This window comes from Streptomyces sp. NPDC058469 (assembly GCF_042721125.1).
In the GTDB taxonomy this organism is placed as follows: Bacteria; Actinomycetota; Actinomycetes; order Streptomycetales; family Streptomycetaceae; genus Streptomyces.
Genome location: NZ_JBHXME010000065.1, coordinates 1 through 53661 on the forward strand (window position 1 = coordinate 1; position 53661 = coordinate 53661).

At 71.6% G+C, this 53661-nt stretch carries 37 protein-coding genes, 1 tRNA gene and 1 pseudogene; 18 read left to right on the top strand and 21 right to left on the bottom strand.

Features of this window, described 5'->3' with window-relative positions; genetic code table 11:
• From ACFWP5_RS26085 to ACFWP5_RS26120, 8 genes and pseudogenes are all read left to right on the top strand, one after another.
• A pseudogene (locus ACFWP5_RS26085) lies at positions 1–264 on the top strand (hypothetical protein); the annotation flags it as partial.
• A gap of 75 nt (positions 265–339) precedes the next feature.
• Complete coding sequence (locus ACFWP5_RS26090; protein ID WP_384161211.1) at positions 340–762, top strand: phage tail protein; 423 nt, start codon at positions 340–342, stop codon at positions 760–762.
• 18 nt (positions 763–780) lie between these two features.
• Positions 781–1503, top strand: a complete 723-nt coding sequence (locus ACFWP5_RS26095) for a peptidase M23 (RefSeq protein WP_384161214.1) — start codon at positions 781–783, stop codon at positions 1501–1503.
• The gene (locus ACFWP5_RS26100) at positions 1503–3410 is read left to right on the top strand and encodes a VgrG-related protein (protein WP_384161217.1); all 1908 of its coding nucleotides are present in this window, start codon (positions 1503–1505) and stop codon (positions 3408–3410) included. The genes ACFWP5_RS26095 and ACFWP5_RS26100 overlap by 1 nt, the downstream gene beginning before the upstream one ends.
• A gap of 37 nt (positions 3411–3447) precedes the next feature.
• Positions 3448–3891: a GPW/gp25 family protein gene (locus tag ACFWP5_RS26105; RefSeq protein WP_329259747.1), complete on the top strand. Its 444-nt coding sequence runs from the start codon at positions 3448–3450 to the stop codon at positions 3889–3891.
• Between the two features lie 3 nt (positions 3892–3894).
• On the top strand, positions 3895–5853 hold the full coding sequence (locus tag ACFWP5_RS26110; protein WP_384161220.1) for a putative baseplate assembly protein: 1959 nt from the start codon (positions 3895–3897) through the stop codon (positions 5851–5853).
• A 31-nt stretch (positions 5854–5884) separates the two neighbouring features.
• Positions 5885–6451, top strand: a complete 567-nt coding sequence (locus ACFWP5_RS26115) for a phage tail protein (RefSeq protein WP_384161223.1) — start codon at positions 5885–5887, stop codon at positions 6449–6451.
• Positions 6448–7989, top strand: coding sequence for an NADase-type glycan-binding domain-containing protein (locus ACFWP5_RS26120; RefSeq protein ID WP_384161226.1), 1542 nt, complete (start codon positions 6448–6450; stop codon positions 7987–7989). The genes ACFWP5_RS26115 and ACFWP5_RS26120 overlap by 4 nt, the downstream gene beginning before the upstream one ends.
• Positions 7990–8016: 27 nt before the next feature.
• On the opposite strand, the gene ACFWP5_RS26125 is transcribed toward ACFWP5_RS26120, so the two are convergent.
• Positions 8017–8475: a cupin domain-containing protein gene (locus ACFWP5_RS26125; protein ID WP_384161228.1), complete on the bottom strand. Its 459-nt coding sequence runs from the start codon at positions 8473–8475 to the stop codon at positions 8017–8019.
• A 174-nt stretch (positions 8476–8649) separates the two neighbouring features.
• Between ACFWP5_RS26125 and ACFWP5_RS26130 the strand changes: the two genes are divergently transcribed.
• On the top strand, positions 8650–9264 hold the full coding sequence (locus ACFWP5_RS26130) for a TetR/AcrR family transcriptional regulator (RefSeq protein ID WP_384161231.1): 615 nt from the start codon (positions 8650–8652) through the stop codon (positions 9262–9264).
• Positions 9265–9286: 22 nt separating this feature from the next.
• On the opposite strand, the gene ACFWP5_RS26135 is transcribed toward ACFWP5_RS26130, so the two are convergent.
• From ACFWP5_RS26135 to ACFWP5_RS26145, 3 genes are all read right to left on the bottom strand, one after another.
• The gene (locus ACFWP5_RS26135; protein WP_384161234.1) at positions 9287–11668 is read right to left on the bottom strand and encodes a hypothetical protein; all 2382 of its coding nucleotides are present in this window, start codon (positions 11666–11668) and stop codon (positions 9287–9289) included.
• 3 nt (positions 11669–11671) lie between these two features.
• Positions 11672–11743 (bottom strand) — tRNA-Glu (locus ACFWP5_RS26140).
• Between the two features lie 51 nt (positions 11744–11794).
• Entirely contained in the window at positions 11795–12820 is a 1026-nt protein-coding gene (locus tag ACFWP5_RS26145; RefSeq protein WP_384161236.1) for a YbhN family protein, read from the bottom strand.
• A 274-nt stretch (positions 12821–13094) separates the two neighbouring features.
• On the opposite strand from ACFWP5_RS26145, the gene ACFWP5_RS26150 reads away from it, so the two are divergent.
• Complete coding sequence (locus ACFWP5_RS26150) at positions 13095–14573, top strand: glycoside hydrolase family 3 N-terminal domain-containing protein (protein ID WP_384161239.1); 1479 nt, start codon at positions 13095–13097, stop codon at positions 14571–14573.
• A gap of 3 nt (positions 14574–14576) precedes the next feature.
• Here ACFWP5_RS26150 and ACFWP5_RS26155 read toward each other — a convergent pair whose 3' ends face one another.
• On the bottom strand, positions 14577–15854 hold the full coding sequence (locus tag ACFWP5_RS26155; protein ID WP_384161300.1) for a glycosyl hydrolase: 1278 nt from the start codon (positions 15852–15854) through the stop codon (positions 14577–14579).
• A gap of 18 nt (positions 15855–15872) precedes the next feature.
• Here ACFWP5_RS26155 and ACFWP5_RS26160 point away from each other — a divergent pair, with 18 nt between their 5' ends.
• A complete protein-coding gene (locus ACFWP5_RS26160; protein ID WP_384161241.1) occupies positions 15873–16907 on the top strand; it encodes an N-acetylglucosamine kinase in 1035 nt (344 codons plus the stop codon).
• On the top strand, positions 16904–19210 hold the full coding sequence (locus ACFWP5_RS26165; RefSeq protein WP_384161244.1) for a glycoside hydrolase family 3 N-terminal domain-containing protein: 2307 nt from the start codon (positions 16904–16906) through the stop codon (positions 19208–19210). Before ACFWP5_RS26160 ends, ACFWP5_RS26165 begins: the two co-directional genes overlap by 4 nt.
• On the opposite strand, the gene ACFWP5_RS26170 is transcribed toward ACFWP5_RS26165, so the two are convergent.
• The 6 genes from ACFWP5_RS26170 to ACFWP5_RS26195 form a co-directional block, all read right to left on the bottom strand.
• The gene (locus ACFWP5_RS26170; protein ID WP_384161247.1) at positions 19200–20084 is read right to left on the bottom strand and encodes a carbohydrate ABC transporter permease; all 885 of its coding nucleotides are present in this window, start codon (positions 20082–20084) and stop codon (positions 19200–19202) included. The two genes, ACFWP5_RS26165 and ACFWP5_RS26170, sit on opposite strands and share 11 nt — an antisense overlap.
• Positions 20081–21103, bottom strand: a complete 1023-nt coding sequence (locus tag ACFWP5_RS26175; RefSeq protein WP_384161250.1) for a carbohydrate ABC transporter permease — start codon at positions 21101–21103, stop codon at positions 20081–20083. Before ACFWP5_RS26175 ends, ACFWP5_RS26170 begins: the two co-directional genes overlap by 4 nt.
• Complete coding sequence (locus tag ACFWP5_RS26180; RefSeq protein WP_384161253.1) at positions 21103–22473, bottom strand: extracellular solute-binding protein; 1371 nt, start codon at positions 22471–22473, stop codon at positions 21103–21105. The genes ACFWP5_RS26175 and ACFWP5_RS26180 overlap by 1 nt, the downstream gene beginning before the upstream one ends.
• A gap of 129 nt (positions 22474–22602) precedes the next feature.
• Positions 22603–23229, bottom strand: coding sequence for a peptidyl-prolyl cis-trans isomerase (locus ACFWP5_RS26185; RefSeq protein WP_384161256.1), 627 nt, complete (start codon positions 23227–23229; stop codon positions 22603–22605).
• Positions 23226–27482 carry an NEW3 domain-containing protein gene (locus ACFWP5_RS26190; protein WP_384161259.1) on the bottom strand — a complete coding sequence of 1419 codons (4257 nt, stop codon included), beginning with the start codon at positions 27480–27482 and terminating at the stop codon, positions 23226–23228. The genes ACFWP5_RS26185 and ACFWP5_RS26190 overlap by 4 nt, the downstream gene beginning before the upstream one ends.
• 133 nt (positions 27483–27615) lie before the next feature.
• The gene (locus ACFWP5_RS26195) at positions 27616–28500 is read right to left on the bottom strand and encodes a MurR/RpiR family transcriptional regulator (RefSeq protein WP_384161262.1); all 885 of its coding nucleotides are present in this window, start codon (positions 28498–28500) and stop codon (positions 27616–27618) included.
• Positions 28501–28618: 118 nt separating this feature from the next.
• Between ACFWP5_RS26195 and ACFWP5_RS26200 the strand changes: the two genes are divergently transcribed.
• A complete protein-coding gene (locus tag ACFWP5_RS26200; protein WP_384161265.1) occupies positions 28619–29383 on the top strand; it encodes a sugar isomerase domain-containing protein in 765 nt (254 codons plus the stop codon).
• 153 nt (positions 29384–29536) lie between these two features.
• On the opposite strand, the gene ACFWP5_RS26205 is transcribed toward ACFWP5_RS26200, so the two are convergent.
• The gene (locus tag ACFWP5_RS26205; RefSeq protein ID WP_384161303.1) at positions 29537–29803 is read right to left on the bottom strand and encodes a hypothetical protein; all 267 of its coding nucleotides are present in this window, start codon (positions 29801–29803) and stop codon (positions 29537–29539) included.
• 44 nt (positions 29804–29847) lie between these two features.
• Between ACFWP5_RS26205 and ACFWP5_RS26210 the strand changes: the two genes are divergently transcribed.
• On the top strand, positions 29848–30480 hold the full coding sequence (locus ACFWP5_RS26210) for an MFS transporter (RefSeq protein WP_384161267.1): 633 nt from the start codon (positions 29848–29850) through the stop codon (positions 30478–30480).
• A gap of 6 nt (positions 30481–30486) precedes the next feature.
• Here ACFWP5_RS26210 and ACFWP5_RS26215 read toward each other — a convergent pair whose 3' ends face one another.
• Genes ACFWP5_RS26215 through ACFWP5_RS26240 form a run of 6 tightly spaced genes read right to left on the bottom strand, consistent with a single transcriptional unit; the run spans position 30487 to position 45310 of the window.
• Positions 30487–31569 (bottom strand): class I SAM-dependent methyltransferase, encoded by a 1083-nt coding sequence (locus tag ACFWP5_RS26215; RefSeq protein ID WP_384161269.1) that lies wholly within the window; start codon positions 31567–31569, stop codon positions 30487–30489.
• Positions 31566–32765 (bottom strand): glycosyltransferase, encoded by a 1200-nt coding sequence (locus ACFWP5_RS26220; protein WP_384161272.1) that lies wholly within the window; start codon positions 32763–32765, stop codon positions 31566–31568. Before ACFWP5_RS26220 ends, ACFWP5_RS26215 begins: the two co-directional genes overlap by 4 nt.
• A complete protein-coding gene (locus ACFWP5_RS26225; protein ID WP_384161275.1) occupies positions 32762–33583 on the bottom strand; it encodes an alpha/beta fold hydrolase in 822 nt (273 codons plus the stop codon). Before ACFWP5_RS26225 ends, ACFWP5_RS26220 begins: the two co-directional genes overlap by 4 nt.
• A gap of 3 nt (positions 33584–33586) precedes the next feature.
• On the bottom strand, positions 33587–33889 hold the full coding sequence (locus tag ACFWP5_RS26230) for an acyl carrier protein (protein WP_019071397.1): 303 nt from the start codon (positions 33887–33889) through the stop codon (positions 33587–33589).
• Positions 33886–38409 carry a beta-ketoacyl synthase N-terminal-like domain-containing protein gene (locus ACFWP5_RS26235; protein ID WP_384161278.1) on the bottom strand — a complete coding sequence of 1508 codons (4524 nt, stop codon included), beginning with the start codon at positions 38407–38409 and terminating at the stop codon, positions 33886–33888. Before ACFWP5_RS26235 ends, ACFWP5_RS26230 begins: the two co-directional genes overlap by 4 nt.
• Before the next feature lies 1 nt (position 38410).
• Positions 38411–45310 carry an SDR family oxidoreductase gene (locus tag ACFWP5_RS26240; protein ID WP_384161281.1) on the bottom strand — a complete coding sequence of 2300 codons (6900 nt, stop codon included), beginning with the start codon at positions 45308–45310 and terminating at the stop codon, positions 38411–38413.
• A gap of 369 nt (positions 45311–45679) precedes the next feature.
• Between ACFWP5_RS26240 and ACFWP5_RS26245 the strand changes: the two genes are divergently transcribed.
• The gene (locus tag ACFWP5_RS26245) at positions 45680–46285 is read left to right on the top strand and encodes a GPP34 family phosphoprotein (RefSeq protein WP_384161284.1); all 606 of its coding nucleotides are present in this window, start codon (positions 45680–45682) and stop codon (positions 46283–46285) included.
• Between the two features lie 245 nt (positions 46286–46530).
• Here the strand turns inward: ACFWP5_RS26245 and ACFWP5_RS26250 are convergent, their stop codons facing one another.
• A complete protein-coding gene (locus tag ACFWP5_RS26250; protein ID WP_384161286.1) occupies positions 46531–47973 on the bottom strand; it encodes a sensor histidine kinase in 1443 nt (480 codons plus the stop codon).
• The gene (locus ACFWP5_RS26255; protein WP_384161305.1) at positions 47970–48659 is read right to left on the bottom strand and encodes a response regulator transcription factor; all 690 of its coding nucleotides are present in this window, start codon (positions 48657–48659) and stop codon (positions 47970–47972) included. Before ACFWP5_RS26255 ends, ACFWP5_RS26250 begins: the two co-directional genes overlap by 4 nt.
• A 150-nt stretch (positions 48660–48809) precedes the next feature.
• Between ACFWP5_RS26255 and ACFWP5_RS26260 the strand changes: the two genes are divergently transcribed.
• Genes ACFWP5_RS26260 through ACFWP5_RS26270 form a run of 3 tightly spaced genes read left to right on the top strand, consistent with a single transcriptional unit; the run spans position 48810 to position 51331 of the window.
• Positions 48810–50147: a ferric reductase-like transmembrane domain-containing protein gene (locus ACFWP5_RS26260; protein ID WP_384161289.1), complete on the top strand. Its 1338-nt coding sequence runs from the start codon at positions 48810–48812 to the stop codon at positions 50145–50147.
• Between the two features lie 10 nt (positions 50148–50157).
• Entirely contained in the window at positions 50158–50598 is a 441-nt protein-coding gene (locus ACFWP5_RS26265; protein ID WP_384161291.1) for an FMN-binding protein, read from the top strand.
• Between the two features lies 1 nt (position 50599).
• Positions 50600–51331 (top strand): FAD:protein FMN transferase, encoded by a 732-nt coding sequence (locus tag ACFWP5_RS26270; protein ID WP_384161294.1) that lies wholly within the window; start codon positions 50600–50602, stop codon positions 51329–51331.
• A gap of 98 nt (positions 51332–51429) precedes the next feature.
• Here the strand turns inward: ACFWP5_RS26270 and ACFWP5_RS26275 are convergent, their stop codons facing one another.
• Complete coding sequence (locus tag ACFWP5_RS26275; RefSeq protein WP_384161297.1) at positions 51430–53553, bottom strand: ArnT family glycosyltransferase; 2124 nt, start codon at positions 53551–53553, stop codon at positions 51430–51432.
• Between the last annotated feature and the right edge of the window lie 108 nt (positions 53554–53661).

Genomic DNA, 53661 nt, shown 5'->3' on the forward strand with positions numbered 1-53661 from the left:
TCGTGGGCATTGAGACGTGATACCTACAACTCACCGGACCCGCACGAACCTCCACCCCCCTACTCCCCGACCACAGCCGCCACCACACCCCCACCCCCCGCCTACGAGGCAATCCCCGCAGGCCAGTTCGACCCCCGAGACCTCACCGACTTCCAGCTCGACGAACTCGTGCACCGGATCATCGGCCGCATCACCCGCCTGATCCGCACGGAACTGCGCCTGGACCGCGAACGGATCGGCAAGCTCCGCGACCCCCGCCGCTAACCGGACCCACACCTCGCCGCCCCGCCCCGAAACGCCCCGCGCGCACCGATGCAACGACAGAAAGGCCCACCCCCGATGTCCCGCCTCGACCCGGGCTCCACCATCTGGTTCACCCTCACGATCGACGGCGAGAGCCTCGGCTACTTCAACGGGTGCGACGGGCTGTCGTCGACGGTGGAGATCGAGCACCGGCAGGAGGGCGGCAACAACGGCTTCGTCTGGCAACTCCCCACCCGTGTCACCTTCTCCACCATCCGGCTGACCCGCCCGCTCACCCCGGACACCGCGAAGGTCGCCAAGTGGATCTCCTCCGTGCAGACCGGGATCAAGCGGCCCACGGGGCAGATCGCGGCGCTGCGCGCGGACGGTTCGGAGGTCGCGCACTGGGGGCTGATCGACGTGCTGCCGGTGAGCTGGCAGGGCCCTTCCCTCGACCCGGCCGGACCGGCGGTCGCCACGGAGGTCCTGGAGATCGCCCACCACGGATTCACGGACTGAGCGGGGGCGAACGAGACCATGGTCACCACCAGCAGGGGCGCCGGCAAGAGCCTTGTCCGTGCCAGCCTCGCCATTCATGAGCCGCCGGTCGGGGGCAGTACTACGCCCGGTGGGCTCATCAAGACCTTCGCCTTCGACTTCAATCCGGCGCAGCTGTCGCTCACTCGCCGCGCCCAGTGGAAGACGACGCCCGCGCAGATCGAACGGGACGGCTCCCTCCCGGAGTTCATGGGGTCGCAGCCGCGTGAGATGGGCGTGGAGATCTTCCTCGACTCCTCCGACGAGCCGACCAGCAACTCGGTGCTGAAGAAGGTCGAGTCACTGCTCGCCTGCTGCGACGTGACCACCAAGTCCATTGCGGCGAAACAGCCTTCACCGCCGTGGGTGGTGTTCCAGTGGGGTTCCTTCTCCACTGCCCGCTTCACCGCTTACGTGTCCTCTGTCGAAGCCTCGTACTCGCTCTTCGGGACCACCGGCGTGCCCATCCGCGCCACCTGCCGACTGCAACTGCACGAGATCCCGAGCAACACCAAGGGCCAGAACCCGACTTCGGGCGCGCTCACCGCGCAGCGCGTGCACCGGGTCGTCGCGGGCGACTCCCTGCAGTCGCTCGCCTGGCGGGAGTACGGCGACTCCGCCGCCTGGCGGGCCATCGCCGAGGCCAACGGGATCGACGACCCGACGCGGCTCGCGAACGGTGTCGAACTCGTGCTGCCCGCCGCCGAGGAGGTGCGTTCCTGATGGTGAAGTCCGCGTTCTCCAACGTCGTCGAGGTGAAGATCGGCGGCGCCAAGATCCCTTCCGAGTACGCCCGTTACCTCGTCGACAGCTACGTCGACCAGGGCGTCGGCGTACCGGCCGCGTTCCGGCTCACCTTCCGGGACCCGTACCGGCTGATCCTCGGCAAGCTCGGTGTCACCTTCGGCACGAAGGTGGTCATCGCGCCGGTGGCCGACGGGCAGGGTGCCTCCGATCCGCTGCTGACCGGTGAGGTCACCGGGCTTGAGGCGGACTACGACGGCACCGGCACCTTCACCGTCGTCCGCGGCTACGACTTCGGGCACCGGCTGCTGCGCCAGCGCCGCGTCGCCGCCTACCGCAACCAGAGCGCGTCCGACATCGCCCGCAAACTGGCCGCCCAGGACGGGGTGCCGATCGGGCGCATCACGTCCACGCGGACCGTGTACGAGTTCATCTCCCAGTCCAACGTGACCGATTGGGACTTTCTCGCCCGGCTCGCCGACGAGAACGAGATGGTCATGTCGGTCGACGCGGACGGCAAGTTCCAGTTCGTGGAGCCGAAACCGTCGTCCGGTGCGCCGTCCCCCGAGACCGACGGCGACAAAAGCCCGTTCGTGCTCCAGGCCGGGCACGACATCCTGCGGCTGCGGGCCGCCGTGACCGCCGCCGACCAGGTCGGCACCGTCGAGGCACGCGGCTGGGACGTCACCACGAAGAAGAAGCTCACCGCCACCTCGCCCGGAACCTCCAACCCGGCCATCGGCATCGGCACCACCCCGGGCGCGGCGGCCGGCAAGTTCAAGACGGCCAAGCTGGTCGAGACGGGCACGCCCTACGACAAGCAGAACGAGGTGAAGTTCGCCGCCGCCGCCCTCGCCGACGACGTGACGTCCTCCTTCGCCGAGCTGGAGGTCGTCGCGCGCGGAAATCCCAAGCTGCGCCCGGGAGTTCCGGTCGCCCTGGCCGACGTGGGCACGCCCTTCGAGGGCAAGTACACGGCCACCTCCGTACGGCACGTCTTCGGCGACGGCAAGCACTACGAGACCTGGGTGACGGTCAGCGGACGGCAGTGGCGTTCGCTGTACGGGCTCGCCTCGGGCGGCTCGGAGACCGCGCCCCGGCTGCCCGGTGTGGCCAACGCCCTGGTCACCGACGTCAACGACCCGCTCAAACAGGGCCGGGTGCGCTTGCAGTTCCCGTGGCTGGACGACACGTACGTCAGCGACTGGACGCGAACTGTGCAGTGGGGAGGGCTCGGTGGCGGCGGGGTGTTCCCCATGGACGTCAACGACGAAGTGCTGGTCGCCTTCGACCGGGGGGCACTTGACCATCCGTTCGTGATCGGCGGGCTCTACAACGGCAAGGACAAGCCGACCGTCGTCGGTGATGTGCCGTTGCACGACGCCGTGCGGAAGAAGGCGAGCCGGCACACCGTCTCCGACCGGGACGGCAACCGGATGGACCTGCTCAGTCAGAAGACCGGCGGCCGCAAGCAGGGCGTCCGACTGGCCTCCGGGGACAAGCAGTTGACCATCACCCTGGACCGCACGAACACCGAGATCATTGTGGACAGCAGGGGCAGCGTCACCATCAAGGGCAGTCGCTCGGTGTCGGTCGAGGCCGGTACGGACCTCACCCTCAGCGCCCGGCGCAGCCTGACCATCAAGAGCGGCGGGCCGCTGAACATCGAGGGGCGCGGACTGGTCAACGTCAAGTCGACCACGGGAGCGATCACGTTGGACGCGATCGGTGCCCTGAACCTGAAGGCGCTCGGCAACGCGATGCTCACCGCGGGCGGGAGCGTGCAGGTCAACTCCATCGGCAACGTGGGCATTCGGGCCGTCACCGTGCCGATCATGGGCGTGGTCACCCTCAACGGCCTTGTCCCGATGGTGATTCCGGCATGAGCGGCCCAACGGGCAAGGAACGGGCGGGTGTTGTCTGATGGCCGAACAGTTTGTCGGGTCCGGATGGTCGTTCCCGCTGCGCATCGGGCCGACCGGCGGCATCGCGCTGGTCAGCGGGGAACGCGAGGTCGAGGAGGCGATCCGGCTCGTCCTGTCCACCGCGCCGGGCGAGCGCCCGATGCGGCCCGACTTCGGCTGCGCGATCCACGACCTGGTGTTCGCGCCGGTCAACGAGCAGACCGCGGGCCGGATCCAGCACGAGGTGCACGTCAGCCTCGACCGCTGGGAGCCGCGCATCGAGGTCGAGGACGTCGAGGTCACCGCGGGCACCGAGCAGAGCGTGCTGTACATCGACGTCCGCTACTCGATCCGCGGCACCAACAACCCGCGCAGCCTCGTCTTCCCCTTCTACGTCATCCCGTCCCACGACGAGCCGGACACCTCCGGTACGCCCGGCACGGCTGCTGAAAGCGACAACTGACCGATGGCCCTGCCCTCCCCGAACCTCGACGACCGCCGCTTCCAGCAGTTCGTCGACGACGCCAAGCGCTACATCCAGCAGCGCGCCCCGGAGTGGACCGACCACAACGTCTCCGACCCCGGCGTCACCCTCGTCGAGACGGTCGCGCACATGGCCGACCAGATCGTCTACCGCCTCAACCGGGTACCGGACAAGAACCACTTGGCCTTCCTCGACCTGGTCGGCATCACGCTCTTCCCGCCGTCCGCGGCCCGCACCGACGTCACGTTCTGGCTGTCGGCGCCCCAGGAGGAACCGGTGCAGGTGCCGCTCGGCACCGAGGTGGCGACCATGCGCACCGAGGGCGAGGAGGCGGTGGTCTTCGCCACCGAGCACGAACTCGCCGTAGTTCCAAGCGCGTTGCGGCATCTGGTGGTGCAGCACCGGGGCAAGCCCGTGGTCGACCGCACGCACGATCTGGCCGAGGGCAACCACGTCATGTGCTTCGCCGAGTCGCCCGACCCCGGCGACTCCATGCTGTTCGGCCTGACCGCCGCCGTCCCGCACTGCGCCCTCGCCCTCGAACTCGACAGCCGCGTCGACGGAGTCGGCGTCGACCCGCGCCAGCCGCCCCTGGTGTGGGAGGCGTGGACCGCCGACGGCTGGCAGCGCTGCGAGGTGGACCGGGACGGCACCGGCGGCCTCAACCGCCCCGGCGCGGTCGTCCTGCACGTCCCCGGCGGCCACACCCTGTCGCGCAACGGCGGCCAGGAAGCAGGCTGGCTGCGCTGCCGCGTCACCGAACCCCACTCCGACCAGCCCTTCTACACCACCTCGCCGACCGTCCGCTCCGCCGAGGCCTTCACCATCGGCGGCACCACCACCGTCGTCCACGCCGACACCGTCTACGACGAGGCGCTCGGCGAGTCCACCGGCCTGCCCGGGCAGCGGCTGCGGCTCTCCCACACGCCGGTCGTCGGCGATGCCACGCCCCTCCTCCTCCAGACCGCCGAGCACGACGGCTGGACGGACTGGCAGGTCGTCCCGCACTTCGCCGCCTCCGGCCCCGGCGACCGTCACATCACCCTGGACGCGGCCACCGGCGAACTCGCCTTCGGACCGGCCGTCCGTGAACCCGACGGGTCCCTGCGCCAGTACGGCATGGTCGCTCCCAAGGGTTCGGTGATCCGCGCCCGCCGCTACCGCACCGGCGGCGGCCGGGCCGGCAACGTGGCGCGCGGCGCGGTGCAGATCCTGCGCAGCTCCATCCCGTACGTCTCCGAGGTCGTCAACCGTGAGGCGGCGCGCGGGGGAGTGGACGGCGAGACGGTCCAGGAGGCCAAGACCCGCGCGCCGATCACCCTGCGCGCCCAGGAGCGCGCGGTCACCCTCCGGGACTACGAGGAACTGTCCCGCCGGGCCGCCCCCGAGACCGCGCGCATCACCTGCCTGGAGGGCGACGAGGAGGAGCACGGGGCCTACGCCGTACGGGTGTTGGTGGTGCCGCAGGCCGTGCCCGACCCAGGCGGACGGCTCCGCTTCGAGCAACTCGTGCCCGGAGACGCCCTGTTGGAGCGCATCACCCGGCATCTCGACGAACGGCGGCTGATCGGGACCCGGTTGGCGGTCGGGCCGCCGTTCTACCAGGGCGTCACCGTGGTCGCCACGGTGCACGCCTTCCGCGGCGTCGACACCGACCGGGTGCGGCGCCAGGCCCACGACGCCCTCTACCGCCACATCGACCCGCTCACCGGCGGATCGGACGGGAAGGGCTGGCCGTTCGGACGTCCCGTGCAGTCCGGGGAGGTCTTCGCGGTGCTCCAGCGCGTACCCGGCGTCGAGTTGGTCGACGAGGTCGTCCTGCACCCCGCCGACCCGCTCACCGGCAAGCGCGGCGACCCCACGGACCGTATCGACCTGGAGCGGCCGTCGCTGGTGTTCTCCTTCGACCACCGTGTCCGCGTGATCGGAGACGGCGCGTGAACATCACCAATTCCCGGCTAGGAGGCTTGCGTTGAGGGGATCAGTCGACGGCCTCGGCTCGTCCGCGCCGATCGGTGCGATGCTGCCCGCCGTGTTCGCGGACGACGACCTCGCCCAGCGTTTCGTCGCCGGGCTCGACGAGGTCGTAGCGCCGATCCTGAGTGTGCTGGACTGCCTCGACACGTACTTCAGGCCGTCCCTGGCGCCGCTCGACTTCGTGCAGTGGCTGGGGAGTTGGGTCGGCGCCGAGACCGACGGCAGCGAACCGGAGGCGCGGCTGCGGGCCGCCGTGGCCGCCGCCACGTACCTGCACCGCATCCGCGGCACCCGGCGCGGCCTGGCCGAGGCCGTCCGGCTCGCCTTCGGTGCCGAACCGGAGATCACCGAGAGCGGCGCCGCCGACTGGAACGCCCGCCCGCTCGGCCCGGTACCCGGCGAACGCAGCTCCCGGCTGCACGTCCACCTGCGGCTGCCCGCGCCGACCACGCTCGACACCCACCGCCTCGACGCCCTCGTGGCGGCCGCCCGCCCCGCCCACATGCCGTACACGGTCCAGGTGACCGCCACCGTGCTCCCCGAAAGGAACCCCGAGAGATGACGACCACCCAGAGCTGCGCCGAATGCGGAACCCGCGCGGAACCGGGCCAGTCGTTCTGCGACGCCTGCGGCGCCGTCCTCAGCTGGACGGACCGCGCGGGCGCACGCACCGGGGCCCCGGCCGAGCGCGGTGAGAGCGCCGGGGGAGCCCCGGGCGCCGGCGGCGACCCGGGCTGGGACGCCTTCTCCCAGTCGGACAACGGGGGCATGCCCCGCACGCGCCGGGACCTGCTGAACACGGACGACCCGGGCGACAACCAGCAGTCGGCACAAGGGGGTTCGGCCTCCGACGACCCCGCGGCCCGACTGGACGCCCTGTCGCTGCGCCTGGACGCCCTGGCCGCCGGCGGCTCGTACGGCTCGGTCGGCGCGGGCGCCCGCCAGGAACCGGCGAGCGGCGACGCGAACGGGGGCGCTGCGACTCCCCACCCGTCCGGTGGTTCTACGACTCCGCACGCGTCCGGTGGTTCTACGACTCCGCACGCGTCCGGCGCCGCCACGACCCACCCCGCGCACCGCCCGACCACGGACCCGACCCCCGCGCCCGACGCGCCGTACGGTCACCGCGACGCGACCACCGCCCGTAACTCGTCCACGACCGACACCGCCCCCACCGAGCCGGTCCCCGCCGCCTCCCCGGAATCCGAGGCCGAGCGCGCCCGGCGTCTCCTGGTCCCGGTCTCCGACCCGGAGCCCCGCCAGGCCCCGTCCGTGGCCCCGGTCCTGCCCGGCCGGCCGGTCGCCGCGCGCCCGCAGGCCGTACGGGCACCCGGTGTCGAACCCGGTGCCGCGGGCGGAGTGCCCTGCCCCTGGTGCGCCACGGCCAACCGGCCCGACCGGCACTACTGCGCCCGCTGTGCGATGCCCATGGTCGGCGACGAGCATGCCCCCGGCCGGCTGCCCTGGTGGCGGCGGCTCCTCACGTTCAGGAACGGTGAGATTCCGTGGGCGGGCGACCGGCCCCGACTGCGCCGGACCTTCGACCGCGTGCTGACCTGGGTGGGCGCGGCGATCGTGCTGACCCTGCTGATCGTGCTCGCCGTCAACATCCCGCGTGGCGTGGAGGCGGCCAAGGACCACTTCGCCAAGCGGGCCCCCGTCTACCCGGACCGCGTCAGCGCCTCCCGCTCCTTCCCGGGTCACAAGCCCGACCTGGCCTTCGACAGGCTGAACAACACCTGGTGGGGGCCGGGGGTGACGCAGTCGGGCAAGGGCCAGTGGCTGGAGGTGCAGTTCGACGAGCCGACCCGGCTGCTGGACCTGATGATCACCCCGGGCGTCTCCACCCGCCCCGACCAGCTCACCCAGTCGGCGCTCCCGCACCGGATCGAGGCGGAGATCACCACGGCCGCCGGCAAGACGATCACCCGTCAACTGACCCTCGACCAGGGGGCGGGAGCCCAGCGCCGCGCCTTCCGGGTCGGCACGGTCACGTCGGTCCGCTTCACCGTCGAGTCCGCCTACGGGACCTCCGGGAGCAAGCAAGTGGCCATCGCCGAGATCGAGTTCTTCGGCCCGTCGAACGCGAGCGGCTCCTGACGGGCGGTCCGTACGGCGCCGGGTGCCTCAGGCGTAGTCGGTCGAGGGGACCGTGCCGTAGCGGCTCATCGTCTCGATCGTCGACTCGGCGTTGAACTCCCGGCCGCCGGCGATCATGTCCCGCAGGTCCCGGAAGTACTGCACGTACAGGTCGGGCGTGAAGGTGTTGACCATCACCGCGGGTTCGTCGCCGGGGTTGGCGAAGGTGTGCGGGGCGCCCGGCGGGATCATCGCGAGGGTGCCCGCCGGCGCGATGTGCACGGTCTCGCCGATGGTGAAGTGCACGGTGCCCGAGACGACGTAGAAGCCCTCGTCGTGCTGGGCGTGGCGGTGCTGCGGCGGGCCCTGGGTGTGCGGGGCGAGGGTGATCTCGCCGATGCCCAGCCGGTGGCCGGTGGTGCTGCCGTCCTCCAGGATGCGCATCGTGACCGGCCCCAGCCGGATCGACTCGCCGTCGTCCGGACCGACCACGGAAACCTCGTTCATCGCCGACTCCCTTGTTCTTGGCGCGAGTTGTGCGCTCGTCGCTGTGGCGCGCCCTACAGGACACTAGGCGGGAAGCTCTCGTTATGCAAGCTGGCTCTCATGATGAGAGCTTGTCGTGATAACGTAAGGGAGACGGACGGCAACGACGAGTGAATACGGGGAAGTGACGCACCGATGGCGACAGCACAGACGGACACGGGCCGCAGCAACCAGAAGAAGCGCACCCGTACGGCGATCGTCGACGCGGCCCGCGGGCTGATCGGCACGGGCAGCGAGGTGACGATGCCCGAGGTCGCCCGCGTCGCCCTGGTCTCCGAGGCCACCGCCTACCGCTACTTCCCCGACCTGCCGTCGCTGATCGGCGAGGCCCTGGCCGGTGTCTGGCCCGACCCCGTCGACGCGCTCGGCCCGGTCGCCGACTCCCGCGACCCGGTCGAACGGATCGCGTTCGCCTGCGAGTTCCTGCTCCGCGGCACACTGGCCCGCCAGGGCGGAGTTCGCGCGATGATGGCCGCGACCATCGTCCGCCCCGACACGGCGAACATGCGACCCGGCGTCCGCTTCGGGCTCATCGACCACGCCCTCGCCCCCCTGGCGGCCACCCTCGGGGAGACGGACCCGGACGCGTTCACCCAGCTCAAGCGGGGCCTCGCGGTGGTCATGGCCGCGGACGCCCTGTTCACCCTCACCGACCAGTGCGGCCTCACCCCCGACGAGGCCGTCGCCAGCGCCGTACGCACCGCGACGACCCTGACGGAGGCGGCGGTGCGCGCGGCGGCGGAGGGCTAGGGGCGACCTGTGGGCCGGCCTCTCAACTGCCATTCGCTTCTACGTCAGTCGGGTCCGTCGCCAGCCAGTGGCCGTCCGTGGTCCAGCCGAGGAGTCGGCGGGCGCGGCCCTCGTCCGCAGTGCCGTCGGGGGCGAAGGTGCCGCCGTCCGCGACCAGGCGCAGCCCGGCCAGGGCGGGTGCGAGGCGGCCCGCGACATGGGCGGCGTGGCGGGCCGCCTCCGCGTCCAGGTCCGCGAGTACGCGGCGCTGTTCGGCGGGCGGGCAGAGGGACAGGTGGAACACCAACTGCCGCCAGGCGTACGCCGCGTCCTTGATCGTGGGAAACGGCCACGGGTTGCGGTGCACCCGGGCCGTCAGCCGGCACACGGTGCCGAAACTGCGGCGCGCCAGGTCGGCCCACCCCGGCTCGGGGGCGATGCCGACCCGGTGGACCAGTGTGGCCAGGTTGTGTGTGGTCAGGATCTGGGCCTGCTCGATCACCTTGCCGTTGGCCGCCACCCACGACCCGGACGAGGAGCCGGACGACCCCGCCGGGGCCGAGGACGCCGCCGCGGCCCGCTCCGCGCACAGCCGCGCGAACCCCGGGGACGTCCGGGCTCCGGTCCCGGCTTCGTGCGACCGGCCCGCGGCCTCCCTCGCCTCGACGGTCGCTTCGGCGATCGCCAGGTCGCGGATCGCCGCGTAGTCGATGCCGTAGTACCGCTCGTACGGCGAACCACCGAGCAACTCGCCCGCGATCCCGGCCGCCACAAGGAACTTGGGGCCGAAGGCGTCCATGAAGATGTCCGCGGCCAGCTCCTCCACCAGCTGAGCGCCCAGGTCGGACTGGCGGGCGAGCACGCCGAGTTCGCGCACGAGCGGGTTGGGCAGGATCGTGCCCGGGAACCCGCGCACGGCCAGCTCGCCCAACTGCCGCAGCAGCAGGGCCGCTTCGGCCGTGCCGTCGCCGCGCTGGGCGGCCACCGCGCGTACCCAGGGCAGTTCCTCGATCCGGACCTGCCGCTCCAGGTTGAGCAGGAGCAGCGAACGGCGGTTGCGGAACGCGCGGTAGTTCGCGGCCATCAGCGTCCGCAGCGCCTTGTCGTCGTAGGCCCGCGTGGCGGTGTCGGCGACCAAGCGCGGCACCAGTTCGGCCAGAACCTCGGCCGAGGGGACAACTCCCCGCTCCACGAGGGTGGCAACCGGTGCGCTCAGCGCGCCCTCGACCACCCGGCGTAGCGCGGGCGGGAGTTGGGCCCCGGCGGGCAGGCCGGTCTCCCGCTCCTCCGGCTCGGAGACAGGGGCGAGCACGGGTGCGAGGTCGGCGATGCCCGACTCCTGGGGCAGCCCGGCGAGGCGGCCCACCAGCACTTGCGCCAGGGCGTAATGGGAGGGGAGAGCGGCCTGGGCCCGCTGCACCCGGCGCAGTTCCGCGTGCGGTGCCGAGCCCGGCACACCGCGCCGCCGCACCATCGACGCGACGGCGTGCCGCAGCAGCCCGAGCCGACGCGCGTCCAACGGCCGCCCGGCGACGGTCTCCTCCAGCGCGCCGCGCAGAATGCCCAGGTTCTCTTTGGGGTTTCGGTGCTTCCCGCAGAGCGTGTGCTCCTCGGCCAGCAGCCGGTAGCGGCTCAACAGCGCGGCACCGCGCCCCAACCAGGTCTCGTCCGGCGCGAGTTCGAGCACCCGGCCGTCCTCTCCGCCCGCCGTCTCCAGCCAGTGCGTGAGCAACTCGTCCCCGAACGGCTGCCATACGGCGAGTGCCTCGCGCTGTGTCTCCACGGCCGCGTTGGGGCGCCGCAGGACCAGCCGGTCCACGGTGTCGGAGACGCTACGGCGGTACAGCGCGTCGGTGCCGTCCGGCGCGGGCCGACCGGTCGACGGGCGGGGCAGGAACCGGAGTTGGCCCGCGAACGGCTCCAACTCCGCGACCAGGTCCAGCGCATCGGCCGTCTCCCCGTGCCGCACCAGCCAGGCCATGGTGAGCAGCGCGCCCTCCTCGGGCACGGCCACCTCGTACCGCCCGCTGTTCAACTGACTCCACAGCCAGGTGAGTCCGGTCTCGGTGAGGCAGTGGGCGAACAGCGCCCGCCGGCCCGCGGGCACGCCGAACTGCTCCGCGAGCCGCGTCTCGTACGGCTGGAGCGGGCCGCCCGCGCTCGGGGTGCCCGTGGCGAAGCCGCCGTGCACCACCTCGGGGGTCACCCAGGCGGGGAGCCCGGCCACCGGGGTGCGCGAACCGATCGACAGCAGGCCGTCGGCCATCCCCGCGAGCACGGCACGCCAGCGCTGCGCGCGGCCCTCCGCGCGACGGCGGGTGTCGGCGTCCTCGTGGGTCAGCGCGGTCGCGAAGGCCTTGGCCAGCTGGCCCCGGGCATAGCCGGGGGCCGCGGTGAGGTGCTGCTGCTCAGCGTCGTCATTCATAAGCCGACGTGGCAGGTCCTGCCCCTGCGCCCTCCGGGATGAGAGCCCGGTGCTCCGCTGCTGAGCTACACGCCGATGAGCAGCGACGTTAGACGCGGAACGGACCGTCGTACAAGGGGATTTCGGTCATAGCACCTTCCGGTGGACCAGCGCCGACAGCATCAACGCCCCCGGCAGCAACGGCACCCACACCGTCAGGACGCGGTAGCCGATGACGCTCGCCGTGGCCAGATCCATGGGGGCGCCGAACGCGACCATCGTGAACACCGTCGCCGCGTCCACGGGACCGATCCCGCCGGGTGCGGGAACGGCACCGACCGCGGTGCTGGCGGCGAGGAATGCGAGAACGACCTGCGCCCAGGACAGCGGCATACCGAGCGAGGCCCCGACCGAGAAGATCACGGTCGCCTGCAGCACCGGGGCGGCGGCAGCCCCGCCCCACAGGGCGAGGATCCGGCTGGGCATGGTGTGCAGCTGCCGTACGTCGGTCAGCGCGGTGCGGACACAGCGCAGCGCCGGGCGGCGCAGGGGACGTACGACGGCCAGGAGCAGCGCGGCCGTGCCGAGCGCGACCCCCAGCCCGCCGAAGGCGAGGACCAACGACCAGCCGTGCGGGACGAGTTGGCCGAACCGCAGCATCTCGGGGAAGGCGATGAGGAAGGCGATGAGCACGAAGGTCTTCGCGATCGGCCTGACGAGCGAGTACAGGGCGAGCGAGGCGGTGGCGCGGGCCAGGGGGATGCCACGGCCCTGGAGGAAGCGCAGCGTGACGGCGTGGGCGCCGATGCTGGCCGGCAGCGCGTGGTTGGCGGCGCCGGCGGCGAACTGCGAGGCGATCAGCAGGCCGGTCGGCAGCCGTTCCGGCACGGCACCCTGGCGGACGAGGGCGGCGGTGCCCCAGCCGAGGCAGGTGAAGAAGAACGCGGCGAGCAGCCACCAGGGGTCGGCGGAGGCGAGCCGGGCCGTGCCGTCGTACATGGCATGCCAGTCGACCGCCGCCCACACCGCGATCAGCAGCAGGGGCAGCAGGGTCAGCACCTTGGTGACGAGGCGCGCCGCGGAGGGGAGGCGGAAGGGGACGGGGGCGGGAGCGGGGCCGGCGGTGGAGGCGGGGAGCGGCCCGGGGATGTCTTCGAGCGGAAGCAGGGACACGAGGCGAAACGTTCCCCTCCGGTATGACGTCGCGGTGTCCGGAAGCGGAAGGCGCGCGGGCGGGTGGGCGACGCGGACGGCATCCATGGCGTGAATGGCACGGGTGTCGCGCGGGTGCGGCGCGAGTGAACGCACACCCGCATCACCTGTGTCGGCCCTGGACCAGTCCCCTGTGTCATCCCCGCACCGGACCCGAGCCACTCCAGATCATTGCCTGAATCAACAATCCATCGGTTTGTTGACTTTAGGTTGATCGAGCCATTTCAATTCCATTATGACCCACGCCGAGCGTACGTCCGCCGCCGTCACCGCCCTGCCCGTCGACCTCGACGAGGCGGCCCACCGCTGTCTGGTCGCCGGGTTCGACGGCACGACGACCGTCCCGGACCCGCTCAAGCGGCTCATCGACCGCGGCCTCGGCGGGGTCATCCTGTTCACCCGCAATGTGCGGGACGCCGAGCAGGTGCGCCGGCTCACCGACGAACTCCGCGCCCTCCGCCCCGACTTGCTCGTGGCCATCGACAACGAGGGCGGCGGCATAGGCCACTTGGTGCGCGCCGGCGCCCCGGACGTGCCCGGCTCCTACGCCCTCGGTGTCGTCGACGACCCGGCCCTGACCGCCCGTTGCGCCGACGCGCTGGCCGGCCACCTCGCCACGCTCGGCATCACCGCCTCCTACGCCCCCGTCGCCGACCTCCAGCACCAGCCGCGCAACCCGATCGTGCGCACCCGCTCCTTCGGCGCCGACCCCGCCCTCGCCGCCCGCCACCTGCGCGCCTGGATCACCGCCACCGACGTCCGCGGCATCGCCTCCTGCGCCAAGCACTTCCCCGGCCACGGCGGCACGGTCACCGACAGCCACCACGGCATCGCCGTCGACCCGCGGCCGTACGACGAACTCCTCGTCGACCTCGAACCGTTCCGCGCGTCCATCGCGGCGGGCGTGCCGATGCTGATGAGCGCCCATGTCGTCTTCCCGGCCCTGGACGCCAACCGCCCCGCCACCCTGAGCCGCCGCATACTCGGCGATCTGCTCCGCCTCGAACTCGGCTTCGACGGCGTCCTCGTGAGCGACGCGCTGGAGATGAAGGCGATCGCCGACGCGTACGGCGAGGCCGCCGGGGCCCGGATCGCCCTCGCCGCGGGAGCGGACCAAGTCATCGTCGCCGTACCGGACCTGGACGTCACCCTGGCCTGCCGGGACGCCGTGCTCGACGCGCTGCACTCGCGCGTGCTGCCCGAGGAGCGGGTGTGGGAGGCATCGGGTCGGGTACGGCGGCTCGCCGAGCGGTACGCGACCCCGCGGTTGACGGTCGCAGCCTGGGACGCGGACGCCGGCCTGGAGGCGGCCCGCCGCGCCGTACGCGCCCGGACCCTGCCGCCCGCGGTGCGCGGCGCCCACGTCGTCGACGTGTTCCCGGCCCCGCACCCCGCCCTGAACTGGGGCGGCGAGGACCTCCTCACCGAACTCCGCGCGATCGACCCCACGGCCACCGGCACGGCGCTCAACACGGAACCGGCCGACCTCGCCGCCGTTGTCGACGGGATCGTACGGACGGGTGCGCCGCTGGTCGTCGCCACCTCCGACGCCGGCCTGTATCCCTGGCAGGCGCGGCTGCGCGACGCGCTCGCGGCCCGGCGGCCCGATGCCGTACTGGTCGACACCGGGCTGCCGGAGGGCGGCGCCCTCTGTTCCTACGGGCGGGGGCGGGTCAACCTGCGGGCGGTCGCGGAGGTGTTGTCGGGCGCGTGACCGTCACGACGACCGCGGCAGTCGTACGACTTCCTTGATGCCCCGCGCCGCCAAGTACCCTGCGTCCTCCGCCCGTTCGGCCAGGATCACCGCAGGCCGGACGCCCTCCACGCGCAGCCGCATCCACTCCTCGAAGTACGCGCCTCCCGGTCCGGACACCGAGCGGGTGGCCGGGGTGCAGTCCAATACCAGGGCGGTGTCGCGGAGTTGGACGGTGTGCGGCTCCGTGATCGCTTCGGCGAAGGCCTCGGCGATCGGCTTGGCGCGGCCCGCCGAGTCGAACAGGCCCAGCGTGTATTCGAGTTCGGGGTAGTCGGCGAGCGAGCGGTCCACGTCGTGCGAGCACCACCAGGTCACGCCCCACAGGCCCTCGCACTCGGCCGCGTTGCGCACGGTCGCGCGCGCGAACTCCGGAGCGTCGGCCGCCGGGATGTGCGGTTCGGGCGCGCCGGTCTCCTGGACCCAGACCGGCCGGGCCGGGTCGATGGCGTACGCCTTGGCCAACTCCGTTCCGTACTCGGCGAGATGGAGTACCTGCGGGGAGCGCGGACCGTAACGGCGGGCGCAGTCGCCCGAGAACACCCACGGGTGGACGGTGGTCAGATCGCCCTTGCGGGCCGAGGCCTCCGGGGTGAACGGGTGGTCGTCGCCGTACCAGGCGGCGTCGTACGCGGAGTGCGTGACCAGGCGGTCCGCCGGGAGGTGCTCGCGGGCGGCCGCCAGCAACGTGTCGAGATAGTGGTCCACCTCGGCCACCGACACCGGGTTGTGCTCCACCAAGTTGTTGAGCTCGTTGCCGAGTTGGAGGCCGATCAGGTTCGGGCGGTCGGCGAGGGCGCGGCCCAGTGTGCGCAGCAGCTCCGCCTGGGCGGTGATGGTCTCCGGGTCGGTGAAGACGTTGCGGTGGTGCCAGCTGCGGGTCCACTCCGGGTAGAAGTCGAAGCTCGACAGATGGCCCTGGACGCCGTCCACGAGGACGTCGAGTCCCGCCTCGCCCGCCAGGTCGACGAGGTGCACCAGCTGGTCCACGGCGGTCCTGCGGATGAGCGTGCGGTTGGGCTGGAGCAGCGGCCAGAGATGGAAGATCCGGACGTGGTCCAGGCCGAGCCCGGCTATCTGGGCCAGATCCTCGCGGGCGTGCGCCGGGTCGAAGTCGTGCCAGGAGTGGAACCAACCGCGGCGCGGCGTGTAGTTGACGCCGAAGCGGAGCGTAGGAATGGGATCCTCCCCAGGTCCGGTCTTGCCTCTTGCCCTGCCTGCTCTTGTTCTGGGCGAATGTATCAACCACCATAGTCAGTGATGAGCAATGATTTGAACCAGAATCCCGTAGGCGATTCGGCGGGCGACCCGGTGGGCGGTCTCGTTGTCGGCCTCGATGCCGGCGGCACCCGCACCCGCGCCGTCCTCGCCGCCGTCGAGGACGGGCGCCCCGTCGGCGAGGGCGCGGCCGGGCCCGGCAACGCCCTCACGGTGCCGGTACCGCGCCTCACCGACCACCTGGCGGAGGCGCTCGCGCTGGCGGTGCCCGAGGGGGCGCGCGCCCGTGTCGTCGCCGTGGCCGGCGGCTTCGCGGGCGCCACGGCGGCCTCCACCGAGGAGCCGGGACACGTCAACGCCCGCGCCGCCCTCACCGCCGCGCTGCAGCGCCTCGGCATCCCCGCCGACCGGCTCCGCGTCTGCAGCGACATCGAGGCGGCCTTCGCCTCCGCCCCCGGCACCCCGGCCGACGGCCTGGCCCTGGTCGCCGGCACCGGCGCGGTCGCCCTGCGCATCACGGACCGCCGCTCCACGGCCACCGTGGACGGCGACGGCTGGCTCCTCGGCGACGACGGCAGCGGCTTCTGGATCGGCCGGAGCGCGGTACGGGCGGCGCTGCGCATGGCGGACGGGCGGGGAGCCGCTACGACGCTGGCCGTCTCCGTCGGCCGGGCGCTGGGGGTACCGGGTGACGCCCTGCCCGGTGACGGCGACTGGTCCCGCGCCGACCGCGAGGCCTACCGCATGCACGTACTCCCCGCCGTGATGGCCGAACTCCCCATCCGCCTGGCTCGGTTCGCCCCGCTGGTGGTCGAGGCGGAGGGGGAGAAGGACGCCGTGGCACAAGACATTCTCGACGAGGCGGCAGTCCGACTGACCGACACGGTGCGGGCGTTGGAGCCTGGCCCGGGTGAGCGAATCGTCGCCACCGGCGGTCTGCTCGGCCCCGGGGGCCCCCTGACGGCGCCCCTCACCGCCCGCCTCCACACCCTCGGCCTCACCCTCGACTGGGTACCGGACGGCTGCCGGGGCGCGGTCGCCCTCGCCCGACTTGCCTACGACGGTGACACGCGATGACCGACACCACCCCCCTCTACCGTGACCCAACCGCCCCCGTTGACGTACGGGTTCGTGACCTCCTCGCCCGCATGACCCTGCGGGAGAAGGTCGGCCAGCTCAACCAGCGGATGTACGGCTGGGACGCCTACCGCCGCACCGCCGACACCCCTGACGGGTTCGAACTCACCGACACCCTCCGCGCCGAGACCGACCGCTTCGCCGGACTCGGCGCGCTCTACGGCCTGTTCCGCGCCGACGCCTGGTCCGGCGTCGACCACACCAACGGCCCCGGCGCCCAAGACAGCGCCGCCCTGGCCGAGTTGGTGCAACGCCACGTCATCGCGAGCAGCCGACTGGGCATCCCGGCCCTGTTCGTCGAGGAGGTGCCGCACGGCCACATGGCCCTGGACGGCACGGTCCTCCCGGTCAACCTGGCCGTCGGCGCCACCTGGGACCCCGACCTGTACGAACGGGCCGCCGCCCACGCCGCCGCCGAACTCCGCGCCCGTGGCGGACATGTGGCCCTCGTCTCGGCCCTGGACATCGCCCGCGACCCGCGCTGGGGCCGCACGGAGGAGTGCTTCGGTGAGGACCCGCACCTCGCCGCCCGCCTCACCGAGGCGCTCGTCAGAGGCATGCAGGGCGATACGACAGCGGGGTTCGCGACCGACAACGCCCCTGTCGCAGAAGGCGGGTTCGCTCCCGGCGAGGCGCCCGTCACGGGAGCCGGTTTCGCTCCGGACAAGGCCCCGGTCGTCCTCAAGCACTTCGCCGGACAGGGCGCCACAGTCGGCGGCCGCAACTCCGCCGAGTCCGAACTGGGCCTCCGCGAACTCCACGAGATCCACCTCCCCGCCGCCCGCGCCGGAGTCCGCGCAGGTGCCGCCGCCCTCATGTCGGCGTACAACGAGGTCGACGGCCTGCCCTGCTCCGGCAACCGCGCCCTGCTGACCCAACTCCTGCGTGAGAACTGGGGTTTCGAGGGCCTCGTCATGGCCGACGGCCTCGCCGTGGACCGGCTGGCCCGCATCACCGGCGACAAGGTCTCGGCGGGCGCGCTCGCGCTCAACGCGGGTGTCGACCTGAGCCTGTGGGACGAGGGCTTCACACATCTGGAGGAGGCCGTTGAGCGGGGACTGGTGAGCGAGGAGACCCTCGACACGGCCGTGGCCCGCGTGCTCAGCCTGAAGTTCCGCCTGGGCCTCTTCGAACATCCCTGCGCCACAACCGAGTTGCCGCCCCCGAACCAAGGCCGGGAACTGAGCACCGCCCTCGCCCGAGCCGCCGTCACCCTCCTCCACAACGACGGCGGAGTCCTGCCCATCCCGGCGACCGTCTCCCGTATCGCGGTCATCGGACCCCAATCAGCCACCACTGCACACCAGTTGGGCGACTACACCGCACCCCAGCACCCCGGCACCGGTACAAGCGTCCTCGACGGCCTACGCCAACTCGTCCCGCCCGGCACCGACATCCGCCACGCCCCCGGCTGCGCCCTCACCGGCGACGACCTCTCCGGCATCCCCGAGGCGGTCGCCGCAGCAGCAGCCTCCGACCTGGCCGTCCTGGTGCTGGGCGGCAGCAGCGCCCGTACCCCGGACACGGACTTCGACGCCAACGGGGCCGCCCGGAACGCCGTTTCGGAGATGACGTGCGGCGAGGGTGCCGACCTCGCGGGCCTGAGCCTCGGCCGCGCCCAGCACGCCCTCCTGGACGCGGTCACCGCGACCGGGACACCCACAGCGGTGGTCCTGATCCAGGGCCGCCCCCACGTTGTCCCCGAACGGGCGGGCGCGCTGCTCACCGCCTGGTACCCCGGCCCGTGGGGCGGCGAGGCCATCGCCGAGGTGCTGCTCGGCCGGGCCGAACCGACCGGCCGCCTGCCCGTGTCCATCCCCAGCTCGGTGGCCCAACTCCCCGTCTACTACAACCACAAGGACACCGAGTACGGCGGCTACGTGGATACCGACGCCGAGCCGCTCTACTCCTTCGGACACGGGCTGTCGTACACGAGCTTCGAGTACGGTCCGCCGCGCGTCGAGGGCCACGTGATCGAGGTCGACGTCACCAACACCGGGAAACGGCAGGGGCGTTCGGTCGTCCAGGTGTACATCCGGCGGCTGCTCACGTCGGTGTGGCCGCGCACGCTGGAGCTGCACGCCTTCCAGGGCGTCGAGTTGGCCCCGGGGGAGCGTCGTAGAGTCGAAATCCCCTTCGGCACCGACCCGTTGGAGCAGGTCGGTGCCGTGGAGATCCGGGTCGCTCAGTCGGCGCGGGCCGCGCTCGCCGTCGAGCCCGTCGTCGTACGGCTCAGAGCTTGACGGCTCCGGCCGAAACGCCTTTGTAGAACCAGCGTTGGGTGATGACGAACAGCACCAGCACCGGGATCACGGAGATCACCGAACCGGCCATCACCACCCGCTGGTCGTAGCCGAACGACGAACTCTGCAGCCGGGACAGGCCCAGTGTCAGCGTCATGTGGTCCTCGGAGCGGAGCACGATCAGGGGCCAGAGGAAGTCGTCCCAGGCGCTGATGAAGGTGTTGATGGTGACCACCATGATCGCGCCCCACGCGGAGGGGAGATAGAGGTAGCGGAACCGCTGCCACTCGCTCGCGCCGTCCAGCATCCCGGAGTCCTCGATCTCGCGCGGCACGGCCAGGAACGCGCCGCGCATCAGCAGGACGTTGATCGCGCCGACGAACCCGGGCAGCCACACGCCCACCACGTTGTCGACCAGGCCGAGGTCGCGGATGCTCAGGAACAGCGACACCATGATCGACTCGAAGGGGAACATCATGGAGGCGACGAGGAGGATCCAGACCGCTCTACGGCCCTTCCAGGCGGGCTTGGAGAGCATGTAGCCGGCCGTTGTGGAGAACAGGAGTTGGCTGCCGACCGAGAGGGCGACCACGATCAGGCTGTTCTTGATGTACGTCGCCACCGGGACCTGGCTGAAGACCTCGCGGTAGGCGTGCAGGGTCGGGTGGTGGGGCAGCAGGGAGGCGTTCGCGCCGAAGACGTCCTCGCCGGTGCCCTTCAGTGAGGCCAGGAACTGCCAGATCAGTGGGCCGACGGTGAGGCCCAGGACCAGGAGCAACAGGAGGTAGCGGACGAGGAGTTCGCGGGGGCGGCCGTAGTCCCGCCAACGGGGCGTCAGACGGCGGGACTTGGGCCGCACGGCGGTCGTCGTCATGACTCGTCCTCCTTCGTGAGGCGCTGCGCCAGCAGGGTCAGGCCCAGGGTCAGGACGAACAGCGCCACGCTCACCGCCGAGCCGTAACCGGCGTTGCCGGTGATGGGGTCCAGGCCGACGTCCCGGATGTAGAAGGGCAGCGTGCGGTCGGCGCCGCCGGGGCCGCCGGTGGAGCTGCCGAGCATGTAGATCTCGGTGAACACGCGCAGCGAGCCGATGCCGGTGAGGGTGCCGACCAGCATCATCGCCTGCCGTACGCCGGGCACGGTGATGTGCCAGAAGCGGCGGGCGGCACCGGCGCCGTCCATGGAGGCGGCCTCGTGCAGTTCCTTGGGCACGTTCCCCAGCGCGGCCAGGTAGAAGACCATGTACCAGCCGAGGCCCTTCCACAGGGTGAGGCCCATCGCCGACAGCAGGATCAGCCACGAGTCGGAGAGGAAGGGGATCGCCGACCGGATCAAGTGGGCTTTCTCCAGCCAGGTGTTGACCAGTCCGTCGTCCGCGAGCAGCCACTGCCAGCTCAGGCCGACGACCACGCTGGAGGCGAGCACAGGGGTGTAGAAGGCGGAGCGGAAGAAGCCGATGCCGGGGAGGTTCTTCTCCACCAGGACGGCCAGCAGGAGCGGCAGCAGCACCATCAGGGGGACGACGATCACCGCGTACAGGACACTGTTGCGGGTCGCGAGCCAGAAGTCCGAATCGCCCAGCATCCGGCTGTAGTTGGAGATCCCGACGAAGCTCGCGACACCGCCGAGCGGCTTGGCGTTCGTGAACGACAGCAGCAGCGTGTTGAGGAACGGGAACACCCCGAACACCGCCGCGCAGACGACCGCGGGCGCGGTCCACAGCCACGGCAGCCACCAACGGCGGTACAGAGCCGCCCCGTTGGCGCCCGGAGCGGGGCCGGGCAGGACGGCCCGGGTGAGCCGGCGTATGCGGGACGGGCCCGTGCCCGGTGCGGAGCCGACGGCCTCCGCACCGGGCACGGACACCGGCTTCGCGGTCTGCGTCGCCACCATCAACCAGCCTGCTTCAGCAGCTCGTTGGCCTTCGCCTGGGCGTCCTTCACGGCCTGCGCCGCGCTCTTCTTGCCCTGCATGGCCAACTGCACCTGGGACACGATCGCGTTCTGCACGGCCGGTGAGATGTTCGTCTGGTAGGCCGTGGTCGTCTTGAGCTGGTCGGCGACGAGCTTGCGGGCCTGCGCGAACTGGTCGTTGCCGCTGACCTTTTGGAAGAAGGGGTCGTTGAGCGAGGTGGTCGTGGTCGGGAAGATCACCACGTCCGGGTCCTTGGCCCAGGCCGTCTGGTTCTCGGCGTTGGTGAGGTACTCCGCGAACGCCAGTGCCACGGGGGCGTGTTTGCTGGTCGCGGCGACCGAGATGTACTGCGGGGCTCCGGTGGTGTGCCCGAGCGCGTCGAAGGGCTGCTGCCCGACCGCCGTCTTGGCGTAGATCGAGGGGCTGTTCTGCTTCACGAACCGCACATAGCTCGGGTTGGTCGACCCGTAGGCGACCTTGCCCTGCGTGTACGGCGTGGACGGGTCGTTGCTGGAGGACAGCGAGTCCTTCGGCATCGCGCCCTCCTTGTACAGCTTGGCCATCCAGGCGACCCACTGCGTGGTGCGCGGATCGTCGGCGAACACGGCCGACTTGCCGTCGCTGGAGAGGGTCTTGATGTTCATCTGGTCGAAGTCCGCCGGGATGCGCCAGATCGGATTGGCCATCGTCGCGTAGTACTTGCCCTTCGCCGACTTGGCGATCTTCTCGTAGTCGGCGAACAGCCCGAAGATCGTCGTCGGCGGCTTCGCGGGATCGATCCCGGCCTTCTTCAACAGGTCGGTGTTGTACGTCAGGACGATGCCGCCGGTGTACCAGGGAAGCACGGTGTGCAGAGCGGAGCCCGAGGCGTCCTTGAAGGTGCTCGACTTCCAGAACGCGGGGACGAACGGCTTGCCGGCCGAGGGGTCCTTGACGCCCAGGTTGAGCAGGTAGCCGGCCTTCGTGAGTGCCGTGGCCGTCTCGGAGTTGAGGTTGATGACGTCCGGCAGCGTGCAGGCCTGGGCGTCGGCCACGTTGCGCTGGGTGAAGGTGCTGTCGCCCGGGTCGTCGATCCACTTGACCGACGTACCGGGGTGCGCCTTCTCGAAGGACTTGATGACCCCGTTGAAGAAGCTCCCGAAGTCCTTCTTCAAGTTGGTGGTCTGGAAGGTGATGTTGCCCTTCACCTCGCCGGTGAGTTTCCCGGACCCGACGTTGCCCTTGTCGACGTTGCAGCCGCCCGCGGTGGAGTCGCTGTCGCCCGAACTGCCGGACAGCCCGCAGCCGGCGGCCGTCAGGGTCAGGACGATGATCCCCACCATCGATCCGGTCAGTCTTCCTGTGCGCATCGCTGCCCTCCTGAGCATCAGCCAACAGCTGGTTCAATTAACCAACTTCGACTCCGATTGACGAAAAGGTGGACCAGAATTCATCGGAGGTCAATGGGTTCTCATGTTGCTTTTAGGTTCCGGGAGTGATCAGTGCCGGTGCTCGTGGTCCGGATGGGCCGGGTCGCCGGGGTGCTCATGACCCACGGCATACACGACTCCGGCCTTGGCCTGGTCCAACCAACCGAAGAAGGCTCGCCGCCCCGCGGCCCGCCGCAACTCCCGCGCGACCCCCTCGCGGGCCTGCCCGTACGACAGGAAGTCCTCCGATGCCGCCCCGCCGAACGGGTCGACACCGCGCCGCAGCGCCTCCGTCGTGAGGAAGCGGTCCCGGTTACGGTCGTAGTAGTCCCGTACGGCGGCCTCCGCGACCTCCTGCTCGCCCTCCAGCTCGGCCAGCAGCAGCCGCGCGGCCGGGGAGTGCGCGAGGGCCGCCGCGACGATGCTGCCGAGATCCGCGACGTCGGTCTCGGCGACGGCGAGCACCCGATCCGGCGACACCTCGGCGGGAGGCCTCAACCCCCGTTCCGCACAAGTCCGTTGGGCCAGCTCGTCGATGACCACCACCTGGGTCGCCCACCGCCGGCGCTGCCGCTCGGCCCGCGCGAGCGCCTCGGGCCGGGTCTCCCGGTCCCGGGCGGGTACGGCCGCCAGCAACGCGTCCACCCGCCCCTTGGCTACGGCCGCGCCCCGCACCACGGCCGCGTGCTCCGTCATGGCGTCACCTCCAGCGCGACGGCCGCCGTGTAGGCGACACACCCGTGCCAGGCGACCTTCGCCAGCAACCAGTACGACCCCGGCGGCACCGCCGAGCCGTCCACCTCGATCAGGCACTCCTGCTCCGCGCCCCCGGCCACCGTGAACCCCTGGCAGCCGGGCTCGACACCGGCCCAGGTGCCCCACGAGGAGACGGCCCAGAGGGTGCCGTTGACGGGCCCACGGGTGGTGTTGCGCACGGTCACCGGAACCTGGACCCGCTCACCCGCCCGCACGCTGATCCGCTCAACTCCCAGACCGGGCACCAGCGTTGGGCCATGCTGCCCGCCCGCCACATCCAGCGCCACGACGTCCTCGTACGTCTGCCCGCCGTACGGCAGCCGGGCCGCGAGCCAATGTCGGCCGGGCTCCGGTTCCGGCGGCGGTGTCACGGTCACCTCGGCCAGCGTGAACCCGCCGGGGCCCAACGCGTAGGGCAGTTCGGCGGGTTCGGCGGTCCAGCCGGGCGGCACCTCGATCCTCACGGTGCCCGACACCGGCGCGTCGGTGAGTTCCGAGCCGACCCGGACGGTCGCGGTGACGGGGCCGGACACGGTGAGGGTGCCGGGGGAGAGGTACACCGACACCGGCATGTTTCCCCGGGGCGCGGGACCGGAGTTGTGGAGCCAGTAGCGGGTGTGGACGGGTTGCGCGGGCTCATCCGACGCTATTCCAGGGCTGGTTGGCGATCCGACGCCTTCGTTGGGAGTCGCCAACACCGTCGCGACCTCGAAACCGGTCAGATCGACGGCGAGCCCACCGTCCCGCTCCGGCGTCAACTCCTCACCGGGCGCCTCCAGTACGTCGGCTCGCGTACCCTCGGCCCAGTCACGTGGCCCGCGTATCCGGGCCCGCACCGGCCGGCCGTTCACCTCGTGCATCCGTACGACGACACCGCGCCCCGGGTCGACCGGTACCGCGCTGCCCCGGGCCAGCGGGGAGCCGAGCGGCTTGAGGGCGTCGAGCACGACCTCACCCGCCGGTTCCAGGCCGAGCAGGGCGAACTTCCTTGGCAGGGAGCCCTGTTCGACGGGAGCGGACGTAGGGGCGGTGGTGGAGGTCCGCAGGCGTGCCGTGAGGGGGTGGTTGAACTCGTGTCCGGCCTGCGGCAGTCGGGCCTCGCGCCAGTCACCGGCGCCCGCGACCACCGCGTACTCGAACTCGTGGGTCCAGCGCTGGAGTTGGAAGGCGGAGCCGTCGGGTGCCGTCCGGCGGGGTGGGTCGACCCAGATGCCGGAGGGCCAGCCGGTGCAGGAGCGCATGAGAGACATGTAGAGGTCGCCGGAGGAGGTGACGACACAGCCGGGCGTGCCCCGGTTGAGGACGGCGAAGCTACGGCCGTCCCACGCGTCGCCCGGCGGCAGGGCCTCGCAGCCGCCCGCCGCAGTAGCCGTGAGGACCGCGTCGTCTAGGTCGGCGATCAACGCGTCCACCGCCTTGGCGTCGTCCCCGGCGCGGGCGCCCGCGACCACGAGCAGCGGCAACCGTTCGAGGTCGCGCAGATCGGCCCCCGGCACCCACTCCTCGCGCAGCCCGGCACGCGGCGCGACCCACACCGACGCGACACCCCGTTCGGCAAGCTGCCGGCGCAGCTCGCGCCCTGCGGCCGGGTCCCAGCCGAGGGCCTCGGCGACCACGGAGTTGCGCTCGGGCGCGCCCACGGCGATACGGAAGTCGGGGAGGTTGGAGTCGACTTCGAGGTCGCCGTAGCGCGGGCCGCCGGCGATCGTCGAGGTCGCGGTGACCCCGGCGCGGACCAGGGCCGCCGCGAGCGGCGTACCGAGTTCACCGGCGTCGTCCCAGTCGGCGTAGACGAGTTCGGCGACACCGATCGACCGGTGCCCGAGCACCTGCCCCGACTCGTCCCGCACCGCGACCCGCGCAGTGGAGCCCAGCCCGAACCACGTGTTCGCCGGGTTGTCGAGCGTCCAGGGGAACTGCTCGCTGTCCACCTCGACGAAGCCGAACCCGCGCCCGATCACCGCGTCCGCCACCTCGTGCACGGGCAGCCCGCCGGTCACGTCGGACGGCCAGCGCACCCGGATCAGCCGGTCGGCGCCGTCGTACCCGTCGATCGTGGTGGTCACATCGAGGCGCGGCACCCCGGTCCACAGCGTCAACCGCTGGGTGTACCGGAACAGTCCGAGGTCGGCGGTGACGGTGATCCGTGAACCGGCGGGGGAGTGCCGGACATCGATGTCGGCGACGACATCCCGGCTGCGTGCGGCGGTGGTTCCGGTCGGGGTGAGATGCCACGGCCCCTCGCCGAAGCGCGGGTGTCTCGCGTACTCCTCCTGCACGACGAGTTCGTTGCCGATGTCACCGGCGCGCAGCAACTCACGGCCGCCCCCCGCCAGTTCGCGCAGGCTGCTGACGCCGCCGCCTCGCGCGGGGTCGACCGTCACCTCGTAGAACTCGTTGCGGATGGTGAGGCCTTCGCCGGGTGCCCACTCGGACACCGAACCCTCGGCGAGCGGGAGGGCCTTGAGGCCCATGCCGGGGACGTCCGGTACGACGACGCGGAGTTGGTCGCCCTCGCGTACGGCGGGCAGGGGCAGGCCGGTGTCGTCGAGGGGGACCCGGCCCGGGTCGGCGACCGTCAGTACGTCCCGGCGCTCCCAGGTCGCCGGGTTGAAAACGACCAAGTCGTCCGTTCCACCCGGCAGTTGGGCCACCTTGTCGGCGATGGCCTCGGTCGCGTCGGCGTGCACCGCCTCGGCCAGGTCGTACAGCTCGCGCCAGCCGGTCATCAGGTCGATGTACACCTGGTCCGACTCGGAGCCGGTGATGGCGTCGTGGTGGGCGCCGTAGATGAGCTGTCGCCAAGCCTTGTCCAACGCCGCGTCCGGATACGGGTGTTGGGCGACGAGGGAGGCCAGGGTCGCCCAGGCCTCGGCGTCGGCGAGGAGTGTCTCGCCGTAGCGCTGGGCCTGCTTGGTGTCGATGTAGGAGACGTCCTTGCCGGTGTAGATCGGGTTCATGTCCCTGGTCTGGGGGGACGCCTTGCGGCCCTCCTCGTCCAACTGGGCGCGTACGGCGGCGAAGAAGTCCCGGGGGATCGCGCTGACGAAGCGCGGCCAGACGTAAAGGGCGTTCCAGTCGCGGTGGATGTCCATCACCCAGCGGCACGGGGGCGCGTAGTCGCCGCCGACCGGGAGCAGCACGTTGCGGGTGAGCGCGACCTTCTTGAGTCCTCGGAACAGCTTCAGCGCGGCTGCTTCCGCCTCGGGGAGCGTGGGGGCGTTGTCGATGGCCCAGCCGGCGCCGTAGTGGTTGACCATGTAGGCCGTGAGCAGGCCGCGCCCGGAGGGGGCGATCCAGCTGAACTCGGCCGGGAACTGCATGCGTTGGGGGTCACGCGGCTCCTCGCCGAACACGGAGAGCGTCGGCCCCCACTGGTGGAACGGCCCGCGCGCCCACGAGCTGGAGGACACTCCCGCGTCCGCCATTAGCCCGGGGAACTGCGGGTCGTGCCCGAACGCGTCCAACTGCCAGGCGGTTTCAGGTGAGGCGCCCAGGATTCCGCGCTGAAAGCCGTCCCCGTACAGGGCGTTGCGTATGGTCGCCTCGGCGCCGGTGAGGTTGGTGTTGGGCTCGTTGTACGTGCCGCCCATGATCTCGACCCGGCCGGTGCGGATCAACTCCCGCAGAAAGGCCCGCTCTTCCGGGAAGGCGTCCCAGTACGGCTTGAGGTAGTCGACCTCGGCCAGCACGAAGGTGTACGCGGGGTCGCGGCGGGCCAGGTCGCAGTGGGCGCGGACGAGGCTCATGCCGGACTGGCCGCGGGAGTCGAAGGTGCGGGCCGGAAGGCCGGTGGACGCGGGGTCGTCGGCGACGTCCCAGGTCTCGGTGTAGGCGCCCTGGGTGTTCCACCAGACGGGGTCGTAGTGGAAGTGGCTGACCATGAACATGGTCCAGCCGGGTTCGGAGGCCGTGAACTCCGCGCTGTACGTGGCCAGTTGGTCGCCGTCGGCCGCCGTCACCTCCATCGCGCACCGCTCGCCGGGCGCGAGGTCGCAGGTCACGGGTATCTCGACGCGCGCGGTGCCGTCCTCGCCCACGGTGGTCTCCGCGGTGCCGCGCAGGCCGGGGCCCTCGACCGTGAGGCGGACCGGCCGGCCGGGGACATGGGCGAGCTCGGCGGCCACCACCTGGAGCGGACGCTCGGCGGTGCCGACGAACAGCTCGGTCGACAGAGCAGCGGTGACGCGCATGGGTCTCCTACCAGAGGCTCGGCGGAGCGCCCATCCTGACACCGCGAGGATGATTCAAACAACCATCCCCGCGTAACTTCGGTGGTTCATCCATGCAGACTCGGCCGAGATCACGGCCGCGGTCGGGGTGGGATCACCGGCCCCGGCGGGACTTCGCGGTGTGCTCCCCGGCGATGTGGTCGGTGAGGGCCAGTGAGGCGCTCGCGCGCTGGTAGGAGAGCTGCGCGATGCGGACGTAGAGGCAGTCGATGAGGACCAGGACGGAGTGGCGGGCGCCGATGATGCCGGTGGGGAAACTCGTCGCCGAGGACGAGGAGATGAGCCGGATGTCGGCGGCGCGGGCGAGCGGGGAGCGCGGGTCGGAGGTCAGGGCGATCGTGGTGGCGCCGCGCTCCTTGGCGAGTTCGAACGGCTCGATGGTCTCGCGGGTCGAACCGGACTGGGAGATGCCGATGGCGACGTCCGCCGGGGTGAGCAGCGCGGCGGAGGTGGCGGCGGCGTGCACCTCGGTCCAGCCGCGCACCGCGCAGCCGATGCGGAACAGCCGGGTCTCGGTCTCCTGGGCGACCGCGCCGCTGCCGCCGATGCCGTAGACGTCGATGCGCCGGGCGCGGGCAGCGGCCGTGGCCGCGCGCTCGACCGCGTCGAGGTCGATCCGGTCGATGGTCTGCTGGACCGCGCGCAGATCCGCGCTGCCCACGACCTGCACGACCCGTTCGAGATCGTCGTCCGGCGAGATGTCCGGGCCGATCTCGGCGGTGCCCCAGTCGGAGACCTCGCCGCGCCCGCGCTCCTGGGCCAGCTCGATCAGCAGATGCTGGTACGAGTCGAGGCCCACCGCCCGGCAGAACCGGGTCACCGTCGCCTGTGAAGTGCCGGTGCGGCGGCCCAGCTCGGCGGCCGAGCAGTGGGTGACGGCGGCCGGATCCTCCAGGATCAGCTCGCCGACCTTCCTCAGTGAGCCGGCCAGCCGGGGCAGCTCGGTGCGGATGAGGGTGGTGACGTCTGTCGGGGGCATGTGGAGAAGGTATCAGCCACCCCAGAGGCCATCGATTGAATACCAGGACCGCATGTGATTTATTGATTCATTGATCTAGAAAGAATAGGTGGTTTGATCCACCGGTGGGGAGAATCGAGTGTCCGCCGAGTCCGTAAGCGCCGAGACCTTCGCGCGCGAGAGCCTGGCCGTCCTCCAGCACATCACCGAGTCCAGCCGCGAGACCGTGTCCCGCGCCGCCGAACTGATCGCGGAGTGCGTCCGCACGGACGGCGTCATCCAGGCCTTCGGCACCGGCCACTCCCAGGCGATGGTCCTCGAACTCGCGGGCAGAGCCGGGGGTTTGGTGCCCACCAACCGCCTCAGCATCGCCGACCTCGTCCTCTACGGCGGCGATGCCCCGAGCGTCCTCGACGACCCGCTGCTGGAGCGGCAGGCCGGTGTCGCCGGGCGCCTCTACGAGCTCGCCGACCCCCGCCCGCAGGACCTCTTCGTCATCATCTCCAACTCCGGTGTGAACAAGGTGATCGTGGAGATGGCCCTGCGGGTGAAGGAGCGCGGCCACCGGCTTCTGGCCATCACCTCGCTCGCCCACACCCGCGCCGTCCCGGTCGGTCACCCGAGCGGCAAGAAGCTCGCCGACCTCGCCGACGTCGTCCTCGACAACGCGGCCCCGCGCGGCGACGCCCTCCTCGAACTCCCCACGGGCGGCGCCGTCTGTGCCCTGTCCACGCTCACCGGCGCGATGCTCGTGCAGCTGTCGGTCGCGGAGGCGGCGGCGCAGTTGCTCGCCTCGGGGGAGCGCCCGCCGGTGTACGTCTCGGCCAATGTGCCCGGCGGCTTCGAGGGCAATCTGGAGCTGGAGAAGCGGTACGAGGGGCGGATTCGCCGTACCGCGAGCTGAGTTCGCGATCTGTGGACGAGCGGCCGGAGCCCCCGGAACCGGGCCGCGGCCGCTCGTCGTTGTCACGTCCCCCGTCAACGAGCAGAAGTCAGACGGGAATTGATGGAATCACCGAGTAATGCTAGACGCGGTGAATGCATCATTCAATGGGGGTCAGCCGGTACGTGGCCGGTACTCAGTCAGTGCTCGGCCCGTGCGGAGCACCGCCGGGCCCTCCTCCGCGATGCGGTCGACCACGGCCGACGGCAGGCCGTCGTCGGTCACGACGGTGTCGAGCCGCTCGAGCCCGGTCACGTCGAACCGCTCCACCGTGCCCCACTTCGTGCTGTCGGCGAGCAGCGCGACCGAGCCGGCCGCCTCCATCACCGCCCGCTTGAGCAGCACCTTGTCCATCGAGAAACTCGTGACGCCGTGGGACAGGTCCCAGGACCGGCGCTCAGGAAGCCGTCATCAGGGGCGCGGAGTTGGCGGAGGCCCACGCGAACGAGCAGGCGGAGGAGGCGAGTTGGGGCGCGCTGTTCAAGCAGCGCAATACCTGCTTCATGATCCTCGGCGCCTTCGGCATCTTCTACACGGTGTGGGTCTACCTGATCTGGCTGCCCAGCTACCTCCAGACCTCCCGCGGCTTCAGCCTCTCCGAGACCGGCTGGCTGTCCTCGCTGCCCTACCTATGCGGCATCGGCGGCGTCCTCTTCGGCGGCCGGCTCTCCGGACGGCTGATCCGCCGGGGCCACTCCGCGGTCGGCTCCCGCAAGGTCCCCATCGTCGGCGGCGCCGTAATGGCGGCCGCCGCGGTCCTCCCCGTGGCGTACGTCCACAGCACCCCGCTCGCGATCGCCCTGCTGTCCCTCGGCTACTTCGCCACCCAGGTCCCGATGGGCTGCCTGTGGACCCTGGCCTCCGACTCCGACTCCGCCCGGGGCCGCGCCCGTGACCTGTCCAAGCTCGCCGACTGGGACACGTTCTGGAAGGCGGCCGAGGCCAACGAGTGCCGATGGACGGACGGTCGGCGCCTGGTCTTCGACAACCGGGCCGACGGGGTTACGGCGGACGCGGTCGCTCGCGCGCTGGCGGAACTGGACCGACCGCGCCCCTGACCGGGCTCAGTCGCGCCGCGCCACCAGCCGATAGGCGTTCGACACCCCCAGCCGATGCGACAGCCGCTTCACGACGAGCCGGTCGAGGAGCGTGCCCAGGAGCAGCGCCGGTATCCCAGCGATCAGCACCGCCGCGCGGCCCGTACGGGCCAGTCCTGTCGGGGGCTTCGGCAGCCACGGCAGGTTGTCGCGGGGCGCGGCCGTGTCCAGGGCCAGCCAGGTGCCGGCGAGGAGATCGACCGGGTCGTGCGGCTCCGCGTGCTGTTCCGCCACGACCGTGAAGCCCAGGTCGGTGAGTCGGCGGCGCAGGTTCTCGACCGGGATGAAGTGCAGGTGCTGGGGCTGGAGCCACGGCAGCCACCAGCGGCCCAGCAGACGGGAGTAGCGGCTGTCGGGGTCCGGGACCTCGATCAGCAGGTGGCCGCCGGGGCGAACGGCCTGGTGTGCGGCGGCCAGTTCGCGCTCGGGCTCCGTGCTGTGCTCCAGGTAGTGGAACATGCTGACGACGTCGTAGTGGCCCGAGAGACCCGGGGCCAACTCGGGGAAGCTGCCCCGGTATCCGCGCTCCACCCGCCCCGCCTGCTCGGCGAGTTCGGCGCCGTCCGTGAAGTCGAGGCCGTCGAAGGTGGTGTCGGGATACACCGTGCGGGCCGACTCGCAGAAGTGACCGTGGCCTGTCCCAACATCCAGCCAGTTCTTGGGAGTTGGCGAATGGGGTATGAGCGACTCCGCGCGCTGCTCGTACATCTTGGTGCGGGCCGCGAACGTGTTGCCCAACTGCTTCTCGCCCAGGCCGTCGTAGAAGTCCCGGTAGTAGAACTCCAGCCCGGCCGCGCTGAGTCGGGGGTTCTGGAAGGTGTGCCGGCAGTCCTCGCAGCGGTCCAGGACGAACGTGCCCGGCTTGTGCTGGATCAGGTCCCTCGTGCGCAGCCTGGTCCGCAGCCGGGACGAGTCGCACCAGGGGCAGGTCTCGCGCCGGGGTTCGAAGAAGCGGTCCAGGCCGTCGGCCAAGTCGGCCTGGTAGGTGGGCCGTAGGGCCGCCACCTGGTCGTTGCGGCTCGGGGGCTTGGGGTCGTCCTCGTTGCTCACGGGGTCTCCTTGAGGGACGCGCCGGTGGCCAGCAGCTCCAGGTGGGTCGCCGCCGCGCGGGTGCCTCCGGCCGCGCGGAACGCCGTACGGATGCGGCCGGCCGCGGCGCGGTGGTCGGGTTCGTGGAGTACGGCGTCGATCGCCGCGCCCAGCTTGGGGGCGGTGACCCGGCCGAAGCGGACGCGGATGCCGGCGCCCGCGCCGGTGACCTGCCCGGCGATCACCGGCTGGTCGTCGCGGATCGGCGCCACGACGAGGGGGACGCCGTGCCACAGCGCCTCGCAGACCGTGTTGTGGCCGGCGTGGGAAACGACCGCGTCCGCCCTTTCGAGGAGCGGGAGTTGGGGGATGGAGGGCAGGACGAGGATGTCCTTGTCCTGCTCGTCCGGTGCGCCCAGCGCGTTGCCGGGGTCCGCGACCACCGCCTGTACGCGGTCCGTTCGCGCCCGCAGTGCCGTCACGCACTCGGTGAGGAAACGGGCGCCCACATCGGTGTTGGCGGTCCCGAGACTGACCAGGACCAGGGACCGGGCCGGGTCCAGCCAGTCCCAGGGGAAGTCCGGCGCGGCCGGGCGGGGCGCGATCGACGGGCCGACCCAGCGGATCTGCTCGCCCTGCCGCGCCTCGGGGCCGACGAGTTCCGGGGTGCTGAACGCGAGCACGAGGTGTGGGGAGAAGCGGGGGTCGGCGGTGCCCGACGGGTCGCCGATCCCGGCGCGGAGTCCGTGCAGCAACTCGTCCAGCCAGAGGGCGACTTTGGGCATCCCGGCGAGAACGTCCGTGAACTCGGCCGAGGTGGTGGCCGAGGTCGCCCACGGCACGCCGAGCCGCTCCGCCACCAGGCCGCCGGCCAGGGCCTGTTGGTCGGCGACGACCGTGTCCGGCCCGAACTCCTCGACGGCCGAGGTGACTCCGGGCGCCATCTGCTCGGCGAGCGGCGCGAGGAAGGCCTCCCACAGGAACTTCAGCGCCTCGGGGCCACGGATGTCGGGAGGACGGATGCCCTCGCCCTCACCCGGTACCGGTCCGGCACACGGGAACACCCGCGCCGACTCTCCCGCGAGCCGCTGTACGAGACCGGGGTCGGCGCAGACCCACGCCAACTCGTGCCCGCGTGAAGCCAGTTCGGCCGCCACGCCCGCCGCCGGGTTGATGTGGCCGACCAGTGGCGGGACGACGAACAGGAACCGGCTCACCGGACCGTCGCCGCTTGTGCGGACGCCGGCGCACTTGCCTGGATCAGGGAGAGGATGTGGCCGCCGACCGTGCCCGCCGCCTCGACCAGTACGGAGTGCTCGTGGCCGGGGACGACGACGGTCCGGCAGTCGGGGAGCACGGATTCCAGCCAGGGTGCGAGCAGGGCGAGGTCCGAGTCGCCGCCGTAGACGCCGAGCACCGGGCAGTACACCGCGCGGATCTGATCCTCCGTCAAGACACCGCTGGCCGGGATGTCCTGAGACAGGGAGGTCTCCCGGGCCAGGCGGGCGGCGCCCTTCGCGAGCCGGGCGGTGTTGTGGCCGCGGTTCGCGCTGATCCAGGCGATCGCGTCGTCCTCGTTGTGCGCCAGCTCGTGCAGCACGCGGTCCAGGATGCCGCCGAGTTTCGGCGCCCAGGCGGTGGTCGCCGGTTCCGACTCGATGAGGGAGACGCTGGCGGCGCGCTCCGGATGGCGGGCCGCGTAGCCGAACGCGACTGTCCCGCCATAGGAGTTGCCCACCAGATGGACCGGGCCGGTCACCTCCAGGCGGTCGAGCAGCGCCTCCAGGTCGTCGATGTTGTCGTCGAGGGTGTAGCCGGTGGCCGGACGCCCGCTGCGGCCGTGGCCGCGCAGGTCGTACATGACGACGTCGATGCCGGCCAGCGCGAACGGCGGCGCGATGGTGAAGTAGTAGCTGGCCAGGCTGTCGGTGAGCAGACCGTGCACGAGCACCGCCGTGGCGACCACAGGGCGACCGTCGGGCGGGCTCATTCTCTGTACGTGCAACCGGAGTTGACCGGTGTCGACCATCGCCATGGCTCAGCCCGCCTCGGCTGCCTTGAGACTCTGCACGACGTACTCCACGAGCCGGCCGACGGTGAGTTCGATGATCTCGTCGAACTCCATCCCGGCCAGGAACTCGGCGAAGTTGACCTTCGTGCCGTAGTGCTCCTGGAGCAGCCCTGCCAGGGTCACCAGGTCGATGCTCTCCAACTCCAGATCGCGGTTGAAGGTCGTCGTCATGGTGATCTCGACGTCGTCGACGCCGTACTCGTCCTCCAGGAGCGCGGTCAGCATGCCGGTGAGGTCGGCGAGGACGGTGTCCTCGGTGGTGGGGGTCATCGGTCGTACTCCTCCTCGTGCGCGGGTCCCGTCGTCCAGGCCACGACGTAGGTCCTGTCCGGCAGGCTGGGGGGATTGCCGGCCGGCTCGTAGTGCACGGTGTAGGCGCGTTCCAGGCGCCCGGACACCGACAGCCGTGATCCGGAGACCACTTGGAAGACGGCGAAGTCACGTGGCCGTCCCCGGAAGCCGGTGCCCTCCGCCTTGGCGACCGCTTCCTTCGCCGCCCAGAAGCGGGCGAACCACAGCGCCTCGGACTCGCCGGTGGCGGTCAACTGGGCGCGCAGGAGGGCGAGTTCCTCCTCGCCCAGGGCGGTGGTGAGGGTGGCCGGGGGGCGTTCCACGACCTCCTCGATGTCGATCCCGGGGCCGGGACCGGGGATGTGCGGCCGTACGATCGCGACCGCGGCCTCGGCGCGATGGGCCAGCGAGACGTCCAGCGGGGGCAGGGTCCGGCCGTGCAGGCCAGTGACGTACGGGCGGCCCGACTCGTCGTTGTGGACCCGGATCTCGGCTGGATAGACGGCCCCCTCGCCATGGCCCCACAGCCACTGCCGTACCGCGTCCTTCACCGCGATCCGGCCCAGCAGCCACTGTCTGCGCCCGCGTGGCGGATGCTCGGCGTACTGCGAACGCTCCACGCTGCTCAGGGAGTTGCGCATGATCAGGTCGCGCGAGGCGAGGTCGGGCCAGCGCTCGTTCAGCAGGGTCCGGCCGCCGGGGCGCGCCTCGGAGAGGGTGTTGCGCTCGGGGAAACGCTCGACCGGCCTGGTCTGCGGGTCGTTGTCGAAGCGCCGGTCCTGCCAGCCGGTCAGCTCCGCCCACACCTCGCCGTCGACCGTGAGCTGGACGTCCGCTTCGAGCACGACGTCGGTGAGCGAGGTGATCCGTACCAGGCACTCCACCTCCGTGCCGGGGCGCGGACGGGGGCCGTAGAAGCGCATCTCGCGCATGCCGACCGGGAAGACCACGGTGCGTTCGGTGCGGGTCGACATGATCCAGTAGCCGAGGATCTGGCCCACGTTGTCGAGCAGGGCGCCCGGGGCGGAGGGAGTGGTGATCACGCCGCGTACGTGGCGGTCGCCGATCGCGGTGAGTTCGGTGACGCCCTGGAACGCCGGGCCGTGGAACATCCAGCGCTCGTCGTAGAGATGGGACGCGGTGTGGTCGGGGACGCGTTCGGTGGCGGGGTCCGGGCGGGGGTGCGGTGAGGGTGATGTGGCGTGGGCGGGGGCCAGTTCGACCACACCGCGGGCGTGCGGGCCGAAGGAGACGGCGAGCCGGTCGGGGGTCTCGGCGACCACCCGCACCGGTACGTCGACCGACGGTGTCGCCGTCAGCCATCGGTCGAACCGCGCGTCGTGCACGGCGACCGCGCGCATGCCCGGGGCGGCCCGCTCCGCCGCCTCGATGATGTGCTGGACGATCGTGGTCGCGGGGACCACCGGCCAACGGTCGGCCACATCCGGCCAGTTGGGACGCTGCGGGAAGAAGCAGTGGTCCATGAGGTACGGCATGGACTCGGGGGAGACGTGGACCGTGGTCTGCCATTCCCCTGGGGGAGTGGGGAGTTTGGGTGGGAGAACGGGGGTGGACATCCGGGGTGCGAGCACGGGCGCGGTCGGTGCGGTACGACGGCTGCCCGCGCCGATGAGCTGGGCGGCCGTGTCGGCGGTGTCGCGCATGAGGGCGTGCAGTTCGGCGGCGGCGGGGAAGCGGTCGGTGAGTGCGTCCAGGGGGGACAGGGCGGCGAGGACCGGTGTGTTCGCGGCGGCCGGTGTGCGCAGCTCCGCCCGCAGCTTCACCAGGGTCGGGGCGTCGAGGGACACGAGTGCGCCGTCCAGGTCGAGCCGTACCGGAGGCCGTTCCCGTCGTAGAACCGGTTTCTGCGGGGCCAGTGTCACCGGATCCACCGTCCCGCCCGCCGCCCACAATGCCGTGGCCACGCGCCGGAGTTGGGCCAGCCCCGAACGGTGGGGCGAGTTGGCGGCGACGACCAGGTGATCGCGTCCGCTGAGTGTGGCGTCGATGAGGGAGCCGAGCTGGCCTGTGCCGACCTGGACGAACGCGCGGTGGCCGGCGGTGTACATGGCCTCGACGAGTTGGCGGAAGCGGACGGGCTCCAACAGGTGGCGGATGAACAGTTCGCGCACCGCCGACTCGTCCGAGGGATACGGCGAGGCGGTCGTCCCCGACCACAGGGGGACCGTCGGCGGATGGAGGCGGAAGCGGTTCGTGGCCTCTTCGATCGGGGCGAGGTAGGGCTTCAACATCGGTGTGTGGAAGCCGGATTGGAACGGGAGGACCTGGCTCAGGACGCCCTGCGCGCGGAAGGACCGCACGAACGCGTCCACCGCCTTGTCCGGTCCGCACACCATCGACTGGCCCGGCGCGTTGTCGTGGGAGAGGACGATCCCGGCGCCCGCCCAGTCGGCGGCGAGGGCCGACAGCACGCGCTCGGCCGGGGCACCGATCGCACCGAAGGCGAGGCCGGGGACCGTCACCGTGTCCGGGTCGAACGCCTCCATGAAGTCGCTGACCTCGTCCGGCGAGTACACCCCGGCGGCCGTCATCGCGGTCCACTCGCCGACACTGTGTCCGGCGACCGCGTCCGGGACGACACCCATCCGGCGCAACGCGGCGTCCAACAGCCTCCCGACGCTGACGACATCGAAGCCGTGGCGGCCAACATCACCAACCTGTGCGGGAGTTGCGGACCGGTTCTCACGAAGTCCGAAGTGCGCGGCGACGTCCTCGACCCGGGGCGTGAAGTCGCCCTCCAGGCCCGGGAAGACGAACGCCAGCTTTCCCGCGCCCGCGCCGGACCCGATCAGCGGGCTCGGCGTGAACCACACATCGCTACGGCCCTGCCACGCCCGTCCCTTGGCGACTGCCCGGCGGGCCAGCGTCAGCCGCCTGGCGTCCGGGGCGACGATGCCGAGGCGGGAGGGGCCCGACGGGGGATGCGCGTGGCCCGCGGCCAGTACGGAGGAGTCGTCCGCGTCCAGCAGCGCGGCGAGAGCCTCGGGGCTGTCGGCGGCGAGCATCAGCACGCGTTCCGGTTCGTCGACGACCACCGCCGCCGCACGTGATGCGCGCGCCCCCGGCGCCTCCTCCAGCACCACATGCGCGTTGATGCCACCGAACCCGAACGCGTTGACCGCCGCCCGCCGCACCGGCTGTTCGGAGGTCGTCTCCCAGGGTGCCGCCCTCTCCAGCGGACGGAACCGGGTGGCCGCGAGCGCGGGGTGTGGGTCGTCGCAGTGCAGGGTCGGCAGGAGCATGCCGTGGTGGACGGCGAGGGCGGCCTTGACCAGGCCGGCGACTCCGGCGGCCGGCATCGTGTGGCCGATCATCGACTTCACGGAGCCGATGACCGCACCGCCACGGGATGTCCCCGTGTCACCGAACACCTCGGCCAGCGTGGCGAGTTCGGCCGCGTCACCGGCGGGCGTCGCCGTGCCGTGCGCCTCAAGGAGGCCGATGGAGCCGGGCAGCGCGGGATCCAGCCCCGCCGCCTGCCAGGCCTGGCGTACGGCGTGGGTCTGGCCGGTCGAGTCGGGGTTGACGAGACTCGCGGCGCGGCCGTCGCTGGACACGCCGGTGCCGCGGATGACGGCGTAGATCCGGTCGCCGTCGCGTTCGGCGTCGGCGAGGCGCTTGAGGACGACGACTCCCGTGCCCTCGCCGATCAGGATGCCGTCGGCGTCGCGATGGAAGGGGCGGATGCGCTGGCTCGGGGAGAGCGCGCGCAACTGGGAGAACACGCTCCACAGCGTGATGTCGTGACAGTGGTGGACGCCCCCGGCGAGCATCAAGTCACAGCGCCCGGCGGCGAGTTCGGTCACCGCCTGATCGACGGCGATCAGTGAGGAGGCGCAGGCCGCGTCCACCGTGTACGCCGGGCCGCGCAGGTCGAGGCGGTTGGCGACGCGGGACGCCGCGAGGTTGGGGACCAGGCCGATGACCGACTCGGGACTGTCGGGGCCGAGCCGTTCCGTGAACGCGGTACGGATGCGGTCGAGTTGGCCGGGGTCGAGGTCGGGCAGCAACTCGCCCAGGGTGCGGACGAGTTGGCCCGCCGTACGGACCCGCTGGTCGAGGCGGACCAGGCCGGGGGTGAGATAGCCGCCCCGGCCGAGGACGACACCGACGCGCCGCCGGTCGGGCAGGCGGGACTCGCCGCCCGCGTCGGCGAGGGCGGCGGCGGCCACGTGGAGGGCGATGAGCTGGTCGGGTTCGGTGCCGGGCACCGAGTTCGGCATGATGCCGAACCGGGTGACCTCGACCTCGGCCAGCTCGTCCACGAATCCGCCGCGTCGGCAGTACACCTGGTCGGCCACGGCCGGACCGCTCGCGGAGTCCGGACGGTAGTAGTCCGCGTCCCAACGGCCGTCCGGTACCTCGCTGATGGCGTCCGTGCCGGCCAGCAGATTCCGCCAGTACGCGTCGAGGTCGGCGGCGCCGGGGAGCAGCACCGACATTCCCACGATGGCGACCGGCACTTGACGGTCCGTCATGTCACCAGCCCGAAGCGGTGTAGACGACGACTCCGGCCGACTCGTCGCCCCAGGCGAGCTCGCGCAGCAGGGCCGCGGTGCCCTCCTCGGGGTCGATCAGCGAGATGCCACGGCGGGCGTACTCGCGTCCCAACTCCGGGGTGACCATGCCGTGGTGGCCACCGGTGGGTGCCCACGGGCCCCAGTGCACGGTGAGCGCACGGTGCCCGGTGCGGGCGGCCCAGGCGGTGCCCAGGCTCTGCAGGGCGTCGTTGGCGGCGGCGTAGTCGACCTGGCCGCGGTTGCCGAGGACGGCCGAGATGGAGCCGAACAGGACGGCGAAGGACGGGCCGTTGGGCAGCTCCTCCAGCGCCGACAGCAGGGTTTCGGCGCCGTGTGTCTTCGTGCCGTAGACCCGCTGGAAGGACTCGGTGGTCTTCTCGGCGATCAGCCGGTCCTCGATGACGCCGGCCGCGTAGACGACACCGTCGAGGCGGCCGTGTTCGGCGTGGATCTCCTTGACCGCCTGGAGCGCGGCGTCCGGTTCGCGGAAGTCGACGGAGTGGTAGCGGGCCTGGCTGCCGAGAGTTGTCAGTTCGTCCAGGGTCGCGGTGATCTCCCGCTGGGCGAGCAGGAGTTCGGCGGTGCGGTTGATCTCGGCGGGCGTGAGTCCACCGCCCTTCGCGGCGAGGGCGGCGCGCAGTTCGGCCGGGGTGCGGGCACCCGCGGTCGCCGGGTCCTCGGGGCCGGCCGGCGCGGGGGTCCTGCCCAGGAGTTCGATACGGCATCGGGAGGCGGCGGCGAGTGCGACGGCGAACTTCGCGGTGATGCCCCGCGCGCCGCCCACCAGCAGGACCACCGAGTCGCGGTCGAGCCCGATCGCGGCGGCCTCGGCGACCCCGTCACCGGCCGGTCCGGCACCGTTCGTCGCGAGCGCGCCGAGCGGCGTCTCGGTCAGCTCAAGTCCGTGTCGTCCGGCGGCGGTTCGCAGCACGACCGGCTCGGTGTCGGGCGCCAGCAGTTCGGCGATCACCGCGTCGGCGACGGCGGCCGGTGCGGTGTCCGCCAGCTCGACGACGCGGGCGACGGTGTCCGGATACTCGCGCGCCACCGTACGGAACAGCCCGTGCAGGCCCGCCGATCCGCCGTCCGCCCCCTGGACCGCGAGGAGTTGGCGCGGGCCGCGGCGCAGGGCGGCCTGGAACACGGGGAACGCGTCGGGCAGCACCGGCGCCGACGCCGTGAGCGGCGCGAGATACAGAGCGGCGTCCACCTGGCCGTCCGCGTCGGTGAGTTGGTGCTCGGGAGCGACGATCACCGCGTCGGCGCCGTACGAGGAGAGCCGCGCCGCGACCGCCTCCGAGCCGTCATCCTCGCCGTAGAGAACGAACCGACGTCCGCTCAGCACGGACTCCGGGTCCGCCGGGTTGTCACCGTCCTGGTGCGCCAGCAGCACCGGCCGCAGTTGGAGCCGCTTCGGCGCGGCGCCGGTGACCTCGTCCTGTGGGGCAGGGGCACTGTCCGGCGTCGTCGTATCGGCCGCTTCGCTTACGGCGGGTTCCGTCAGCCGTGCCGACAGCCAGCCCGTGACGGAGGCCGCCGTACGGGCCTTCGCCAGGTCCTCCAGCTCGGAGTCGTCGAGCGAGGCGACGTCCATACCGCCGCCGATGCCGAGCCGTTGGGCCAGTTCGCCGGCGATCTCGGCGCGCTTGATGGAGTCGATGCTGAGGTCCGCCTCCAGGTCGAGGTCGGGCTCGATCATGTCGACGGGATAGCCGGTGCGCTCGCTGATGATCTCCAGGACGACCCGGAGCACGTCGGCCTCGGTGACGGCCTCGGGTGCCTGGGGGGTTGTCAACGCCTGTGGTGCGGTGGCCTGTTGAGGTATTGGCGCCTCGGCTGCCGCCGGCAGGGCGGGTGTCTGTGGCAGGGCCTCGATCACGGCGGGCGCCGGTGCGGGCACCCAGGTTCCCTGCGGCACCGTTCCCTGTACCGCGCCGAAGTACGTCAGCAGCACATCCCGTTGCGCGGCCACCATCTCCCGACTGGTGCGCAGGAATTCGGAGATGAGCGCGTCCCTGTTCGCCTCGACGGGCACACCGTCCTGAGGGTTCGTCGTCACAGTCGTCTCCACAACGCGTCGGGCCGGTGCGAGGGCACCGGGCAGGAGCGCTCCGGCGGCGGTACGGACGAGCTGTCCGTCGACCGTCCAGCCGGGTCGCGAGGGCACGGGAGTCCGGGCCGCGTCGACGGCGTCGCGCCCGTTGAACAGCCAGCCGGTACGCACCGGCAGCCCCGCGACGGCCAGTTGGGCCAGCGCGTCGAGCCAGCCGCGCAGCCCGCTGTCCTGCCGGGGCTCGCAGGCGACCGTGCGGTGCGGGCGGTCGCCGAGGATCTGGTCGACCAGCCGGGTGAGCACGGAACCCGGTCCGGCCTCGACGAAGACCCGCGCTCCCGCCTCGTACATCGCCTCGATCTGCGCGACGAAGCCGACCGGCAAACCTATCTGCGCGGCGAGTTCGGCCCGGACCGCGTCGGCGCCCTCGCCGTACGGGGCCGCCGTGCGGTTGGACCACACCGGGAACTCGGGGGTGAGCACCGGCCGTTGTGCGAGAGCCTCCGCGAACCGTTCGCCCGCTCCTGCCACCAGCGGGCTGTGGAAGGCGCAGGCCACGGGGATGCGCTTGGCGCCGAGACCGGCGTCGCGCAGCAGCCGTACGGCTGTGGCGACGGCCTCGGTGGGGCCCGAAATCACCGTCTGGCGGGGGGAGTTGTGGTTGGCGACGACGACGGAGTCGGGTGCGTCCGCCGCCTTCAGGGCCTGTTCGACGTCCTCGGCTCCGGCCGCCACCGCGGCCATGGTTCCCGGGTCGTCCGTGCCCGTGGCTTCGAGGATCGCCGCCGCGCGTTCGGCGCTCAGCTCCAGCAGCGCCTCCGGCGTGATCGCACCGGCCGCGCACAGGGCCACCAGTTCGCCGTAACTGTGCCCGGCCGCCATGTCGGGCCGCACGCCCGCCTCGGTGAGCAGGGCGTGGGCTGCCAGCCCGGCGATGCCCAGCGCGGGCTGCGCGACCCGGGTGTCGGTGAGACCTGCCTGCTGGCGGTCGCGGGCGGTGTCGTCGAACGCGGTGGGCGGGTAGAGCGCGTCGGCGTGGTCGCGGCCGAGGTGCAGATAGTGCTGCAACTCGGGGAACGCGATGAACACATCGGCGAGCATGCCGGGCCGCTGACTGCCTTGACCTGGGAAGAGGAAGGCGACCTTGCCCGTGTCTGCCTCCGCGTCGGCCAGGTGGATTCCGTCAGCAGGGGCGTGCTCGTCCGCCAGTGCGCGCCGCAGTTGCCCGATCAGCCCCTCGACATCCGTGGCCACGACGGCTGCTTGGACCGGTTCATGGCGAGCGTCCGAGCGCCGTGACGCGCTCAGCGCGAGGTCGCGGAGCTTCCAGTGGCCCGCCTCGGCGAGCTTCAGGATCTCCTCGATGCCTCGCCGCGCCGCCGTCCGGTCCGCTCCCCGGAAGGTGATCAGCTCGGCGGGCCACGCGTCCAGGCCCTGCGCGGGCGGAACCGCCTCGCCGTAGGCCCCGATCACCGCGTGGAAGTTGGTGCCGCCGAAGCCGAACGCGCTGAGGCCCGCGACGCGTTCCTCGGCCGGTGCCGCCCACGGCCGGGGCCGGGCGTGGAAGACGAACGGGCTGCTGTCCTCCTGCCACGCCGAGTTGGGCCGCTTCATGTGCAGGGTGGGCGGCTTCACGCCGGTGTAGAGGGACAGCACGGTCTTGATGAGACCGGCGAGTCCGGCGGCGCACTTCGTGTGACCGATCTGCGACTTGACCGAGCCGAGCGCACAACTGCCCGTCTCCGCACCGGACTCGGTGAACACCTGGCTGAGGATGGAGAGTTCGGTACGGTCGCCGACGACCGTTCCGGTGCCGTGCGCCTCGACCAGGCCGACCTCGGCGGGGGAGATGCCCGCGTTGCGGTACGCCCGTTCCAGCGCGGCTCGTTGGCCCTCGGGCCGGGGTGCCGTCAGGCCCAGGGAGCGGCCGTCGCTGGAACTGCCGACTCCCTTGATCACGCCGTAGATCCGGTCGCCGTCCCGCTCCGCGTCCGCGAGCCGCTTGAGGACCACGCAGGCGACGCCCTCGCCGAGTGCGATGCCGTCGGCCGAGCTGTCGAAGGCGCGCGAGCGGCCGGTGGGGGACAGGGCGTGCACGGAGGAGAAGAGGACGTAGTCGTTGATGCCGTTGTGGAGGTCGGCGCCCCCGCACAGGACGACATCGCTGGTGCCGCCCACGAGTTCCTTGCAGGCGACGTCGACGGCGGCCAGTGAGGACGCGCAGGCGGCGTCGACCGTGAAGTTGGCACCGCCGAGGTCGAGCCGGTTGGCGATGCGGCCCGAGATGACGTTGGAGAGCATCCCGGGGAAGGAGTCCTCGGTGAGGGTGGGGAGTTGCTCCTCGATGCCCTGCGGGATCCTGCCGTAGTAGGAGGGGAGTACGGCGCGCAGCGTGGTCGCGTTGGACAGGTCGCTGCCCGCCTCCGCGCCGAACACCACGGAGGTGCGCGCGCGGTCGAACTTCCGCCCCCGGTCGCCGTATCCGGCGTCCTCCAGCGAACGCCGGGCCGCTTCGAGGGCCAGCAGTTGCACCGGTTCGATGCTGCCGAGGGAGGTCGGCGGGATGCCGTAGCGCAGCGGGTCGAAGGGGATGCGCGGCAGGAAACCGCCCCACTTCGACGGGGTGGCGCCGGGACTGTCCGCGGACTCCGAGTAGTGCACGGCGGGGTCCCAGCGGTCGGGCGGGACCTCGTCGACGGAGTCCCGCCCGCCGAGGATGTTCGCCCAGAACGTGGGGAGGTCGGGTGCCTGCGGGAACATGCACGCCATGCCGACGACAGCGATGTCCAGGGGGGCCGGGGCCTCCGGCTCGACGCTCTCCTCTACTCCCAGGCGGGCGCGGGCAGTTCGCGCGCTCCCGGCCAGGAAATCGGCGGCCTCCTCGGTCACCGAGCGGTGCAGGGCGTCGATCGTGGTGGTCGCCGAACGCAGCACGGCGACCTCGCCGGCCATGAACATCCCCTCGGCGAGCTGGCGTTGCTCGTCCACGGCGGTCAGCGCACCGTCCGGGTCCCGCTCCACGCCCTTGCTGGCGATCCGCAGCCGGCCGACGTTGAGCCGCTCCAGCTTCTCCCAGATCTGCCGGTCGGGTACGCCCTGCTCGCGCAACCGGGCCTCGAAATCGAGGTAGTTGTCGCTGAACGGGCTCGGTACGCAGCGGGTGGCGTGGCCGGGCGCGGTCTCAAGGAGTGCGGTCCGGGTGGCCCGGACGACCTGCTCCTGGAACAGGGGCTGGACCGCCCCGCGCGTCACCGCCTCCTCCGTGAACAGATAGGCGGTGCCCATCAGCACGCCGACGGCGGCACCGCGTGCGGTGAGCGGTGCGGCGAGCGCGGCCACCATCGCCGCCGAGCGTCCGTCGTGGACACCGCCCGCGAAGAACACCTCGACGCGCTCGGCCGTGCCCGCCTCGGCCGTCGCCAAGAAGTCGTCCAGGACGGCGAGTTGGGCCTCCCACAGCGGGAAGCTGCCGCGCGGTCCGACATGGCCGCCGCACTCGGAGCCCTCGAACACGAACCTGCGCACGCCCGCGTCCAGGAACTGCCGCAGCAGCCCCGGCGAGGGCACATGCAGGAAGGTGGAGATCCCGGCCCGCTCCAGCGCCTCGGCCTGGGAGGGCCGACCGCCCGCGATGATCGCGTGCGTGGGCCCCACCTCCCGTACGGCTTCGAGCTGGGCGTTGCGCATCTCCTCGGGCGCGAAGCCGAGCACCCCGACGCCCCAGGGCCGCCTCCCCACGGCGGCGCGGGTCTCGGCCAGCACCGTCCGCGACTGCTCGCCGCTCGACAGGGCCAGCGCGACGAACGGCAGGGCACCGCCTTCCGCGACGGCCGCGGCGAACTCCGCCTGGTCGCTGACGCGGGTCATCGGGCCCTGGGCGACGGGGAGTCGGGTGCCGAGCGTCCGGCTCATCGGGGAACCGGCGCGCAATGCCTCGGCGGGTCCCTCGTCCCGTACGGATTCCCTTATGGCGGCGGTCAGTTCGCGCACCGTGCGACCTACGTCGCCCCAGCGTTCCGCGAAACGCGCGGCGAGGAAACCGTCCTGGCCGACCGGCAGCAGCTGGGTACGCGGGTCGCGGGCGCCGAGCAGTTCGGGGACTCGGTCGGCGGGCACCCGCGGGGCGTCGGGACCGCGCCGTAGCAGCACGCGGTGACCGGCCACCAGCGTGGTCTCGGAACCGTCCATCGAGCGCAGCGCCGCAGCGGCCGTCTCCGGCAGGCCCGACTCGGCGAGCAGGGCCAGTTGGCTGTCGAGGACGACCCCGGCGGCGCCACCGGCCACGGACGCGGCCGCCGTACGGGGTCCGATGCCGCCGCAGGCCCAGACCGGGACGTCCACACCGGGCTCGGCGAGCAGCCGCTGGAGTAAGACGAAGGTGCTCAACTCGCCCACCCGGCCGCCGCTTTCGGCGCCCCGGGCGATCAGTCCGTGCGCACCGGCGCGGACCGCCGTCAGTGCCTGGTCCGGGTCGGTGACCTCGACCAGCACGCGATGCTCCGTCGCGACCTCGCCGACCTGCCAGGCGGCGTCCGCGGTGAGGACCACGGTGTGCGGGGCCGCGCCGCCGCCCGCCGTGAGGTCACCGGGGCCGATCCGGCAGTGGGGTCCGACCCGTACCCCGAAAGGGCCGGGGGACCAGCGCAGGACGCGCGACAGGGCCTCTCTGGATCTTCGGTCGCCGATTCCCAGGTCCAGTACCCCCAGCCCGCCGGCGCGGCTGACGGCCGCCGCGAGTCGGGCATCCGGTTCATGGAACGGAGTGATTCCAATGATCATTGCTTCGGCGCGCGCGACAGACGTCATGATTCTCCGAATAAACGGTGAAACTGCACGGTGGGGGGTTTCGGCAGGGGCCGCCGAATGTAATCGCAGAGGCGCAAGAGGGCTGATGGAAAGCTAGCCCCCCTGTTACTCGTCGGTCAACAACGCCAAGGCAAGCAACTGGTCGAGGGAAGTGATCAGGCCAGCCGGAACCGGGTCCCCAAACAACCGAAAACCCTGCCAATTTCCTTCAGAGGGCACGCCACTCGGACCGCAGTGGCGCAAGCGGTCCAAAAGCCCCTGATATTCATCCGAGGCTCACAGTCCCGAAACACCACTGACGGCGGGAGGGAATTATGTAAACGTTGGGTGTCGCTGCCTCCTCGCATAAGCCGCGCTAGGTTGGCACCTATGAGCACACCGCGGGACCTGATGATCGTCGCCATGGATGTCGCACCCGACCGCCCCGTCGAGACGGGTGATCTGTCGCTCGCGCTCGCCGGAGCGGAGGTGATCGACCTCCTCGCCGCCGAAGCCGTGACGCTGGACGGCGACCTGATCGTGCCGAACCTCCAAGTCCCCTTGGAGGACGCACTGTTGGACCAGGCCGCGACCGTGCTCGTGCGGGAGGCGCCGTACGAGTCGGTCGAGGACTGGGTGTGGCGGCGGGGGCTCCGCCTGTCCTCCGCCTATCTCGCCGCGCTGGAGGCGGAGGGGCTGGTCGCCCGGCAGCGCGGGCGCTGGATCCCGGTCCGCACCGGCCGGACGGCCCTGGTCGACTCCCCGGCCCGCACCCGCGCGGCGGACCGCTGGGCCGAGGGCGAACCCGTCCTCGCCCAGCTCGCCGCGGCCGCCGGGATCCGCGAGGTGTCGGACGAGGACTCCGCGAAGGTCACCGACGAGTCGCTGGACACGGTCATCGCCGTGGTCCACGACGCGGTGACGGAGCTGGAGGCCGTGCGGCAGCGGAAGAGCGTCGAGGACGCGGCCTACGACAACGTGTGGCGCGGGATGTGACGGTCCCGGGCGGGCCTCGCCCGCACCGGTGCGGGAGCTGTCGGCGACGGGCGCGCGCATGCCGTGCCGCTCAGCTCTCGGCTTCGAAGCGCGACAACTGCCGATGGAACAGAGCCAGTTGAGTGTCCTGAGCCTCAGGTGACGCCACGTCAGCCATGGTAGGCACAAGCCCGGCGCTGAGCTAGAGCGAGCGGGGGCGGACGCTACCCGCGTTCACCGGGACGAAGCCGCTCCCAACACGATCCTCACCGGGACGAAGCCGCCCCCAGCGGGATCGTCACCGTGAAGACCGTCGCGCCGGGCTCGGACGTCAGCTCCACGGTGCCGCCGTGCGCCTTCGCCAGCGACCGCGCCACCGCGAGGCCCAGCCCGCTGCCGCCCCGGTCCCGGGTGCGCGCCTTGTCGACCCGGTAGAAACGGTCGAAGACCCGGGCCCGGTCGTCCTGCGGGATCCCGGGCCCCGCGTCGGCGATCCGCACCGACGCGGCGCCGTCCGCGACCGACAACGACACCGACACCCGCGTCCCGGCCGGGGTGTGCACGGCCGCGTTGGCGAGGAGGTTGTCCAGCACCTGCCGGACGCGGACCGGATCCACGCGCAGCCGGACCGGGGACGCGGGCACCGACACCGTCAGCGGGTGGTCCCGGTGCCCGGCGCGGAAGGCGTCCGCCGCCTGCCCCACCAGCTCCACCAGGTCCGCGTCCTCCGGCCGTAGCGGAGTCTCCACGTCCGCCGCGTCGAGGCGGGCCAGCAGGAGGAGGTCGTCGAGGAGGACGCCCATGCGGGCGGCCTCGGCGCGCAGCCTCGTCAGGTGCTTGTCGCGTTCCTCGGGGACGTTCGCCGCGGCGTACTGGAACAGGTCCGCGTAGCCGCGCACCGACATCAGCGGGGTCCGCAGCTCGTGCGAGGCGTCCGCGACGAACCGGCGCAGCCGCTGCTCCGCCTCCGCGCGCACCGCGAGGGAGTCGTCGATGTGCTCCAGCATCGTGTTGAACGCGGTGCGCAGCTCCTCCACCTCGGGCCCGCCGTCGCCCCGCTCGGCGCGCAGCGGCAGCCGGGCCGCCGACTCGGTGAGGTTGTGCGAGGCGATGCCGTGGGCCGTCGTCGCCATGTCGCTGAGCGGTCGCAGCCCGCGCCGCAGCAGATTCCGGCCGATCACCACCAGCACCAGCAGCGCCAGCGCGAACGCCACCACCTGCACCGTGACCAGCTGCCGTACCGTGCCCTGCACGTCCGCCAGGGGCGCCGCGCTCACCAGGACCACACCGGGCTCGACCTCGCAGGCCCGCAGCCGGTAGGTGCCCTCGCCGTCGATCGTCACCGTGCGGGAGATCTCCGTGGTGGAGTGCGCCATCGTCCTGGCGAGGGCGGTGAGCGCGCGGGTGTCGTCCGGCACGTCGGACGGCTCGCGCAGTTTCGGGGTGGTGCCCGAGACGTCGTAGACCGCCGTGTACCAGCCGTAGTACGGCTTGTCCTGGACGATTCCGTGCGCCGCCGCGTCCTTGGACTGGACGACCTGGACGAGCTTCATCTGGTCGCTGACCTGGCGTTGCAGATAGTCGCGCATGTACATCGTGAGAGCCGTGCCGACGACCGCGAACACGATCAGCGAGAGCACGCCCACGCCCAGCGCGAGCCGGGTGCCCAGGCGCACCCGGCGCCAGTTCCGGGGCAGCCGGCGGATCACTCGGCGGCCTGCCGGATCACGTAGCCGAAGCCGCGCACGGTGTGGATCAGCGGATCGTGCCCCTCGTCGAGCTTGCGGCGCAGCCTGCTGACCACGAGCTCCACCACGTTCGAGCGGCCCCCGAAGCCGTACTCCCACACATGGTCGAGGATCTGCGCCTTGGTGAGCACGGTCGGCGACTTGCGCATCAGATAGCGCAGCACCTCGTACTCGGTCGGCGTGAGCGTGAGGAGGTGGTCGGCGCGGCGCACCTCGCGGGTGTCCTCGTCCATCGTCAGGTCCGCGACCTGGAGCACCGACCGCTGGAAACCGGGCCCGGCGCTGCGCCGCAGCACGGTCCGCAGCCGGGCCATCAGCTCCTCCACCGCGAACGGCTTGACCAGGTAGTCGTCACCTCCCCGCGTCAGCCCCGCGACCCGGTCGGCCACGGCGTCGCGCGCCGTGAGGAACACCACGGGCACCATCGTCCCGGAGTGCCGCAGCCGGTCGAGCACGCCGAAGCCGTCCAGGCCGGGCAGCATCAGGTCGAGCACCACGATGTCCGGTTTGAACTCGGCGGCCACACTCAGCGCCTCCTCACCGGAGTACGCGCACGCGGCCTCCCAGCCCTCGTACCGGGCGACCGTCGCGACAAGATCGGCGATCGGCGGGTCGTCGTCCACGACGAGGAGTCGTACTTTGTCCACCCGCACATAGTGCGTCACCCACCGATCCGCGCCAGACCCGCGGCACCGCCACACCCACATCGATAACCACTTGAAAGTTGTCCGACAGGAAAACGACAGCCCCCCGAGGTCAAGCTCGACTCCCAGGACCCGATCAAGGAGCTGCCGTCCGTGACGACCGTCCAATCGCCCCCTGCGCCCCCCACGGCGATACGCCCCAGGGTGGTGGCCCGCACGGGCCTGTACGCCGTGCTGGCCGCGAACGTCGCCGTGGTGACCGTCTTCTTCGTCCAAGCAGGCTTCGCCTCCAACACGCTCATCGTCATCGGCCGCCTCCTCGGCCTCTACGGCGCGCTCGTCATGGCCTTCCAGCTGCTGCTGGTGGCCCGGCTGCCCTGGCTCGACCGCCGGATCGGCATGGACCGGCTGACCTCCTGGCACCGCTGGACCGGCTTCGCGCTGCTCTGGACGCTGCTCGGGCACCTCGTGTTCATCGCCTTCGGCTACGCCCAGGGCACCGACACCGGCCCGGTCGGCGAGGTCGTCGACCTCGCCGAGACCACCGAGGGCATCCTGCGCGCGCTCGTCGCCTTCGCCCTGATCCTCGTCATCGGCGCGACCTCCGCCCGCTACGCCCGACGCCGCCTCGCCTACGAGACCTGGCACTTCATCCACCTCTACACCTACGTCGCCGTGGTCCTCGCCTTCACCCACCAGGTCGCGGTCGGTACGACGTTCACCGCGTCGTCCGCCGCCACGACGTACTGGTACGCGGTGTGGGGCGTGGCGCTCGGCTCGGTGGCCCTGGGCCGGCTGGTCCTACCGCTGTGGCGCAACCTTCGCCACCAACTGCGGGTGGAGGCGGTGGTCCCCGAGTCCGACAACGTCGTCTCGATCTACATCACCGGCCGCGACCTCGACCGACTCCCGGCCCAGGCGGGCCAGTTCTTCCTCTGGCGCTTCCTCACCAAGGACCGCTGGTGGCAGGCCAACCCCTTCTCCCTCTCGGCCGCCCCCGACGGCACCCGCCTCCGCCTCACCGCCAAGACCGCCGGCGACGGCACGGCCGCCCTGCGCCACCTCAAGGTCGGCACACGCGTCTTCGCCGAGGGCCCCTACGGCGCCTTCACCACCCTGCACCGCACGAAGCCGGAGTCCCTGCTCATAGCCGGCGGCGTCGGCGTCACCCCCATCCGCGCCCTGCTGGAGGACCTGGAGGGCCACGCGGTCGTCATCTACCGCGTCGCCACCGACCGCGACGCCGTCCTCTACGGCGAGTTGGTCGAACTCGCCCACGCCAAGGGCGCCCAGCTGCACCTGGTCACCGGCCCACCCGTCCCCGACAGGCTCGCGCCCCGCGAACTGGCCCGGCTCGTGCCGGACATCGCCGACCGCGACGTCTTCCTCTGCGGACCGCCGCCGATGATGAACGCGGTGCTGCGCACCCTCGGCGACATGGGCGTGCCCAAGCAGCAGATCCACTTCGAACGCTTCAGCCTGGCGGGATGAGAGAAATATCGTGAAGCGAGTCATACCTGTCCTGGTCCTGTCCGTCGCAGGCCTGATCCCCGTGTGGCGCTACGAGCCGTCCCTCGGGACGACGACGAGCACGACGACGACCACGGAGGCGGTCTCGACACCGACTCCTACGGCCACCGCCTCGTCGTCGGGCTCCACGTCTACGCCGTCCACGTCCTCGAAGAAGGTCGTCCAGGGCACCGCGATCAACACCTCCAAGGGCACCGTGCAGGTGCGGGTGACCTTCGAGGGCGACAAGATCAGCTCCGTGAGCATGCTCCAGCAGCCGGACCACCCGCAGACCACGGCGGCCGTCCCGGTGCTGATCGAGGAGACCCTCAAGGCGCAGAGTTCGAAGATCGACACGGTGTCCGGCGCCACGATCACCAGCGACGCCTACGTCCAGTCGCTCCAGGCCGCGATCGACGCCAAGGGCGCGTGAGATGCGCCGAGTTGAGCATGTGATGGGGTTCCCCGTGTCGTTGCGGGTCGACGACGAGGGCATCGGGGAGGAGACGGCGGACGCGCTGTTCGCCTGGCTGCGCGAGGTCGACGCCCGCTTCAGCCCGTTCCGCCCGGACAGCGAGGTCTGCCGCTACGACCGCGTCGAGCTGCGACTCGGGGACCTCAGCGCCGACTTGACCGAGGTGCTCGACCTCTGCGAGCGGTACCGGGTCGCGACCGGCGGCGCCTTCGACGTCCGGCTGCCCGGTCGGCCCCTCGACCCCTGCGCGGTGGTCAAGGGCTGGTCGGTGCAGCGGGCGGCGGAACGGCTCACCGCCGCCGGGGCCCGGCGCTTCATCCTCAACGCCGGTGGCGACGTGGTCGTGGCCGGCGGTCCGTGGCGGGTGGGCGTACGGCACCCTGAGCATGCCGACCAGCTGTGCACGGTACTGGAGTTGACCGACGGGGCGGTGGCGACCTCCGCGCGCTACGAGCGCGGCGACCACATCGTCGACGGGCGCACCGGCCGTCCCGCGACCGGACTCCTCAGCGTCTCCGTCGTGGCCGCCTCACTGACGGAGGCCGACGCCACGGCGACCGCGGCCTTCGCGATGGGCCCGGAGGGCGTCGACTGGGCCGCCGCCCGGCCCGGCTGCGAGGTGTTCGCGGTCGACGCCGGACGACGGGTCCGCCGTACACCCGGATTTCCGGTCGCGATGGCGACGGCCTAGGGAGTTCGGGGGTACGACAGCTTCACCCACGACATGCGGAAGGGCCGCCGGGTTAACGGCGGCCCTTACTGTCGGGAGATGCGGTTCGGGGGAGTGCTTCAGCTGACGTCGGAGGCGTCCAGGCGGTACAGGCCGCTGCTGGTCGACGTGGTGGACGTGGAAGAAGTGGATGAACTGGTGCTGTACGCCGAGGACTTGACCGCCGTGCCGTGGGCCTTGACCCAGGTCGTGATCGCGGAGCTGGTGCCCTGGCCGCCGTCGCTGCTCACGATGATGTAGTGCAACTTGCCGGACTTCACCAGGGACTTGAGCTTGGCGAGGGTCATCGCGTTGTCGCTGCCGGACCAGCCGCCCATCGAGATCACGGGCTGACCCGACTCCAGGATGATCGAGGACGCCGTCTGGTCGGTGGACACCGCCAGCAGCCAAGTCGCCCCGTCCTGGTGCTTCTTGAGGTACGTGATCATCTCGGACGAGACCTGGGTGCCGCCGCCCATACCGCCGCCGGCCTGCTGCGTGCTGGACTCGGTAGCGGACTTCGAGGAGGAGGGCGCCGAACCGCTGCCCGAGGGCCGGGTGCCGGTCGGGGCCGAACCGCTGGGCTTGGTACCGGACTTGGTGCCGCTCGGGGCGCCGCCCATACCGCCGCCACCGCCCCCACCGCCGCCACCCATGCCGCCACCGGTGCTGGGACCGGCCGTCGGGTTGGTGCCGTTGGTCGAGGAGGTCGCCGCCGAGACCGAGTAGGCCGCGGGTCCGGCGAGGAGGGCGACGACGGCGGCCAGTGCCGCGAAGCCCATCAGACGGTGGCGCTTGGTGAACCGGCCCACCAGCAGGCCGAGTACAGAGGCGATGCCCGCCACGCCGACCACGATCTCCGCGACCGTGTACACCGTGCCGGAGCCGGAGACCCGCTGGAGCAGGACGACCGCCCAGACGGAGCTGGCCGCGATCGCCGCCGGCAGTACCCAGGCCCACTTCGCCGCCGAGCCCTCACGGAAGGCGCGGTACAGCAGCACCCCGCCCGCACCGGCCACGGCCGCGATACCGGGTGCCATGGCGGTGACGTAGTACGGGTGGAAGGTGCCCTCGGCGAGCGAGAAGGTCAGGAAGTGGAGGACGAACCAGCCGCCCCAGAGCATGAGCGCCGCGCGCTTGGCGTCCGTACGGGGAGCGCGGCCACGCAGGACCAGAGCGCCGACGAGCGCGATCGCCGCGAAGGGGATCAGCCAGGAGATCTGGCCGCCCATGATCTCGTTGAACATCCGGTACAGGCCCGAACTGCCGCCGAAGCTCGCCCCGTTGCCCTGCGAACCGACCGACGAGCTGGCGCCGAAGATCCGGCCGAAGCCGTTGTAGCCGATGACGAGGTCCCACACCGTGTTGTCGGTCGAGCCGCCGATGTAGGGCCGGGAGGACGCGGGGATCAGGTCGACGACCACCATCCACCAGGCGCTGGAGACGACCAGCGCGACGGTGGCGACGGCGAGGTTGCGGACGCGCTTGCCGAGGGAGACGTTGGTGGCCCAGAGGTAGACGAGGAAGAACGCGGGCAGGACGACGTACGCCTGCATCATCTTGGTGTTGAACGCGAAGCCGATCGCGACCGCCGACCAGACCAGCGGCATCAACTTCCCGTTGCGGACGGCCTTCATGAGGGCCGCGGCGCCGAGCATCATCAGCAGGACGAGGATCGGGTCCGGGTTGGTGTCGCGGGTGATGGCGACCGTGATCGGGGTGAGGGTGAGGACCAGTGCGGAGATCGTGCCCGCGATCGGACCGAAGTCCCGCTTGATCTGGCGGTACAGGATGGCGACCGAGCCGGTGCCGGCCGCGACCATCGGCAGCATCAACTGCCAGGTGCCGTAACCGAATACGCGGGCGGACAGGCCCATCACCCAGAGGGCGAACGGCGGTTTGTCGACCGTGATGAAGCTGCCGGAGTCGAGCGCGCCGAAGAAGAACGCCTTCCAGCTCTTGGTGCCGCTGTAGACGGCCGCGTCGTAGAAGCTGTTGCCGGTGATCGAGGTCAGATTCCACGCGTAGAGCGCCGTGGCGAGGAGGAGGATGCCCCACAGGGCCGGGCGGGCCCAGCGCGGGTCGTCCTCCGGGCCCGTGAAGAGCCTTCTGGCACGGGCGGCGACGCCGCCGTCGGCGGGCGGCCCCGCCCGGTGCGAGCGCCGGGCGTCTTCCTGGTGGGGCGGCGGGGCGAGGGTCGTCATGACGCGTACTCCAGATTCTCCGAGCGGCGACGGAGGTGGCGGTGGCGGCGTTCTTGCCGTCGGCGGTGGTCGACGAGTTGGTGGGAGCGGCGCCGCAGGCGCTGAGGG

Coding starts and splice junctions, on each gene's coding strand:
- ACFWP5_RS26090 (WP_384161211.1), top strand. CDS start 340: ATGTCCCGCCTCGACCCGGGCTCCACCATCTGGTTCACCCTCACGATC.
- ACFWP5_RS26095 (WP_384161214.1), top strand. CDS start 781: ATGGTCACCACCAGCAGGGGCGCCGGCAAGAGCCTTGTCCGTGCCAGC.
- ACFWP5_RS26100 (WP_384161217.1), top strand. CDS start 1,503: ATGGTGAAGTCCGCGTTCTCCAACGTCGTCGAGGTGAAGATCGGCGGC.
- ACFWP5_RS26105 (WP_329259747.1), top strand. CDS start 3,448: ATGGCCGAACAGTTTGTCGGGTCCGGATGGTCGTTCCCGCTGCGCATC.
- ACFWP5_RS26110 (WP_384161220.1), top strand. CDS start 3,895: ATGGCCCTGCCCTCCCCGAACCTCGACGACCGCCGCTTCCAGCAGTTC.
- ACFWP5_RS26120 (WP_384161226.1), top strand. CDS start 6,448: ATGACGACCACCCAGAGCTGCGCCGAATGCGGAACCCGCGCGGAACCG.
- ACFWP5_RS26125 (WP_384161228.1), bottom strand. CDS start 8,475: ATGAACGAGGTTTCCGTGGTCGGTCCGGACGACGGCGAGTCGATCCGG.
- ACFWP5_RS26130 (WP_384161231.1), top strand. CDS start 8,650: ATGGCGACAGCACAGACGGACACGGGCCGCAGCAACCAGAAGAAGCGC.
- ACFWP5_RS26135 (WP_384161234.1), bottom strand. CDS start 11,668: ATGAATGACGACGCTGAGCAGCAGCACCTCACCGCGGCCCCCGGCTAT.
- ACFWP5_RS26150 (WP_384161239.1), top strand. CDS start 13,095: ATGACCCACGCCGAGCGTACGTCCGCCGCCGTCACCGCCCTGCCCGTC.
- ACFWP5_RS26160 (WP_384161241.1), top strand. CDS start 15,873: ATGAGCAATGATTTGAACCAGAATCCCGTAGGCGATTCGGCGGGCGAC.
- ACFWP5_RS26165 (WP_384161244.1), top strand. CDS start 16,904: ATGACCGACACCACCCCCCTCTACCGTGACCCAACCGCCCCCGTTGAC.
- ACFWP5_RS26170 (WP_384161247.1), bottom strand. CDS start 20,084: ATGACGACGACCGCCGTGCGGCCCAAGTCCCGCCGTCTGACGCCCCGT.
- ACFWP5_RS26175 (WP_384161250.1), bottom strand. CDS start 21,103: ATGGTGGCGACGCAGACCGCGAAGCCGGTGTCCGTGCCCGGTGCGGAG.
- ACFWP5_RS26180 (WP_384161253.1), bottom strand. CDS start 22,473: ATGCGCACAGGAAGACTGACCGGATCGATGGTGGGGATCATCGTCCTG.
- ACFWP5_RS26185 (WP_384161256.1), bottom strand. CDS start 23,229: ATGACGGAGCACGCGGCCGTGGTGCGGGGCGCGGCCGTAGCCAAGGGG.
- ACFWP5_RS26190 (WP_384161259.1), bottom strand. CDS start 27,482: ATGCGCGTCACCGCTGCTCTGTCGACCGAGCTGTTCGTCGGCACCGCC.
- ACFWP5_RS26195 (WP_384161262.1), bottom strand. CDS start 28,500: ATGCCCCCGACAGACGTCACCACCCTCATCCGCACCGAGCTGCCCCGG.
- ACFWP5_RS26225 (WP_384161275.1), bottom strand. CDS start 33,583: ATGGCGATGGTCGACACCGGTCAACTCCGGTTGCACGTACAGAGAATG.
- ACFWP5_RS26230 (WP_019071397.1), bottom strand. CDS start 33,889: ATGACCCCCACCACCGAGGACACCGTCCTCGCCGACCTCACCGGCATG.
- ACFWP5_RS26235 (WP_384161278.1), bottom strand. CDS start 38,409: ATGACGGACCGTCAAGTGCCGGTCGCCATCGTGGGAATGTCGGTGCTG.
- ACFWP5_RS26240 (WP_384161281.1), bottom strand. CDS start 45,310: ATGACGTCTGTCGCGCGCGCCGAAGCAATGATCATTGGAATCACTCCG.
- ACFWP5_RS26245 (WP_384161284.1), top strand. CDS start 45,680: ATGAGCACACCGCGGGACCTGATGATCGTCGCCATGGATGTCGCACCC.
- ACFWP5_RS26270 (WP_384161294.1), top strand. CDS start 50,600: ATGCGCCGAGTTGAGCATGTGATGGGGTTCCCCGTGTCGTTGCGGGTC.
- ACFWP5_RS26275 (WP_384161297.1), bottom strand. CDS start 53,553: ATGACGACCCTCGCCCCGCCGCCCCACCAGGAAGACGCCCGGCGCTCG.